At 58.7% G+C, this 57,671-nt stretch carries 42 protein-coding genes and 1 pseudogene (1 of these 43 cut by a window edge); 27 read left to right on the top strand and 16 right to left on the bottom strand.

Annotated elements, in window-relative coordinates; all coding sequences use genetic code 11:
* From BBOH_RS06945 to gndA, 7 genes are all read left to right on the top strand, one after another.
* On the top strand, positions 1 to 386 hold the 3' end of the coding sequence (locus BBOH_RS06945) for a LacI family DNA-binding transcriptional regulator (RefSeq protein ID WP_237743173.1). 676 nt of this gene lie to the left of the window's left edge; only the last 386 of its 1,062 coding nucleotides appear in the window; its start codon lies off the left edge, out of view; its stop codon occupies positions 384 to 386.
* Positions 387 to 556: 170 nt separating this feature from the next.
* Positions 557 to 1,864, top strand: coding sequence for an ABC transporter substrate-binding protein (locus BBOH_RS06940; protein WP_033521542.1), 1,308 nt, complete (start codon positions 557 to 559; stop codon positions 1,862 to 1,864).
* Between the two features lie 152 nt (positions 1,865 to 2,016).
* The gene (locus tag BBOH_RS06935) at positions 2,017 to 2,955 is read left to right on the top strand and encodes a carbohydrate ABC transporter permease (RefSeq protein ID WP_033521544.1); all 939 of its coding nucleotides are present in this window, start codon (positions 2,017 to 2,019) and stop codon (positions 2,953 to 2,955) included.
* Between the two features lie 38 nt (positions 2,956 to 2,993).
* On the top strand, positions 2,994 to 3,863 hold the full coding sequence (locus BBOH_RS06930; protein ID WP_033521635.1) for a carbohydrate ABC transporter permease: 870 nt from the start codon (positions 2,994 to 2,996) through the stop codon (positions 3,861 to 3,863).
* 121 nt (positions 3,864 to 3,984) lie between these two features.
* The gene (locus BBOH_RS06925; RefSeq protein ID WP_033521546.1) at positions 3,985 to 5,103 is read left to right on the top strand and encodes a glycoside hydrolase family 172 protein; all 1,119 of its coding nucleotides are present in this window, start codon (positions 3,985 to 3,987) and stop codon (positions 5,101 to 5,103) included.
* Positions 5,104 to 5,502: 399 nt separating this feature from the next.
* Positions 5,503 to 6,456 carry a tyrosine-protein phosphatase gene (locus tag BBOH_RS06920; RefSeq protein WP_033521548.1) on the top strand — a complete coding sequence of 318 codons (954 nt, stop codon included), beginning with the start codon at positions 5,503 to 5,505 and terminating at the stop codon, positions 6,454 to 6,456.
* A 347-nt stretch (positions 6,457 to 6,803) separates the two neighbouring features.
* Positions 6,804 to 8,261 carry an NADP-dependent phosphogluconate dehydrogenase gene (gene gndA, locus BBOH_RS06915; RefSeq protein ID WP_033521550.1) on the top strand — a complete coding sequence of 486 codons (1,458 nt, stop codon included), beginning with the start codon at positions 6,804 to 6,806 and terminating at the stop codon, positions 8,259 to 8,261.
* Positions 8,262 to 8,443: 182 nt separating this feature from the next.
* On the opposite strand, the gene BBOH_RS06910 is transcribed toward gndA, so the two are convergent.
* The 3 genes from BBOH_RS06910 to BBOH_RS06900 all read right to left on the bottom strand — a co-directional run bounded on the left by BBOH_RS06910 (position 8,444) and on the right by BBOH_RS06900 (position 12,099).
* Complete coding sequence (locus BBOH_RS06910; RefSeq protein WP_044098260.1) at positions 8,444 to 9,862, bottom strand: DHA2 family efflux MFS transporter permease subunit; 1,419 nt, start codon at positions 9,860 to 9,862, stop codon at positions 8,444 to 8,446.
* Between the two features lie 195 nt (positions 9,863 to 10,057).
* On the bottom strand, positions 10,058 to 10,531 hold the full coding sequence (locus BBOH_RS06905) for a MarR family winged helix-turn-helix transcriptional regulator (protein ID WP_044098259.1): 474 nt from the start codon (positions 10,529 to 10,531) through the stop codon (positions 10,058 to 10,060).
* A 92-nt stretch (positions 10,532 to 10,623) separates the two neighbouring features.
* Positions 10,624 to 12,099, bottom strand: coding sequence for an MATE family efflux transporter (locus tag BBOH_RS06900; RefSeq protein ID WP_081930402.1), 1,476 nt, complete (start codon positions 12,097 to 12,099; stop codon positions 10,624 to 10,626).
* A gap of 1,053 nt (positions 12,100 to 13,152) precedes the next feature.
* Between BBOH_RS06900 and dnaB the strand changes: the two genes are divergently transcribed.
* The 3 genes from dnaB (at position 13,153) to BBOH_RS06885 (ending at position 17,056) form a co-directional block, all read left to right on the top strand.
* Positions 13,153 to 14,571 carry a replicative DNA helicase gene (dnaB, locus tag BBOH_RS06895; protein ID WP_081930401.1) on the top strand — a complete coding sequence of 473 codons (1,419 nt, stop codon included), beginning with the start codon at positions 13,153 to 13,155 and terminating at the stop codon, positions 14,569 to 14,571.
* A gap of 254 nt (positions 14,572 to 14,825) precedes the next feature.
* Positions 14,826 to 16,220 (top strand): Mur ligase family protein, encoded by a 1,395-nt coding sequence (locus BBOH_RS06890; protein WP_033521644.1) that lies wholly within the window; start codon positions 14,826 to 14,828, stop codon positions 16,218 to 16,220.
* Between the two features lie 35 nt (positions 16,221 to 16,255).
* Positions 16,256 to 17,056 carry a type 1 glutamine amidotransferase gene (locus BBOH_RS06885; RefSeq protein WP_044098258.1) on the top strand — a complete coding sequence of 267 codons (801 nt, stop codon included), beginning with the start codon at positions 16,256 to 16,258 and terminating at the stop codon, positions 17,054 to 17,056.
* A gap of 202 nt (positions 17,057 to 17,258) precedes the next feature.
* Here BBOH_RS06885 and BBOH_RS06880 read toward each other — a convergent pair whose 3' ends face one another.
* Positions 17,259 to 18,536, bottom strand: a complete 1,278-nt coding sequence (locus BBOH_RS06880) for an MFS transporter (protein WP_033521552.1) — start codon at positions 18,534 to 18,536, stop codon at positions 17,259 to 17,261.
* Between the two features lie 317 nt (positions 18,537 to 18,853).
* Positions 18,854 to 20,680, bottom strand: coding sequence for a glycoside hydrolase family 13 protein (locus tag BBOH_RS06875; protein ID WP_033521554.1), 1,827 nt, complete (start codon positions 20,678 to 20,680; stop codon positions 18,854 to 18,856).
* A 477-nt stretch (positions 20,681 to 21,157) separates the two neighbouring features.
* Between BBOH_RS06875 and BBOH_RS06870 the strand changes: the two genes are divergently transcribed.
* The 3 genes from BBOH_RS06870 (at position 21,158) to BBOH_RS06860 (ending at position 24,857) form a co-directional block, all read left to right on the top strand.
* Positions 21,158 to 22,189, top strand: coding sequence for a LacI family DNA-binding transcriptional regulator (locus BBOH_RS06870; protein ID WP_033521556.1), 1,032 nt, complete (start codon positions 21,158 to 21,160; stop codon positions 22,187 to 22,189).
* A gap of 193 nt (positions 22,190 to 22,382) precedes the next feature.
* The gene (locus BBOH_RS06865; RefSeq protein WP_033521558.1) at positions 22,383 to 22,634 is read left to right on the top strand and encodes a phasin family protein; all 252 of its coding nucleotides are present in this window, start codon (positions 22,383 to 22,385) and stop codon (positions 22,632 to 22,634) included.
* 282 nt (positions 22,635 to 22,916) lie between these two features.
* The gene (locus BBOH_RS06860) at positions 22,917 to 24,857 is read left to right on the top strand and encodes an ABC1 kinase family protein (protein WP_237743172.1); all 1,941 of its coding nucleotides are present in this window, start codon (positions 22,917 to 22,919) and stop codon (positions 24,855 to 24,857) included.
* 378 nt (positions 24,858 to 25,235) lie between these two features.
* On the opposite strand, the gene upp is transcribed toward BBOH_RS06860, so the two are convergent.
* From upp to BBOH_RS06840, 4 genes and pseudogenes are all read right to left on the bottom strand, one after another.
* Positions 25,236 to 25,874, bottom strand: a complete 639-nt coding sequence (upp, locus tag BBOH_RS06855; RefSeq protein ID WP_033521559.1) for a uracil phosphoribosyltransferase — start codon at positions 25,872 to 25,874, stop codon at positions 25,236 to 25,238.
* Between the two features lie 573 nt (positions 25,875 to 26,447).
* Positions 26,448 to 27,353 carry a hypothetical protein gene (locus tag BBOH_RS09295; RefSeq protein WP_337588432.1) on the bottom strand — a complete coding sequence of 302 codons (906 nt, stop codon included), beginning with the start codon at positions 27,351 to 27,353 and terminating at the stop codon, positions 26,448 to 26,450.
* Positions 27,343 to 28,510 (bottom strand): annotated as a pseudogene (locus BBOH_RS09610) (NUDIX hydrolase). The gene BBOH_RS09295 and the pseudogene BBOH_RS09610 overlap by 11 nt, the downstream one beginning before the upstream one ends.
* Positions 28,511 to 29,033: 523 nt before the next feature.
* Positions 29,034 to 31,283, bottom strand: coding sequence for an RNA degradosome polyphosphate kinase (locus BBOH_RS06840; RefSeq protein ID WP_033521563.1), 2,250 nt, complete (start codon positions 31,281 to 31,283; stop codon positions 29,034 to 29,036).
* Between the two features lie 442 nt (positions 31,284 to 31,725).
* Here BBOH_RS06840 and BBOH_RS06835 point away from each other — a divergent pair, with 442 nt between their 5' ends.
* From BBOH_RS06835 to BBOH_RS06820, 4 genes are all read left to right on the top strand, one after another.
* A complete protein-coding gene (locus tag BBOH_RS06835) occupies positions 31,726 to 32,817 on the top strand; it encodes a phosphatase PAP2 family protein (RefSeq protein WP_143242369.1) in 1,092 nt (363 codons plus the stop codon).
* A 113-nt stretch (positions 32,818 to 32,930) separates the two neighbouring features.
* Positions 32,931 to 35,888: a type I DNA topoisomerase gene (topA, locus tag BBOH_RS06830; RefSeq protein ID WP_033521565.1), complete on the top strand. Its 2,958-nt coding sequence runs from the start codon at positions 32,931 to 32,933 to the stop codon at positions 35,886 to 35,888.
* Between the two features lie 332 nt (positions 35,889 to 36,220).
* Positions 36,221 to 36,835: a dTMP kinase gene (gene tmk / locus BBOH_RS06825; protein ID WP_033521567.1), complete on the top strand. Its 615-nt coding sequence runs from the start codon at positions 36,221 to 36,223 to the stop codon at positions 36,833 to 36,835.
* A 151-nt stretch (positions 36,836 to 36,986) separates the two neighbouring features.
* Positions 36,987 to 38,147, top strand: a complete 1,161-nt coding sequence (locus tag BBOH_RS06820) for a DNA polymerase III subunit delta' (RefSeq protein WP_033521569.1) — start codon at positions 36,987 to 36,989, stop codon at positions 38,145 to 38,147.
* 62 nt (positions 38,148 to 38,209) lie between these two features.
* Here the strand turns inward: BBOH_RS06820 and BBOH_RS06815 are convergent, their stop codons facing one another.
* Together BBOH_RS06815 and BBOH_RS06810 are read right to left on the bottom strand one after the other, a co-directional pair.
* Positions 38,210 to 39,286 carry a LacI family DNA-binding transcriptional regulator gene (locus BBOH_RS06815; protein WP_044098257.1) on the bottom strand — a complete coding sequence of 359 codons (1,077 nt, stop codon included), beginning with the start codon at positions 39,284 to 39,286 and terminating at the stop codon, positions 38,210 to 38,212.
* A gap of 246 nt (positions 39,287 to 39,532) precedes the next feature.
* On the bottom strand, positions 39,533 to 39,802 hold the full coding sequence (locus tag BBOH_RS06810; protein WP_033521571.1) for an HPr family phosphocarrier protein: 270 nt from the start codon (positions 39,800 to 39,802) through the stop codon (positions 39,533 to 39,535).
* Between the two features lie 250 nt (positions 39,803 to 40,052).
* Between BBOH_RS06810 and ptsP the strand changes: the two genes are divergently transcribed.
* From ptsP to BBOH_RS06775, 7 genes are all read left to right on the top strand, one after another.
* A complete protein-coding gene (gene ptsP / locus BBOH_RS06805) occupies positions 40,053 to 41,714 on the top strand; it encodes a phosphoenolpyruvate--protein phosphotransferase (RefSeq protein ID WP_033521573.1) in 1,662 nt (553 codons plus the stop codon).
* A 137-nt stretch (positions 41,715 to 41,851) separates the two neighbouring features.
* Positions 41,852 to 42,301, top strand: a complete 450-nt coding sequence (locus BBOH_RS06800) for a PTS sugar transporter subunit IIA (protein WP_033521574.1) — start codon at positions 41,852 to 41,854, stop codon at positions 42,299 to 42,301.
* Positions 42,302 to 42,400: 99 nt separating this feature from the next.
* Entirely contained in the window at positions 42,401 to 42,673 is a 273-nt protein-coding gene (locus tag BBOH_RS06795) for a PTS sugar transporter subunit IIB (protein WP_033521575.1), read from the top strand.
* A gap of 111 nt (positions 42,674 to 42,784) precedes the next feature.
* Positions 42,785 to 44,302, top strand: coding sequence for a PTS ascorbate transporter subunit IIC (locus tag BBOH_RS06790; protein ID WP_033521576.1), 1,518 nt, complete (start codon positions 42,785 to 42,787; stop codon positions 44,300 to 44,302).
* A 176-nt stretch (positions 44,303 to 44,478) separates the two neighbouring features.
* Complete coding sequence (locus tag BBOH_RS06785) at positions 44,479 to 45,036, top strand: YbhB/YbcL family Raf kinase inhibitor-like protein (RefSeq protein WP_044098256.1); 558 nt, start codon at positions 44,479 to 44,481, stop codon at positions 45,034 to 45,036.
* Between the two features lie 164 nt (positions 45,037 to 45,200).
* Entirely contained in the window at positions 45,201 to 46,820 is a 1,620-nt protein-coding gene (locus BBOH_RS06780; protein ID WP_033521577.1) for a C69 family dipeptidase, read from the top strand.
* A 532-nt stretch (positions 46,821 to 47,352) separates the two neighbouring features.
* Positions 47,353 to 48,903: a formate--tetrahydrofolate ligase gene (locus BBOH_RS06775; protein ID WP_033521578.1), complete on the top strand. Its 1,551-nt coding sequence runs from the start codon at positions 47,353 to 47,355 to the stop codon at positions 48,901 to 48,903.
* Positions 48,904 to 49,109: 206 nt separating this feature from the next.
* Here the strand turns inward: BBOH_RS06775 and BBOH_RS06770 are convergent, their stop codons facing one another.
* Positions 49,110 to 49,457 (bottom strand): phenylpyruvate tautomerase MIF-related protein, encoded by a 348-nt coding sequence (locus tag BBOH_RS06770; RefSeq protein WP_033521579.1) that lies wholly within the window; start codon positions 49,455 to 49,457, stop codon positions 49,110 to 49,112.
* Positions 49,458 to 49,845: 388 nt separating this feature from the next.
* On the opposite strand from BBOH_RS06770, the gene BBOH_RS06765 reads away from it, so the two are divergent.
* The 3 genes from BBOH_RS06765 to BBOH_RS06755 all read left to right on the top strand — a co-directional run bounded on the left by BBOH_RS06765 (position 49,846) and on the right by BBOH_RS06755 (position 53,012).
* A complete protein-coding gene (locus BBOH_RS06765; protein WP_033521581.1) occupies positions 49,846 to 50,391 on the top strand; it encodes a GtrA family protein in 546 nt (181 codons plus the stop codon).
* A 407-nt stretch (positions 50,392 to 50,798) separates the two neighbouring features.
* Complete coding sequence (locus BBOH_RS06760; protein WP_081930398.1) at positions 50,799 to 51,557, top strand: histidine phosphatase family protein; 759 nt, start codon at positions 50,799 to 50,801, stop codon at positions 51,555 to 51,557.
* 489 nt (positions 51,558 to 52,046) lie between these two features.
* The gene (locus BBOH_RS06755; RefSeq protein ID WP_033521582.1) at positions 52,047 to 53,012 is read left to right on the top strand and encodes a hypothetical protein; all 966 of its coding nucleotides are present in this window, start codon (positions 52,047 to 52,049) and stop codon (positions 53,010 to 53,012) included.
* A gap of 327 nt (positions 53,013 to 53,339) precedes the next feature.
* On the opposite strand, the gene BBOH_RS06750 is transcribed toward BBOH_RS06755, so the two are convergent.
* The 4 genes from BBOH_RS06750 to BBOH_RS06735 all read right to left on the bottom strand — a co-directional run bounded on the left by BBOH_RS06750 (position 53,340) and on the right by BBOH_RS06735 (position 57,350).
* Positions 53,340 to 53,522 carry a hypothetical protein gene (locus BBOH_RS06750; RefSeq protein ID WP_033521583.1) on the bottom strand — a complete coding sequence of 61 codons (183 nt, stop codon included), beginning with the start codon at positions 53,520 to 53,522 and terminating at the stop codon, positions 53,340 to 53,342.
* 223 nt (positions 53,523 to 53,745) lie between these two features.
* Entirely contained in the window at positions 53,746 to 54,981 is a 1,236-nt protein-coding gene (locus BBOH_RS08340; RefSeq protein ID WP_081930397.1) for a DUF805 domain-containing protein, read from the bottom strand.
* A gap of 204 nt (positions 54,982 to 55,185) precedes the next feature.
* A complete protein-coding gene (locus BBOH_RS06740) occupies positions 55,186 to 56,103 on the bottom strand; it encodes an ABC transporter permease (RefSeq protein WP_237743171.1) in 918 nt (305 codons plus the stop codon).
* A gap of 164 nt (positions 56,104 to 56,267) precedes the next feature.
* Entirely contained in the window at positions 56,268 to 57,350 is a 1,083-nt protein-coding gene (locus tag BBOH_RS06735) for an ABC transporter substrate-binding protein (RefSeq protein WP_033521584.1), read from the bottom strand.
* Between the last annotated feature and the right edge of the window lie 321 nt (positions 57,351 to 57,671).

The following is a 57,671-nucleotide window of genomic DNA, read 5'->3' as shown; positions in this document are numbered from 1 at the left end:
TGACTGAATACCGTAACTTCGACGCCAATGCTTTCGTGTCAAAATATCTTATCCCCAAGAATGGTGCGACCGCCATCGTGAATCAAGCGGATCCGTCTGTGCTCAATACCGTGTTAGGCGTCCTGTCGGTATCTGGGATGGATGTTCCCCAGTACGTTTCCGTGTTGTCGTGCGGTACTTTGTTGGATTCCTATCCAATGAGTAAGGGTATCTCTGAGATGCCTATCACCCCTGCGGTCCAGTGCTCACGCGCCATGTCCTTGCTGCTTGGTGCGATCGAGGAACATCACGATATCCGTGGAGAGGTCGATCTTTCCGTGCCCACTTTTATCGATCGCGGCTCGTTAAGTCGTGCCCGTGAAGCACAGAAGGGAGGTTGTGGCTGATTGCCCGAGAAGGGCGTAGAGGCGTTTTGAAACGGCGATGACGCGTTAGTCTTGTGCGCACGTCAATGAAGGATGTGCACAATTTTTCAAAGAACGGCGCGGACTGATGTCCGTGTTGTCGAAACGTTTCGATGCAGATGAGCAAGGGTTTCTTGAATTAGGAGAGAAAAATGAATGTCAAAAAAGGGATTGCCGTATTTGCGGCCGTTGCAATGTCGGTGACGGCATTGGCCGGTTGTGGTTCGACCGGCGGGCAAAGTGAAGCCAAGCCAGATAGCATTTCGTTCTGGTACTATGAAAACGATGCTTCCGCGGAGACCGTGGCCTGGAAGCAGGCGGCGAAGGAGTTCACCAAAGACACCGGCATCAAGGTGAAGTTTGAAGTCAAGTCTTTCACTCAGATAGCCCAGAATGCCAGTCAGTTCCTCAACTCCGACCAAGCTCCCGATATTATGGAGTCGAATCGGGGCAACGGATCGGCCGGTATGCTCTCTTCGATGGGGCTGCTGAGCGACATGGGGCCGTATGTCAAGAAATACGGTTGGGATAAGGAGATCACCCCCGGCGACGCCTCTGTCGCCAAATACAACGACAAGGGCATCATGAATGGCGACAAGTGGGTCGGCCTGCCTACCTATGCCGAGTATCAGAGGGTGTTCTATAACAAGGACCTTTTCGCGAAGTACGGCATCAAGATTCCGGCCACGATGGACGAGTTCGAAGATGCGTGCGCTAAGTTCAAGGCGGCCGGCGTCACTCCTATCGCCGCCGACGCTCAGGAATATGGCGTGCTGTGGTTGTGGTGGTCCTTGGTGGGCACCAAGGCCGATGAACGGTTTATCGAGGACTGGCATATGTACAAGCATGACGTCAACTGGAACGCCGAACCCTTGACGTACGCGACCAATAAGATTAACGAATGGCTCCAGAAAGGTTATATCTCTCGTAATGCCACGGGGCTTAAAGGTGAGGACACCACGGTTTCCTTCATTAAGGGAGAGAACCCGATCTACCAGACCGGTACATGGAATGAATCGCGCTTCAACGATCAGATTAAGGCCTTCGATTGGGATGCCGCCGTGTTGCCGGGCACCAAGATGCTCCAAGGGTGCACCGGTAACCTACTGGTGATTCCTGAAAAGTCGAAGCACAAGGACTGGTCCGCCAAGCTTCTGGACAAGGCCATCTCCAAGGGCCTGCAGACGGGTATCGGCAATGCCGGCAGCGTGCCGCTAAATGCCGATATGTCCAAGGTGATCAACGAAAAGAACAAGAAGATGATTGAGGAGTACTCCGGTTTCTCGAAGAAGGGTCAATTGTCGTACTATCCGGATTATCCGGCATCTAACCTCACGGATGCGATGTCTTCTGAGTTCCAGGAGCTGACCAACGGCACCAAGACGCCGACGCAGACTCTTGAAGCCATGAAGAAGGCCTATAACACCGGGGTGCAGGACATGGGTGTCAAGGACAACTGATTCCACAAAAGGTGATTAAGGGGTCGGATTCATATATGTGTCTGGCCCCATGCCGCTCGGTTCTGATTCTGCGGTAGGCGCGTCGAGGCAATCCAATGCTGTGGATGCGCTGACCTGTGAACGTATTCGATTTGTTGATAAGGAAGACCAGAATGTCTTTACATAGCAAGACCAGGGGAGCCGCGCTCTCTAGGCTGCCTGGCAATAAGCCCTCGCGATTCGTGCCCTATCTAATTCCCGGTGTGCTCAGCCTTGCGGTCGTTATTATCGTGCCGGCCATCTGGAACGTGTACTTAAGCTTTACCCGTTGGCGGGGTGTGGGCCCCGTGCGATTCATAGGTGCCGCGAACTGGCGCCGCCTTTTCAGGGACGAGATGTTTTGGAAGTCCTTTGAGAATTCATTCTGGATCATCGTGGCTATCGTGATTATTCCAACGGTTTTGGGTCTGTTTATCTCATCATTGCTCACTGATGTCATTCAAAAGAAGTTCGGCTCCAAGGTTGCGTCGTTCCTCCGTGCGCTCTATTACTTGCCGCAACTGTTGCCGGTGGCTGTTGCTTCGATTATCATGGGTTGGATATTCCGGCCTGATGATGGTGCTTTCAATGCCCTTCTGCATGCAATGGGCCTCGGTGTGCTTCAGGGCAATTGGCTGGGGAACCCCAAAACCGCGTTGCCTGTTCTGATGTTCATTCTCATTTGGATTCAACTTGGTTATCCGGTTGTGATTTTCATGTCCGGTCTTCAACGGGTTGACCCCGAACTGTATGAAGCTGTGGGGCTTGATGGCGCGAATTGGTGGCAAAAGTTCTATGTGGTGACTCTGCCTTCGATCATGCCTGAGCTCTTGGTCGTGATCCTGACTGCGACGATCGGCGCATTGAAGACTTTCGGACCCGTGTATCTGTTGACCAAGGGTGGTCCGGGCACCACGACCATCGTGCCGTCATACTATTCCTACAACCAATTCTTCCAGGTGCAGCAGGTCGGGTATGGCGCCGCTATATCGACCGCGCTGACCGTGGTCATCATCATCTTCTCGGTGGTGTTCACGATTATTCAGGGTCATGTTGAAAAGAACATGGACTAAGGAGGCAAGCAATGTCGGAAGTTTCCATACGGGCTAAGATGAGTTCGAAGAAAAAGGCGGAGGAGGTGCCACTTAAGGCCAAGCACATCCGTTCTTGGGGCGACTGGCTGGTTCTGGTGCTTTTGTCTGTTGGCGCCATCGTCATGCTCAGCCCGCTCGTCATCCTGACGATGAATGCGTTCAAGACCATAGGCGATTATAATGCCTCTGGGCCGCTGACCATGCCGGCGCATCCGACTATGAGCGGCATCGTCTCTTTCTGGAATACCAGTCATTTTCCGGTCAAATTCGTCAATAGCCTCCTGATTTCGCTGGTCGTCGCCGTACTGGGCGTTATGCTTTCTGTGCTGAACTCATTTGCATTGGGCATCGGCAAGGTTAAGGGCAATCGCTGGATCGTGCTGATGATAATGTTGGCGAACATGATGCCGCAAGAGGCGCTGCTCTATCCGTTGTATACCATGTTCAAACGTATTGGTCTGTATAACTCGCAATTGGCCATCATGATCATCTTCACTGTCATACAGAGCGCTTATGGTACTTATCTGCTTTCGGCGGTCTATGGAACATTCCCGCAAGCGATTCTGGAAGCGTCCACTTTAGATGGGGCAAATCGTTGGCAGACTTTGTTGCGCGTGGTGCTTCCGATTTCGTGGCCGACCATCAGTGTGTTGTTCGTTTTCTTCTTCGTTTGGACTTGGAACGAGTACATGATTCCGATGGCTTTTCTGATGGACGACAGTGTGCAGACAGTGCCGTTGGCCTTGGCTACATTACAAGGGCAGCATACGATGGATGCGACCACCTTGGCCGCCGCATCGTTGCTAAGCATTATTCCGACCATCATTTTCTTCGTCATTTTCCAGCGCAAACTCAATCAAGGTATCGTTGCCGGGGCCGTGAAGTAAAAATGGTCCTAAGCATGACGGTGGCGCGCCATTATTGAATGAGTTTGTACAAGAACAAAACAAGAAAGGCTTCGAGATGAATGAAACAGTGACGAATCCAGTCCTCAGGGGAGGTGCGGGAATGGGTTCGGGATTTGGCTTGCTCGATGCCTTGGCGACGGCGCCTGGCGCGCGGCGATCGAGGTGCGTCAATGCGGAGAACCCGACCGGGGGCAAGGGGGTGGCGGCGATGGCGGCCGGCACGTTGGGCCCCTCGCGTAAAGGATCGCCCTGCGTTGACGTGGTGCCCGCCGGTGGCGCCGTGACGTTGATGGATGTGGATGGGCCGGGCGTCATTCGGCATATCTGGATGACGGTGACTGACAGGACCGGTCCGACCGGCCAGAACGTATTGCGTAATCTGATTCTCGAGTTCTATTGGGACGGCGAGGATGATCCCAGTGTCGTGTGCCCGATCGGGGATTTCTTCTGTTGTGGGCATGCGCAGGCCTGTGCGGTTGACTCGTTGCCTGTGGTGGTGGCTCCCAACCGTGGGTTCAACTGCTATTTCTCGATGCCGTTCGAGCATGCCAAAGTGGTATTGCGTAGCGGACACAACGAAGACGTGCACGGCTTCTTCTATCAGATCGACTATACGGAGGAGCCTTTGCCGCAGAACGCGCTGCGTTTCCATGCGCAATGGCGTCGCGAGCGGGTCACCAGCCAGTCGCGGGATTACGTCATCCTTGATGATGTGCGGGGTCAAGGGGTGTACGTCGGTACTTACCTGGCTCACACGGCGCTCGAAAGCCGCTGGTGGGGCGAGGGCGAGGTCAAAATGTATCTTGACGGCGATGTCGAATACCCGACTGTCACCAGCACCGGCACCGAGGACTATTTCGGCGGGGCCTGGAGTTTCGGTTCGTTCGAGGGTCGAGGCAGCGGGGATATGCGAGAACAGACGTATTGCGCACCGTTCGTTGGTTTTCCTTTCCGCTCCCAGACCCTCGTCGGGCGCGAAAACGACTATTGGGATCAATCGACGCCGGTGATGCGCGGCCTATACCGATGGCACATTCCCGATCCCATCTATTTCCATGAAGGCATCAAAGTTACCATTCAGCAGATCGGCACCGATGAGTCCGGTCTGTTCGAGCGTTCGGACGACCTGGCTTCCGTGGCCTACTGGTACCAAAGCGAGCCGCATGTTCCGTTCGACCCTGGACTGATTGGTGATTGCCGTTTCCGGCGGCCTCGGTGAGATTCGGCTGGTAATAGAGTGAAATCGTTCTTCGCCGCGCCTTGGTGGGGTAAGTGGCCGTCCTTCGTTGTCCTGAGCGTGTTCGATCCGTCAACAGGACACGATGCCTGTCTGTCGGCGTGCGGGGAAGGACCCATACGCTCATCTTGTATCGCATGCACCGGGACTTGGGTATGACGAATAAGCATGTCCGACACCGATGGCTGCGTTCGGCACTCGATATCCCTCCCCGATGAGGTCGCTTATCCGCGGTTGAGTTATGCGGGGCCACACCTGATGTAAGGGATATGACCACGTTCCAGGTGCATGCGACGAGATTCGTCATGGTCGGGTAATATGGCGGTATTGTTTGTTTGACGGATTGAACTGGTTCGCACCCGTTCTGAAAGGGGTCCACATATGACGGATAGCGGTGTCGATGACAAGACGAGACGAGGGGCCGCTGTGACCGGAGGTGATGAATCCTACCTAGCCTACCGTCCCGAGGGGGATGGCGCGGGGATTCGCATTGACGGCGTGCCCAACGCGCGCGGCATCGGAGGGTATCCCACTGTCGATGGGCATCACCTGCGCGACGGGCTGTTCTTCCGTACGGCCGGACTGAACTTCCTCGGCGAGCACGGAGTCGACGATCTGGAGGGTCTTGGCGTCAAAGAGGTCGTGGACTTGCGTGATCCGGCTGAAATCGAGCAGTGGCCCTACAGTCTGCCGGATGATATTCATGTGGACCGAGTCCCACTGATCAAGGACGACACCGTTTCGCGGGCGCCGCAACTCCATGGCGATGCCCATGTGGGTTCTGAGGGGGATTCCAAAAATGCTTCCGGCCTCGTTTCGAATTCGACTTCCGAGTCTGAGAGCCCTAGCGTCGCAAATTCCTCGGATCAGAGCGATTCCGGCGACAATGCCGTCGATATGGCGAGGATGTACCACGACATCGCGTTCGGGTCGGCGGACCGTATCATCTCGATTCTCAAAAAGCTGGCGACGCCGAGCGGGCACCCCATGCTCATCCATTGCACCGCCGGCAAGGACCGGACGGGCATCACCTCGGCGATTCTCATGAGCCTTTTGGGGGTGAGTGAGGATATGGTCGTCTCCTGCTATGCGCAGTCCGGCGCGAACCTTGGTGAAGCGTTCAAAAAGGCCGTGATGGCCGGGCTTGATGATGATTCGGATGGGGTCGGTGAGGTTTCTGCGGCGCAGACCGCTCTGTTGGCTTCGCCGCCTGAGCTCATTCGCGGTGTGTTGCGCGACATCAAACACGAGTATGGTTCGGTTGGGCAATACTGCCTTCAGAACGGATTGACGCAAGAGGAGGACGATACGCTCCGGGTGTTGTTCATTCAGTAGACGTTCAGCGTTTTGGCGCCGGGTGGGCATGTGGACGGCGGTTCACCTAGTGGCTGTTGCCGGGATTTGCTGCGGGCACGCCCATATGTGATACGGTTCACGTGAGTCTCGGTTATGCTTGAAAACCCCTGCGATTTATACGATGGCTCGTTGGCTCCACGGAGGTTTTCGACTGGCGCGACCTTTGGCGGCCATTGGCGCTGTTTTCTGTGGGACGTTGGCGATAGACTGTGAATGTGATGATTTGCGCTCTGACCGCGACTGTGGGTGAAAGTGCAAATCCATAGCGTCACCATGCGGGTGGCGTCACTGTGGGATTGTCGATTTGAAAGGCGATAAGGCGAATTATGGCGGAAGCTACAGCGAATATAGGAGTGGTGGGACTTGCGGCCATGGGGTCGAACCTCGCACGGAACCTGGCGCATCACGGCAACACCGTGGCGTTGTTCAACCGGCACTACGAACGTACCGAAAAGCTCATGGACGAGCATGGCGACGAGGGAAACTTCGTGCCCACCGAGTCGATTGAGCAGTTCGTCGCCGCCCTGAAAAAGCCGCGGACGGCCATCATCATGGTGAAGGCCGGCGAGCCCACCGACGCCACCATCAACGCTTTGGTGGATGCGATGGAGCCGGGCGACATCATCGTGGACGGCGGCAACTCCTATTTCAAAGACACGATTCGCCGCGAGAAGGCCATTCGTGCGCGTGGCCTGCACTATGTCGGCTGCGGCGTCTCCGGCGGTGAGGAGGGCGCCCTCAACGGGCCGTCACTGATGCCGGGCGGCACCGAGGAATCATGGAAGACGCTGGGGCCGATCCTCAAATCCATCGCGGCCGTGGCCGAAGGCGAGCCTTGCGTAACCCACATCGGAGAGAACGGTGCCGGCCATTTCGTCAAGATGGTGCATAATGGCATCGAGTACTCCGACATGCAACTGATCGCCGAGAGCTATGACCTTATGCGCAGGGGTCTGGGCATGTCGACGGATCAGATTGGGGATGTGTTCGATGAGTGGAACAAGGGTGAGCTTAACTCGTACCTCATCGAGATCACTTCCACCGTCCTGCATCAGAAGGACGCAAAGACCGGTAAGCCGTTGCTTGACGTGATCGTGGATCGCGCCGGCATGAAAGGCACCGGCACATGGACCGTCGAGACCGCTTTGGAACTGGGGACATCGGTTACCGGCATCGGCGAGGCCGTGTTCGCCCGCGCTCTTTCCAGTCAGCCGCAGTTGCGTGCCGGCGCGCAGAAGGCGGGACTCACCGGCCCCGACGGCAGCCTCAGCATCAGTGATGCCGATCGCGCCGCGTTCATCGAGGATATTCGTCACGCGCTCTATGCGTCGAAGATCGTCGCATATGCGCAGGGCTTCAATGAGATCAGCGACGGTGCCAAGGAGTACGGCTGGGATATTGACATGGCCGCGGTCGCGCGCATCTGGCGCGGCGGCTGCATCATCCGCGCCCAGTTCCTGAACGTGGTTTCCGACGCTTTCCAGTCCGGTGAGGCCGATGTCTCCTTGCTTTTCGCCCCGTACTTCAAGAAGGCCGTCGAACAGGCTCAGGATTCCTGGCGTCGTGTCGTGGCTCGTGCCGCTGAGTGCGGCATCCCGGTGCCGGTCTTCTCCAGTTCGCTGGCATATTACGACGGCCTGCGTTCGGGGCGTCTTCCCGCAGCGCTGATCCAGGGTCAACGCGATCTGTTCGGCGCACATACCTATGGCCGTGTGGACGCTCCGGAAGGCGCCGCGTTCCATACGCTGTGGGCCGAGCCTGGCCGCCCCGAAATCGAGGAGTAGTTTCGGTTTTGTACGGTAGCGTTTGGTGCCCTATGAAAAAGGTGGGTGAAACGTTGCCGCTACGCCGAGAATAATGCGGATACGATTTATTGAGCCGCCCCCTTTTTAAGTGAAGGGGGCGGCTCAATAATATAAACTGATCCTGTTGGGGAGGGGGTGCGATCAGACGCTAGGGTATCCGCTTAGAACAGCGAACGCACCACGTCGATCAGTTCGATGATAAGACCAGCCAGGAGCACCCCAAAGGCGATGGTGGCGCCGTTGGCCGTGCCGAGTGCGAGGTCGTGCGGTACGGCGGCCTGCCCGGCAGCCAGGATCGCAGCCGCCACCGATGTGCCGACCGCTCCGGCGAATTGCTGTGCTGTGTTGAAGATGGCGTTGCCCATGCTCTGCTGCCCATGTTCGAGATGGCTCAGTCCTGTGGTCATGATGTTGCCGGAGCTCATGCCGATGCCAAGCATATAGAGAATGTAGAGCCCGCATACGGCGGCATTCGAAAGGCCGTGGCCGAAGACGAACAGGCACGCCATCGATACGATCGCGCACGCTCCTCCCGCGATCAGCGGAGGCTTGGGTCCTATGGCATCGAGGATGCGTCCGCCGAGCGGGGCGAAGCAGGCGCCGACGGCCGCTCCTGGCAGCAGCAGAAGTCCGGCGACCAGGGGTTTCGCGCCGCCTGCCAGTTGCAGGTAATTAGGTAGTATGAACGACAGTCCCAGCGAGACGGCCTGCAGCAGGAAGAAAGCCAAAGCGAAGCCGGCGAACCGGAGGTTTTTCAGGGTTCGGATGTCGATGATGGGCGAGGTGACATGCAGTTCGCGCATGCACAGCAGCACCAGAGAGATCAGGCCGATGACGATGGCGCCCGCCACGTTCGGGGACATGAGGGGCTTGGTAGTCATGGAGCTGAATCCGTAGATAAGCGCGCCGAAAGTCAGTGCGATAAGCGCGATGCCGATTGCATCGAAGTGCACCTGACGGATGCGGCTCTTCTGCTCGATGCACATCACGCCGAGCACCAGCGAAACCAGCACGATCGGTATGAGACATACGAAAATCACGCGCCAGCTGGTGAAGGACACGACCAAGCCGCCGAAGGTCGGTCCGATGGCGGGCGCGACGGCGGTCAGCAGGGTTCCCAAGCCCATCATCATGCCTATTTTGCGCGGTGGCGCGGTTTCGATGATAATGTTGAACATGAGGGGCAGCGCGATGCCGGCGCCCACTCCCTGAATGACGCGGGCCAGCAGAAGCGTCTGGAAATTCGGGGCCAGCGCGCCAAGCAGCGTGCCTGCGAGGAATGCGAGGTTCGCGGTGATGAAAAGCGGTTTGGTGCGGAACCGTGCCTTAAGCATGGCGCTGAGGGGCACGATCACCGCGATGACCAGAAGGTTGGCGGTCGTCAGCCACTGCACGGTGTCGGTGCTGACCTTGAAAAGATGCATAAGTGTGGGGAAGGTGACGTTCATCGCCGTCTCCACTACCACGCCGCTCAATGAGAGCAGGCCCGCCGCCACGAAAGATCCGTAGACCCTCCCTGGGATTTTGTCGGGGTTCGCGGCGATGCCTGCCGCGCTGGTTGTATTGCCTGATATTGACATATTCGTTGGTGTTTCCTTAATTTCCTTATATTGCCGAAGGTTTCCGTTCCTTGGACGCATGTTTGCGTCAGGCCGATTCCGGCACGATGGACCACTGGAATTCCAATGATTCGGCATCGTGAACCGGTCGCGTTGAACGACGCCCATGAAACGTAAAATGCCAAATGTTGAGGGTCTGAGTTCGTTGGAAGCGTTTTACTGTGGGGGATTGCTGTCGATTGGGCCGACGGTCTGCCGTCGGCGCGCGAAAAAGGCGAGCATGGCTTTGAAATCGTCGATCTGGTCGGCCGAGAACCGCCGCTCGAATTCGCGTTGCTCGCCGTCGATGTAGCGGTGGATCGCTTCGACGTCCCGCCGTGCACGTGCGGTGAGTTTTACGGTTTTGCGCCGTGCGTCATCGGGACAGACCGACCGTGTCAACAGTCCTGCCGCTTCCATTCGTTGCAATGTGGCGGTGACGGTTGAGCGCTGGATGTGGAATTCAATCTCGATGTCGTGCTGCGCAGCCTGTTCGCCGGGCTGATCACTCAGGAAGTTGATGACGGCCATCTGCACCTCGGTTAGTCCGTAGCGCGCGGCGAAACGGCCCAGCTCCTGACTCATGCCGTTTGAGCTCTGTTGCAAGAGGCGTCCGTAGTTTTCGGGGCGTCCGTCCGGTGTATCTGTCATGGCGGCGCCGCCCTTTCCCGTTGTTAATGATTCGTTAGCTAACTAACAAATAATAGGCGAGGCATGGACTTACGTCGTCCGCTACTTGCCCTTTATTGCTTTAGCCACCGGTCGGTGCGGACGCGCAGGCCGTTGAATATGCTGCGCCCGCCGATGAAGATGATGCTGAACACGGCCCACAGAAGCACCGTGCACGTCGTGGCGTTCGGCCGGGCGGTAGTCGTGAGGACGCCGAGCGCTATGGCCGATGGCAGATATACCGCCGTGACGATGCCGCATGTGGCGGCCAGGTACGTGGAATCTCCGGCGCCGATGAGGATGCCGTCTAGCGCCCACATCCAGCCGGCCAGCGGCAGGAACAAGGCGATGACGACCGTCCCTGTGGCGATCAGGTGCTGGATTGCCATGTTCGGGCTGAACAGTGGCGCCGCCGTAAACCCGAACACCGCCAGCGCGACGGCGATGACGATGCCGCCGTACAGCCCGGCCCGTGCCGAGATGCGGGTCATTTCGCGGGCGTTGTCGTAGCGTTTCGCGCCGATTTCCGTGGCGACCAGGGCCTGGCCGGAGATGCCTATGGCGTCAAGCATGTTCAGCACGAAGTTCCAGCTGGAATTGACAGCCTGATAGGCCGCGAGCACATGCGTGCCCATATGCGTGGCCAGAATTACCGTTGTCACGAGGCAGATCCGCAGCGCCAGCGTGCGCAAAAAGAGCGGTACTCCGTCGCTTGCGCTGGCCATGATTCCGCTCAGGCGCGGTGCTAGCGAGCCGCCGGCCTCATGCGCCCATTTCATTGAAGGCGCGGTCAGGTAGATGCCCATGAACCATTGTGCCGTAAGGGTTGCCAGTCCGGAACCGAGAATGCCCATATGCAGCCCGAACACAAGGAGGAAATCGAGGGCGGTGTTGAGCGCGGCCCCGAGCACCGCTGCGACGAGTGTGATGCGCACCTTTTTAAGCCCTCGGAAAATGCCGTTCGCCGCGTAGACCAGTAGCATGCCGGGCAGTCCGAAAATCACCGCTTGCAGGTAGGTGACCGCTTGGTCGAGCACCTCGCCTTGAGCTCCCATTAGGGTGCACAGCGGCCGCGCCCACGCGAAAATCGCCCCTGAAATCACCATGCCGATGATCAGCGCCAGCCACAGGCCGTCCACACCGGTTTCGAGTCCCTCGCGACGCTTGCCTGCGCCCATGAGTTGTCCGACGCGGGAGGTGGTCCCATAAGCCAGGAAGTTGCACAGCCCCGCGGCGGTAAGCAACACGGTCGAGCCGATGGAAAGCCCGGCCAGTGCCGCATCGCCGATGTGCCCGACGATGGCGGTGTCGATCAGCACGAACAGCGGATCGGCGATTAGTTGACCGAAAGTGGGGATGGCCAGAGCCATGATCTGCCGATTGATGCGCCGCCGCCCAAGCTTCGGCCCGACCTCTCCGGGCCTTGGCGCGGTTGGCGTCGGGGCGTTGTCGGCTGGCCCATCGATGGGTTGGCCGGTGGGGTCGGCGGGGTCGATGGTCGTGCCACGATTGTCGTTTTGTCGCGTTGCGATGTTGGTTTGGACGGTCATTATCTGGGGTCGGTCTTCTTTCCGGGGTTGTTGCGGATGCGGTCGTGCAACGGCCATTGGCGTTGTCGCGATGCGGGTCTGAAATGCCGTGTGGTGAGCGGTTTGGCCCGTCCGCCGCCTCATCATATCCCAACCGGTTTTGATTTGAAAGTTTCCTGTGCGTGAAGCCGGTGGCCGTGATGTTTCGTGACGTCTAAAAGCAATCGCGGGCCTGCCGGAATGCCGCATATTGGTGGGGGGGGGGAGACGGTTTTGGCTTAGGGAGGGGGCGCGTTGTGATGTGTTGCGCGGGAGGCGGGGCGGAAGACGAATTGAGCACGCTGTCGTGAGTCGTCTCGGAGGTGTCGATCGCGATGTTGATGGAACCGTCGATAAGCCGGAGATGGGACTCCGTATTGAGATGGGTGTTGGGGTTGGTGAATTTGGTCAGGTGTGGCTACCACGGATATGTTGATTAAGCAAATCGACGGGTTGACTGGAACCGCTTATCCCCAAGTTGTGCACAGAGTTATCCCCACGGTGTGGATAACTCTGTGCGCTGTCCACTGGAACATGCCTAAAATGTGGATAACTCACCTTTTTTATCCACACGATAAGTCCGTGCGTGTCATGAACTACGTTGAATGATGCGGAAAGGATGGAACCCTGCCAAGGGTGGAGGCGCCATTCCGTGCGACAGTGACGGTTGACGATGATTTTCATATCGCGGGTGACGGCGAATGCCGTGCTTTGGGATTTTGGGCGGCGTCACGATGCGAGTTCGTGACGTGGAGTCGTGAAGTGATGCGTCGATGCAGTGGGGCGGTGTGATTGTATGCCAGGGTAAGATGATCGGGGCGGGTGCGCTGCGGTGCGGCATGGAACGCGTGCGGCGGTCCTGTGTCGCGAGGGTGGCTCAGGGTCGCGGAGGGGTCGGCGAAGCGGCGTGGCGGAAAATGTGTTGCATGGCGATGTAATGTATTTGTGCGGCCGGCCGGCTCGTTATGCCATGATGTCGTAAAGCTTTGCGCCGCAGGGCGTAGAAGCTCGCCGCCACAGCCTAGACTGGACGCCATGGCAGACGGTGATTTTCGGAACGACTCGCGCAACGGCTTCGACGCGGGCTTGACTTCGACGGCGGGTAGCGCGGCCTTCGCGGATCGCGTGCCCCCTCACGACGACGACGCTGAGATGGCGGTGCTCGGTGGCATGCTGATGAGCAATGATGCCATCGGCGAGGTCTCGCAGATGATCGAGGTGCGTGATTTTTACCAGCCCAAGCATCAGACGATCTACGAGGCGATCATCAACCTGTTCTCCTCTTCGCAGCCGGTGGACGCCGTGCTGGTGGCCAACGAACTGCTCAAGAACGGCGACCTTGAAAAAGTGGGGGGCGTCGATTATCTGCACAGTCTGGTCGTTTCGGTCCCCACCGCCGCCAACGCCACGTATTATGCGCAGATCGTGCACCAACGGGCCGTGTTGCGAAACGTCATCGTCACCGGTACGAAAATCGCTCAGCTCGGCTATTCCGCCGAGGGCTCGCAGGCCGAAGAGGTCGTCAACCTCGCGCAGTCCGAGGTCTACGAGATGAGCGTGGGCAAGGTGCGTCAGGATTACACGGCCATCGGACCGGTGGTGCAGGAGACGCTCGACCAGCTCGACAGCCTGCAAAAAGGCGAGCTTGAAAAAGGAGTGCCCACCGGGTTCCGTGACATAGACGAGGTGACACAGGGTCTGCAGCCCGGCCAGATGATCGTGGTGGCAGGCCGTCCCGCGATGGGCAAATCCACGCTCGGCGTCGATTTCGCCCGGTCGGCGGCTCTGCATCACAATATGACCTCCATCATCTTCTCCCTTGAGATGAGCAAGGTGGAGCTGGCGCAGCGCATCATCTCCGCCGAAACGAACATACCGCTCACGGCCATGCGCCGCGCCGACGACATCACACCGGAACGCTGGAACACGCTCAACAACTTCTGGAACTCGATGCAGGGCGCACCGCTTTACATTGACGACAGCCCGAACATGAGCCTGATGGAGATACGCGCGAAGTGCCGGCGTCTGAAACAAACCAACGATTTGAAGCTCGTGGTCATCGACTACCTGCAGCTGATGAGCAGCGGCAAGCAGGAGGAAAGCCGTCAGCAGGAGGTCTCCGGGTTCTCCCGTGCGCTCAAGCTACTGGCCAAGGAGCTGGAGGTGCCGGTCGTGGCCCTTTCGCAGCTCAACCGCGGCCCTGAGATGCGCAACGACAAAAAACCGCAGCTCTCCGATCTGCGCGAGTCCGGTTCGATCGAGCAGGACGCGGACGTGGTCTTCCTGGTGCACCGGCCGGACGCCTACGACAAGGAGGACAGACCCGGGGAGGCGGACATCATCATGGCCAAGCATCGTAACGGCCCAACGGAGACCTTCAACCTTGCGTTCCTCGGCTCCACGTCGAAGTTCAAGGACATGCCGCAGCAAGACTACAACAACCAGGGGGTGTGAACGTGGGCGAATCATTGCCTGTCGACTATGAGCGTGATGCAGCGCGGCCGACGCAGGATGCGCTGGGTTCGGAGCAGGCCAGGGGCGGCATTGCCGGGTCTGAGTCAAGGGCTGATTCGGCGGCCGGTTCCATCACCGATTCCGTAACTGACCCGTTGGCCGGCTCCACGGTCGGTCTCGCGACCAAAGCCTCGTCCGACACCGACGGCACGGCGACCCCAAAACGACCTTGGCGCGCCTTCGCGACACCGGCGATCGGCAAGGCGGTGCGTGGCGCACTGCGGGTTACTCGGCACGGTGGCAGTGCGCTGCCCGGCCGCGTTGCGGAATGGTTCGACCCCGGTTTTCTGGCCCGTACACTCGACTCATTGCCATATGGTGTTATTTTGGTTTCCGGCACGAACGGCAAGACGACCACCACCCGCATGATTGCCTCGATGCTTCAGAACCTCGGTCTCAAGGTGTTCACGAACCCGACCGGCTCGAACTTCACGCGTGGAGTAGTCTCGGCGCTGCTCTCCGAGGTATCCATGAGTGGTCGTCTCGACGCGGACATCGCCGTGCTGGAGCTGGACGAGGCCTATGCGGTGCATTTCGTTCGACAGGTCAAGCCACGGTATTCCGTGCTCCTTAACGTAATGCGCGACCAGCTTGATCGTTTTGGCGAAATCGACAACACCGCCCGCCTCCTGTCACGGGTAGCAGCGGCCACCACCGGCACCGTCGTGCTCAACCGTGAGGACCGGCGTATTGCTGCGCTCGCCGGCGTGGTGTCGAAAGGTACGCGGGTGCGGTATTTCGGTCTTTCCGATGACCTGCGCAAACTGTTCCCAACGGACGACGCGATGCATTCCACGGGACAAGATGCCGGGGACGACCATAGGACTGCCGACGAACCCCGGCCGGTCGGTCAACAAGACAAGGCTTCCCGGTCGGCCGGCGAAAACCTGAGCGCCAACGGTTCGGCCGTGCCGGAAAGCCCTGTCCATGCCGACGTGATACTGACGCATGTGGACGATCACGTCGCAAAATTCGCGATGGACAACGCGGAATTCACCGCCACCGTACAACTTGAAGGCATGTACAACCTGTTCAATGCCGCTGCGGCGCTCGCCGTCGTACGCGCCGTCACCGAGGTGATTCCCACGGCCGATACAAGCCTGCCCCACGCCCGTGATGCGCGTCTCATGCGGGCGCTTTCCTATGTCACCCCGGCATTCGGACGTGGTGAGGTCATTGAAGTCAATGGCGCGCCGGTCGAACTGCTGCTGGTCAAGAACCCTATGGGATTCCGCATGTCGTTGGCGAGCTTCCCGCCCGACGGCCACCGCACCATGATTGCCATCAACGATGAGTACGCCGACGGCCGTGACATGAGCTGGCTGTGGGATGTGGATTTCACCTCATTGCGTGAAGGCGGGGTCGATATGATCTCCGGCGTGCGCGCGTGGGACATGGCTCTGCGCCTGGAATACGATCAGGTGCGCGTGACCCGGACGGACACGGATCTGCCTGAGGCGGTTCGTTGTTTCGTCGGTTCCGCGCCAGGTGTGCCCAAACACATCTACTGCACTTACACTGCCATGCTCGCAGTCCGGGCCGAACTGGCGAAGGTCGCCGAAGTTTCCGATGCAGGGGTGGGACGGTGAGCGTGATGGCAAGCAATGGGATACGAGGCAGTGAAATGCAGACGACGGCAACGCTAACGCAGGAACACCCGGTTGACGCTTCGAGGGTCGGGCGCCCGATTGATGTCGTGTCGTTATACCCCAAGGATATGAACATTTACGGCGACTGGGGCAACGTGCTCACCGTCGAACGCCGCCTCGTGCTCTACGGCTACGAACCTGTCATGCATTATTATAATCAAGGTGATCCGTGGCCCGAGCAGGTGGACATGGTGCTGGGCGGCGGTGGTCAGGACAGCGGACAGAAGAAAATCACCGATGACCTGTTCAAGCGGGCGGACACGTTGCGCGCACTGGCGGAAGCCGACGTGCCGATGCTGATGATCTGCGGCCTGTATCAGCTGTTTGGAGAGTATTTCGAGACCATCGACGGCTCGCGGCTCGATGGCATCAACATCTTCGGCGTCTACACCGAGGGGCGCGAAAAACGAATGATCGGCAATCTCGTGGAGCGTTCCGACCGGTTCGGCGACGTCGTCGGCTACGAGAACCACTCGGGCCAGACCTTCCTCAGATCCGGGGTGGAACCGTTCGGGCTTGTCGCTCACGATGGCACGGGCAACAACGGTGAGGACCACACCGAAGGCGCCCGCGTCCACAACGTCATCGGCACCTACATGCACGGTTCACTGCTGCCCAAGAACCCCAAGGTGTCGGATTTCCTCATCAGCGCCGCCGCCGAGCACCGCTACGGCCGGTTCGAGCCGGAGCAATCACAGGACCAGCGTGCGGCGCTTGAAGCGCTCGACCAATTCGCCGCCAACGCGCGCCGCGTGGCGGCCGCTCGTCCACGGTAGTGCATCTGCCCAGATTCCTTTGGAGATGGAGTGCCCGGACAGATATGGCGTTTGTCGCCACGTGGAGGTGCTTTACGCGACGATGATTGTGGGACGGTGCCGCGTAAAGCGGTAAAAGCTGTTTCTGTCCGCCGTGTTGCCGATATGTGGTCCGCGCTTGTGGTTGGAACAAGGTGCGGACCATCTGGAACAGTGGTGGCCGTTACTTAACTCGTTTGATAAGAACGGCGGCGAGCGCCGAAACGATAGTCATCGCAATCGCGACTGGGAAGACCATCGTGTATCCGCCCGTGATGGAGACAATGGCGGAGGTGAACACGGAACCTATGGCTTGGCCGGCGCATGTGGCGATGTTGATGAAGCCGAGGTCTTTGCCGGCGTTCTCTTTATTGGGCAGAACGTCAACGTTCAATGCCTGGTCGATCGCCGAGTACATGCCATAACCGAATCCGGCGACACCTGCGAACAGCAGCATGCCGGTCGTGGTGGGGATGAACCATGCCAGTGCGATGCCGACGGCGTAAAGCGTGCAGGCGAAGATGATGGGTGGCTTGCGACGCTTGATGATGTCGGAGATCGGGCCGGAAAGGAGTGTGGCCACCAACGAAACGACCATGGTGATAATCGACATCGTCGCAATGACCCCTGCGGCCTGTGTTTTGGTCTGTCCGATGCGATCCTCGAGGATGTAGAGCTGATAGGCGGTGATCATCTGATAGGCAACCAGGAGTCCCGTGCGGCAGGTGAACGCTTTCCAGAAGTCCGAGGCGCCTTTGATTGGAGGGGTGAAGGCGTGGACGAGCACCTTCCATATTGGTTCGGTGGTTTTGTGGGTTTCGAGATTGGACTGTTCGCGTGGCAGAATTGCGATGGACAGCCAGCCGGCCAGCAGCAGGGTGATGCCTGAGACGGCAAAGCCCATATTGGTGTTGGCTACGAATTGTGCAGCGAGCAGGTTGCCCAGCCCCTGACCGATCACCGCGCCGCCGCCGAAGGCCGCCGACGCTGTGCCGCGATCCTTTTCGGGCACGCGGTCGGAAAGGATCGCGGTGATGGGTGCGATCATCATGTTCAAACCAATCAACGAGACGCAGTAGGCTATGCCGACCCCGACTCCCAATGTCGGAAGTCCGGTCAGGTAGAAGCACAGTCCGCAGATGACCGCGCCTGAGACGATCCATGGCGTGCGTCGGCCGAAGCGGGATCTCGTCCGGTCTGACATACTGCCGATGAATACGTTGATGAACATGGACAGCACGGCTCCCACGCCGTTGATGGTGCCCAGCAAAGCGCTTGGGTTGGCCACTCCGATGTCCTTGAGTCGCTGCGGCATGAGAGTGCTGCCGACCATGGTGAATCCGACATAGAGCAGGGTGTTGTATATAAACATGCCGATGATGTAGCGGACTGATTCGAATCGTGGTTTTCCTGTTTGTGGGTTGCCGTTGTTCGCCGCTAGTGCTGGTGTAGAGGTGGTCATGATGACGAATGGGTCCTTTATTTTTCTGGTAACTGGATTGGGGATGGCTCGGAAATGACGTTGTATGCGTTGTCATGTCGTGCCATCTGTTGGATGAACTGCAGTATGCGTTCGGATGCCGCTTTGCTTTCCTGCATGTCTACGCGTGCCGATTCAACTCTGGATTGAAGGGCCTGCGTTTGAATGGTGCATGACGATATTGCCGTCACCCGCACAGGAAACATCCGGTATGGATGGGGGGGGGTCGTCGATTGAAGATCGGCCGTTGGTGCCGGGGCGGGCGATCGTGTTTTCGCGATTGTGCGCCCCGGCATTCCTCACTGCAATCGCATCCATACAGAAGTGTCTTGCGGCAGCTCGCCGTCACTGGTCAGAGAGCCCGAGCTGAGGAGCACCTCGCCGGCGGGCAAGGCCATCGGTTCGGCGCTGAAGTTGGTGACGTTGACCCAGCCGTTGGCGCGACGGTAGGCGATTGAACCGCCGAGGTTGCCATCGGCACCGTTGTGCTCGTTCGACGGCTTGTCGTAATCGTCCAGCCATGTCAGGCTGGTGTCGGGTGTTTGTAGTTCGTGACGTAGCTTCAGTACGCGGCGATAGTGGGCCAGCATGGAGTCGTCGTCGGCTTCCTCGGCGTCAACGGCGTATTCGCCGAACCAGGTGGGCTGAGGCAGATGAGGCGTTTCGCTGGCCGTGCCGTCGGCCTTGTTGCTTGGTGAGAAGCCGAATGATGCCCCGGTTCCGAAATTCGTGTCCGTACCTGTGCCATCCTGGCGGGGGGTCGGTTTGTCCGAGGCCTTCCATGGCAGCGGTACGCGGCATCCGTCGCGGCCTTTCTTCGTCAGGTCGCGGCGTGTGCCGAAGGCCCATGGGTCTTCCAGCTCGTCCCAAGGAATGTCGGGAACTTCGAACAGACCGAGCTCTTCTCCCTGATAGATGTAGGCCGATCCGGGCAATGCCATTTCCAGCATGACGGCGGCACGTGCGCGCTTGGTGCCCAGTTCTCGGTTTTCGTGGTAGGTGGAGCCGTTGCGCAGGAGCCAATCGTTGGCTACGGCGTGGTAGAGGCCGTTGTCGGTCTTGACCTGCGGCAAGGCGTAGCGGGAGGCGCTGCGCGGCACATCGTGATTGCCCATCACCCAAGTCGAGGTGGAGCCGTTTGTCCGGGCTGCCGAGGCGATGCCGTCCTCAATGGCTTCGTGCATCTCGTCACGCAGCCAATTGCATTCGGCGAATTTGAAGTTGAAGACCTGACCGAGCTCGTCGGGGCGGGCGTAAAGATACTGGCGGGAGGCCGGAACCCATGCCTCTCCGACGGCGAAGCGTGCCGGGGTATATTTGTCGAAGACCTCGCTGCGCCACTCGCGGAAGATCTCGTGCACCTCGTCACGATCGTAAACTGGGTGGCTGCCGTCCTCGACGGTGATGTGCATGGCATCGACATTGTAGTTGTCAAGGTCGTCGCGGTTCAGGTCTTTGGCAAGCCCCTCGGCCACGTCCACGCGGAAACCGTCTGTGCCGTGGTCGCACCAGAATTTGAGCGTCTTGAGGAAGTCGTCGCGCACCTCGCGGTTGTTCCAATTGAAGTCGGGCTGCTGTTCGGCGAACAGGTGCAGGTACCATTGTCCGTCCGGCACTCGTGTCCATGCGGAGCCTCCGAAGTTGGCGATCCAGTTGGTTGGGGGTTCGTCACCGTTCGGCCCTTTGCCGTCGCGGAAGACATAGCGGTCGCGTTCCGGAGAGCCAGGGGCGGCTTTGAGGGCTTCCTGGAACCATGGATGCAACCGTGAGGAATGGTTAGGAACAATATCCACGACGACCTTGATGCCTGCCGCATGCGCCGCTGCGGCCATGGCGTCGAAGTCGTCCATCGTCCCCAGCCGGGGGTCCACGTCGCGGTAATCCTGCACGTCGTATCCTCCATCGGCGAGTTCGGAGGGGTAGAAGGGCGAAAGCCAAATGGCATCAACGCCGAGTCGCCGCAGGTAATCCATTTTGCCAGTGATGCCTTTCAGATCTCCCAGCCCGGACCCGGTGGAATCCTTGAAACTCCGTGGATAGATCTGATAGACTACGGCCTGCTTCCACCATAGGTCCGCGTCGGTAAAAGCGCTGTCATTCTTGGATGGAACGTTAGTGTCGGTCATTGCCACTCCTTTATAGTTCTCAGAACGAAATGCTGGTTATCAGCGATGTTATGCCGTTGTCCGCAATAACAACGTTAACTGTTTTAATGATAGCGCTTGCATTATGATTGTCAAATTCTATTACAGCAACAACGTCGTTCATTCGTGGCCGAAATCTTCTTTTGTTTAATGGCGTCTATAAATCATTGATATATAGAGAGAGAATTGGTGTCAGTAATTCGTGAATACGATATTGAAGGATATATGACATGACGCATGGCACGATAAAAGCGCTTTTATTATTATGAGAAAGTTCCATGTGTCCAGAATAATGGCCATCGGCACCTAACCGGATAAAAACCGAATGATGCAGGGGCGCCCCTTCGGCAAAGCGATTGTCGAATTCCACAAGCCAACACCGAATACAGCGCTCCGAGCAATGGTCGGCGGCTCTGACGGTAGAATTGCAAGGGTGCCCACAACCTGGAGGAAATGAATATGCCTAGAGTCACGCTTCATGATGTCGCACTCGAGGCCGGCGTGTCCGACTCGACCGTTTCCAGAGCGCTGCGGGGGCTCGACAAGGTTGACGAAGGCACCCGCGCCAAAGTCAAAGATGCGGCGAGGGAATTGCGGTTCTCCTTCTCCCGTAACGCCTCTTCGCTTGCAAGCGGCAAGACGATGAGATTGGCGTTGCTGTTTTCCGACGCATTGAACACCTGGTTCGATTCCTCCGTGCTGCAAGGAGCCTATGAAGTGCTCTCGCCTGCGGGCTACGACATCATCCCCAGCACCGTGAGCACCGACTTTGAACTCAACTCCTTCCTCAACCGTCTTCCTTACGACGGCAACGTAGACGGCGTCATCGTCTGTTCGATCAATTTGGATACCGCGCAATCCAAGGCACTCAAGAAACTCACGATTCCGGTCGTCGGCCTTGACTCCCGCACCATAGACGGATTCGACGCCTCGGTGCTCATGGACGATGATACGGCGATGGACGATGCGGTCGGATTGCTTCAAGGCTTGGGGCACCAACGCATCGCATTTGTCGGCTGGCCGGCACCCGGCGATTTCCGATTCAGTTCTCAATTGCGTGCAGGTGCCTTCATGAAGGCGGCGAAAAGGCTAGGATTCGACGACGGTTCCGTCGCACGTATCGATTTGGGTAAGATGAATGATTACCGAAGCCCGGATGACGCGCTTTCCGCAGCTGCGGCAAGGCTTTTGGCCTTGGACCCACGGCCGACCGGCATATGCGTCGAGGTCGACGGGTTTGCAGTGCCATTGATCGCCGAACTCAAACGGTTCGGTGTGCGTGTGCCGGAAGACATGTCCGTTATAGGTTTCGATGACACTGACGTGGCCGCCGCTGTCGAAATGACGACCGTCCATCAGAACCCTGTGGAGATGTCTCGTCTTGCCGCGCGCAAAGTGCTCGCGCTCATGCGCGGGCAGACCCTGGACGAGGCGCATTCAGTTCTTCGTCCGATGCTGATTCCTCGTAAAACCACAGGCCCCATACTCTGAAACCTACCTCTGCAGCGGCAGATTTGGACATTCATGTTTCTCCGCGGGGTTTGATTCGTGCCTTCGGTTCTCACGACCCTGAGATGTGAGACGTATCAAGGCTTATGATGTATCTCGAGACTGGAGGATATGACGCGGATGGACTACTGTAGCAGGTAATAAGCGGTTCAGAACGGTTACATAGGGAGATATCATGGCTGACTACAATTTTGGTGACGGGCTGCGTACGGTGTTCCTGGCAGGCGTCGGGGCGCTCGCCACAACCGCGGAGAAGGGTCAGGAACTGGTCAATGAGCTGGTGAAGAAGGGTGAGCTGACGGTCGAGCAAGGCAAGGCCCTCAACACCGAGCTCAAGCACAAGGCCGAAGAGGTCAAAGACGATGTGAAGGCGCAGAGCGAAAAAGCCAAGGCCGAGGCCGCGCGGACCGAAGACGCCGCAAAGTAGTTTTTGGCACGATAGCTTCGGCGTTCACTGCGAATGTGAGTAGCTCCGGTTGACTGTCTGTTGGTTGCCCGTTGGTCGACTGGCTGACGTGGCAACCTGTCCCGACGGGTTTGTTGACCGGTCGGTCTAGTCGCCTAGGCGGGGCGCCGTGACTGTCGGTTGCGTAACGGTTGCGATGAATGACGCCCGACTGCGGCCGGAAAGATGAAGTGTTCATCGCATTAATGGGTTGCGTTGAGCCGGTGGAAGGTTGTTCGGCGCATCGTAACGAATGGGGTGAGCATGATCGAGGATACGCAGGACGAGAGGGGGCGTGCCGCCGTGCCGCCCGAAGCTGGGCGCATGGATGGTGACCCTGTTGGCGGCGACTCGGCTCGTGGCACCGCCGCGCCGGGCGATGATGCTCATACGGCTGCGGCCGGGCAAACTGGAGGCCAACCGGTAGAAGGGCCGACCGATGCGCATGTTCAAGGGGTTTTTCCTGCTTCCGCCACGGCCGGTTGGGCCTCGGGAGCTCACCAGACAGCCGAGTCAGACCCCGGCTCCGGCCCTGACGTCGACCTGTTTGGTCGTCCGCGCGAGTCGTTCTCTCAACGTTACCATCTGACCCGTCGCGGCAAGGCGAAGCGGCTGGGGCAGATCGCCCGCATCATGAACGAGTTCGATGTTCGTCATGGTCTGAATCCGCGCAAGCTGCGCGCCATGTTCGAGGCTCTGGGCCCCACGTTCGTCAAGGTCGGCCAGATGCTCTCGATGCGTTCGGAGATACTGCCGCAATCCTATTGCGAAGAACTGGCCAAGCTTCGAGCAGATGCGGACCCGATGCCTTACGAAACCGTGCTTGAGGTTCTTGCGCGCGAATACGGCCGGCCTGTGGACGAGCTTTTTGAAAGCATCGATCCCAAGCCGCTCGGTTCCGCTTCGCTGGCCCAGGTGCACCGCGCCACGCTGGTCACCGGCGAGGACGTTGCAGTCAAGGTCCAGCGACCCGGCGTGCGCCAGACGATGGCGCAGGACGTGGCCATAATGCGTTCGATCGCCAGAACCGCCACGCGGGTGATGGGGTCCAACCTCCAGGTGGTCGATTTGGGCGGGGTGGTCGAAGAGCTGTGGGATACGTTCGAAGACGAGACGGACTTTCTGGTCGAGGCGCGCCATCTTGCGGAATTCAAGCGTTTCTGCCAGCCCTACCGTTATATGGATTGCCCGAAGCCGTATATGGACCTGTGCACGCCCCATGTTGTGGTGATGGACTATGTGGACGGCATATCCCTCAACCACACCGACGCGCTGATCGAGGCCGGCTACGACCTTAAGGAGATCGGCACCAAGCTGGTTGACAATTATGCTACGCAGATTCTCGACGACGGCTTCTTCCACGCGGATCCGCACCCGGGCAACATCATCGTTTCCGACGGCGAAATCGTGTTGATTGACTTGGGGATGACCGGCCGACTCAGCCGTAAGCTGCGTGACATGCTCAAACAGATGGTGCTTGCCGTCGGTAAGCAGGATTCCCCCGCCTTGGCCGATGGATTGTTGCGCTTCTCCGGAGCCGGCAGCAGCCCGGAGGATTACCCTGGTCTGCTTTCGGACCTTGACGACATCGTTGAGGAGTATGGCACCATCGACCTCGCCGACCTCAATATCGCCGATTTCATGACCTCGCTCGCCTCGCTCGCGCAACGGCACGGCATCGCGATCCCAAGCTCGATCACCACCACGGGCCGCGCGCTGGTGACCCTCGAAGGCACACTCGACGAGTTCATCCCCGACGTCAACATGATTCAGATCATCACCAACCATGTGGCTGCCGGCACCAAATTCAGCAACGCTGCCAAGGAACGGGCGCAGGAGCTCGGTATTCAGGGTGACAAGGCGCTGCATGGCGCGCTTTCGGCCATTGCCGACAGCCGGGTCGCCATGCGCATGCTCACGCGCGGCCAGTTGCGGGTCAACATGGAGGTGGTCAGTTCGAAGGAGCCCATGCGGCAGCTTTCGGACATGGTCAATCGTCTGACGATGGCGCTGATCGTGGTCGGACTGTTCATCGGCTCGTCCATCGTCTATTACGCCGGCATGAAACCCATCGTCTTCGGCATTCCCGTCGTCGGTTTCATGGGATACGTGGTGGCATTCATCCTTGGCGCATGGATCGTCTTCGACATCTACTTCAAGGGGCGAAAAGCCAAAAAAGGCGCCCAGACAGCCCGCGGCAAGTAAGGCGTCTGGCGAGTCGTTGGCGTTTGTCACTGTATATACAAAAGGCCGGGCGTCGCTTGGTTGAGGCAGAGAGGCCCTGTGACGGCGATTTTGTCCGCCGGGCTCGGCGGGTGAGCGTGGTCGGGTTGGCGCTTTCCCGGGGAAGGAGATAATTTGGCGCTTTGGTCTTTAAAATCTGAAAGTGCAGGTGTGTATGACGGCGTGGAACTGCTCTCTTGATTTGCATGCGATTCCATGTCGGGTTGTCACGCGCGACGACCGGGGGGGGGGCAACTACAAGCCAATACACTGACGCGTCACTACTTACACGAATAATAAATTTCGCGAAAGCAGAGACGCGTCAAATCTGGACTGCAAACCGTCGCGTGAATCGGTTGTTCAGTCGATCAACCCGTAAAGGCGATCGCCGGCGTCACCGAGGCCTGGCACGATATAGCCGTGCTCGTCCAGGTGGTCATCGACCGCGCACACCACGACCTTGAAATCGATGGAGGGGTCGAGCGTCTCCTCGACGCGTTTCAAGCCTTCGGGGGCGGCGAGGATGTTGATCGAAGTGATGTCCTTTGCGCCGCGTTCGGCGAGGTAGTGCGTCGCGGCCACGGTGGTGCCGCCGGTGGCGAGCATCGGGTCGAGCAGGAAGACCTGGCGGCCGGTGAGGTCCTCGGGCAGACGGTTCGCGTAGGTGATGATGTCGAGCGTCTTCTCGTCGCGTTTCATGCCCAGGAAGCCGACTTCGGCGGTGGGCAGGAGCTTGGTCATGCCGTCGAGCATGCCCAGTCCGGCGCGCAGGATCGGCACCACCATGGGACGCGGGGAGGCGATGTGCTTGCCGGTCATGGTGGCGATCGGCGTTTCGATCTGCTTGTCCACCACGTCGAGGTTGCGCGTGGCCTCGTATGCTTCGAGGGTGACCAGTTCGGAAACCAGTTCGCGGAAGATGTTGGAAGGGGTGTTCTTGTCCCGCAGAACGGTGAGCTTGTGCTCTACGAGCGGGTGATCTAAAATGTGAATCTGCATGCTTCTAGAGTAGGACGAGCCATACCTTTTCGGCAACGTTGGTCTGCCGGATGCAGGGCGCGAAAAGAAGTAGAGCGCTGAACCATGAAAGCGCCTGTCGGCGCGAACGCCGCTCGCAGCGGCAAAAAATGAAGCCCGGGGCTTAAGCATGATCCAGCGCGTCCTTCAAGTATAAACCCCATATGGGGGCCCGCAACGCCGTCCACGCCGAGCGCATAAAGCTTGAATGGCTGTCTATGCATGTTCGTTCAGATTGGTGCGCCTATTCCAGTGTGCTTAACGTGGGCATCAACGCAATGTGGGAGCCCTTATATGGTACGGGAATATCATGCATTTTGTGTCGTTCGTGATTATCGACGGGCGGTGGGTGAAGATGAATCGTAAATGCGTGACATGATGCGTTGCTTGCGACGTATTGTAGGCAACGCACCGCGGCGGCAACCGCTGAATTTATTAAGTCCGTACTGAACGAGCACGCATCTTCGATCGCGTGTAGTAGTCGTCCTTGTTGGCCCGAGTGGCTACGGCAAGGGTTGACTACTTTTGACCGTGGAACGCGACGGCCTGAAGGGGTTACTCGAGCTGTCCGCGACGCCAGAGATCGGCTCCATGGCGGAAATCTCGAGATGTGGCCGTCAGATTGCCGGCGGTATGCAGCAGACGGGCGGCTGCGGTGCGTGGGTCGCTTGAAGCCGGGCCTACAGGGCTCACTGGACCGGAGCCCTTGCGGAAACGGTCGTCGGCATCGCTGAGCGTCGAGTCGTAACGATTGAGGCGGTGCAAATCATTGCCGTGGCCGTGGTCGTTTGAATCCGAAGGGCTTTCAGGGTTTTGGAACCGTTCCGTACGTTCGGTGGCCTGCTTGGCCTCGAGTCTCTCGGCGCGTCTGGTGCACACCTTAGCCTCGAAGCTCAGTCCTTTTGCCACCACGTCGACAAATGCGCTGGCGCGGTCGAGCGCGACGGCGAAATCGCCTGTGAACGCACCGGAAAGTATCGAATCGGCAGTTCTTGCGATGTCGTTTTCGTCCGGCGGGGTGTCAACGCCTGCGATGGCCGAGGCCGATGTCTCCTCCGACTCGACCAGTCGCCACAGCCGGGCGATCGAGCGCTGGTTGTTGCGCATCCATGTGCGAAGCAGGTAAAGTCGCCAGAGAATGCCCGGCAGTGAATCGGGTTCCGAGTCGCTCCACAGCTCGGCGATAATGTCGATGCCCTCGGCGTCGACAAGCGTGAGTACACGTTGAACCACTTGTGGATCCTGCGTGTGGTGCACCCGATCCAAAAGCGCCGCCGCCGAGGCGTGACTCATTTCGCTGATTTCCTCGGGATCCATGCCGCCGGCCATTTTTTCGGTCAGGGCGGGGTCGAGTTGGGCCGGGCGCGCGGGTCTTGAGGAGCCAAGACGCGTCGGTGAGAATCCGGGATGACTCGAATTGACGGAACCTGAACTATAATGCACTGGGCTGCTAGTAGACAAATGGTGTCACTTTCTGTATGTCGATGATGCGCCGACCCTCCGGCGTATCGATGATGAACAACGCCACGGCACTGCCGGTGACCATGTACGGCGTTTTTGTAATTAGCTGTTTTGCAAGCGATTTGGACAGGCATATGGCACGTAGATGCTCAAAGACGCCGCCGATTACCGGCCGGTGCATGGAAACCAGCGTGGTATGGGTGCTTGTAGGGCTCGAATTCTCATTATAAGGCGGCACGGTTTCGACGCTGCCGGTTTCGCTGGCCGCGTCCTGGCCCCTTGAAATGGACGTGTGGCCGGTTTCGTGAGGGATGCTAGTGGTGAGACTGGAATCCGAACTGGAAAAGTACGTCACGGGCGACGAATCCGGCCTTTGCGGGTTTTCGTCTGCCTGCTCCAGATAGGTGCCATCGGTGAAAAGGTTGTCGATTTCATGCATGATCTGTGTCCAGGCGGCTTCAGGATCCGCTGCGAACGCATCCTCCGTTAGGCGCGGGTGCCTTGTGGATCGGCAATTGCGCGTGCCAGGCGTACTGCAAGATGCTCTCCATGCATCGCAACCAAGGTGACGAGACGATGCGAGTGGGGCTGTAACAACCCAGTTCCCGCATCAGAGCGAAACTCGCGGCCGCACCGCGAGGCGTGATCGGTCGATTGGCATCGGTTCCCTGCCAACGCTTACGTGCCTCCGCTTTGCTGTGACGCACGATGATCAGAGCGCGGGCTCCAATCGCCCCCTGTTTCGCGAGGTCCACAAATTGGTCGAGGACGTCGCGGTCGAGCGAGTGGGTAAGCTTCTTGCGCGCGGCCGGTATTGACAGCCAAACGACCTCGTCCACCTCTTTGGGTGATGCTGGATTGATTGGACCCACGGCCGTCTGCCGACGTCCGCTTTCCTCACTGCTGATTGGCGTGGCCATCCAGTAGTCCACATGTTTCAGATAGACGCTGCCGCTACCGGCACGCTTGGAAGTGGAGCCCTCGGCTTCGAGAGGGTATTCAACCTCTCCGATATGCACCCCCAAGGCCACGGGAACACCGCATTCCTCCTCGATCTCGCGAACGGCCGTGTGCCGTGAGGATTCATTCTCCTCGTTTTTGCCCTTCGGCCAACTCCAGTCGTCATATTTCGGCCGATGTACCAGGCAGACCTCCAAACCGGGAAAATCGTTGCGCTCGCGTTTGGCGTGATGTGCCTTATGCTTATTGGCCTTGCCGGACCTCCTACCGCCATCGTTTCCCAGCTGAGTAGTGTTGGGGGAGCCGTTTTCGCCAGAGGCTTCCTGCTCGTCCCCTCCCTTTTTGCCCTTTTTGCCGTTTTGCGCCGGTTCGTCTGCGCGTTCGGCGGATAGACGTGCCGCGCCTGCCGCGTTCGCTGGGACTTCCGCACGCTTGGCGTGCCTGCCTCTGCCAGAGCCGCGTGAATCGTCCGTGTCGTTGGCGGTGTCTCTGCGCTCGTTGATATTGACGGTTTCGTCCCCGCCATCCGAAGGGTTGTCGGCGATCGTGCCGAAGTCGTCTGCTGCCAAAACAATACCATCGCGCTCGCTACCGGCATCGGACTGGATGCCGTCAGCGAATGCGGTGTTTCCCGACTGGTGCCGGATGGGCGGACCGTTTGCCGTCCAGCGGTAGACGATGCCGCCGGCTGCTTCGATTACGTGGGACGACCTGCTCATATCACACCTGCCTGGTGATCGTACGGGCGCTGTTGCCGTGCTGGTGCTGCTTGATCAGGAACTCCTGGCAGTCAATCAACGGCTTGCCCTCGTCGTCGTGCGAGTAACGCTTGTAGGTGCCATCCGGTTGCATGTGCCATGACGCGGTGGTGTCGGCCATCTGCAGGTCGACATAGTCGATCAGAGCGGTGGCTTCATCGAGGTCGCTGATGCGAATCAGCGCCTCGACTCGACGGTCAAGGTTGCGGTGCATGAGATCAGCCGATCCGATCCACACCTCGGGTCCGGATGCCGGCCCTTCGCCTATCTGAGGCCCCTGGGAGTTCGCGAATGCGTAAATACGGCTGTGTTCAAGGAAACGTCCGAGAATCGAATGGACTCGGATGTTCTCGCTCAGGCCGGGTACGCCGGGCTTCAGTGCGCAGATGCCACGAACCACCAGATCGATTTTCACGCCGGCCTGGCCGGCGTGATACAGTGCGTCTATGGTCTGCTCGTCCACGATGGCGTTGACTTTGATCTTGATCCAGGCCTCATGCCCGGCTTGTGCGGCGTCCTCTTCACGGCGAATGCGCTTAAGGATGCCTGTGCGTGCCGTGCGCGGTGCCACCAGCAGACGGTGGAAGCTCGAACGTGGCGCGTAGCCGGAAAGCTGGTTGAACAGACGTGTCAGATCCTGCCCGACCACCGGGTCGCAGGTGAGCAGACCGAGGTCGGTGTACAAACGGGCGGTCTTCGGGTTGTAGTTGCCGGTTCCGACATGGCAGTAGCGACGTAGTCCCTCTTCTTCTTGGCGGATTACCAACGACAGTTTGCAGTGTGTCTTCAGCCCGACGATGCCATAGACCACGTGTACGCCGGCGCGCTCGAGCTTTCGGGCCCAAGCGATATTGGCATCCTCGTCGAAGCGAGCCTTGATTTCGACCAATGCCAGCACCTGCTTGCCGGCGTGCGCCGCATCCACGAGCGCGTCAATGATCGGCGAGTTGCTTGAGGTGCGGTAAAGCGTCTGTTTGATGGCCAGCACCTTCGGGTCGGCCGCCGCCTGCGCCAGGAACGCCTGCACGGAGGTGGAGAAGGAATCGTAAGGATGGTGCAACAAAATGTCGTGTTCGCGAATGGCGGCGAAAATGTCCTGCGCGCGGCTTGATTCCACCGTCGCGATCTGACGGTTCGTGATCGGGATGAATGGCTTGTTCTTAAGATCCGGCCTATCGACCTTCTGCAACTCGAACATCAGCGTCATGTCGAGCGGCGCGGGCAGACGATAGATTTCGTCCTCGCTTACCCGTAGGCGTGTGGCGAGAAGTTGCGAGAGGAAGGGGCTGGTGGCATCGCTGATCTCGAGACGGATGGGCGGTCCGAAACGTCGGCGCAACAGTTCCTTCTCCATGGCGTTCAACAGGTTTTCGGTGTCGTCCTCTTCAACGTCGATGTCCTCGTTTCGAGTGACCCGGAAGGAGCGCGCTTCACGAATAATCATGCCCGGGAACAGCGATTCAAGGTGCGCGATGATGAGATTCTCCATCGTGATGAAGCCGAAACGCTCCTCGCGCGCCTCCTCGTCCGTCAGATCATCTACGGGCACCAAGCGGTTGAGGTTGTCCGGCACCTTGACACGAGCGAAATGTGTCTTGCCGCTCACCGGGTTCTCCACCAGAACCGCGAGGTTGAGTGAGCCGCCTGAAATGTACGGGAACGGGTGGGCCGGGTCGAAGGCCAAAGGCGTGAGCACGGGCATCACAAGGCGGTGGAAGTAGCGTGAAAGCCGCTCCTGTTCGGCTGTGGTGAGCTTATCCCAGCTGAGCAACACGATATGTTCCTCGGCCAGCTGCTCCAGAATGCGTGTGGACTGTTTGGCATGTTCGTCCTGCAATTCGTGCGCCGTCTCGCCGATTGCTCGCATTTCCTGCTTGGGGCTGAGCCCCGCGGCGGTGGTCACGGCGATGCCGCTGTCGATGCGGCGCTTCAAACCGGCCACGCGCACCATGAAGAACTCGTCGAGGTTGGAGGCGAAAATCGCGGCGAAATTCGCACGCTCCAAAAGCGGCTGTTCCGGGTCCTCGGCCAGTTCCAACACGCGCTGGTTGAATTTGAGCCAGTTGAGCTCGCGGTCAAAATACCTTTCCGCAGGCAACGGCTCTTCTTCGGGTCGCGTATCGCGCTTGTCTGTCTTCTCGTTTTCGGCGATGTGCTCCGCGATCTGACTGCGAAGCAACGCCTTTGAGGGTGCGTCAAAAATCTGTGCCATGTTCCTACTCTAGGCGCGGGCGCGGAGTTATGAAAGCCGAATCTTAAAAAATGTGGATAAGTGGATAACCAGTGCACGGTAAACCATGACAAGCCTCAAATGTGGATAAGTCCAGGAGTGTGTGAATTCTCCGGTTTTCGGCTCGCCGTGCGTTCAGGGGCCGTATGGTGGGCGGTACGGGATCGGTGCGGGGCAAGGACGAATTCGGGGGGGGGTGAACATGTGGTTCGTGAGTGTGATGCACCGTTCGGCCCCATCGGTATCGATGCGTTTGATCCGGTTTGTCGAGAGGATTCTGCATCTTTGGCGGGTTCTAACGGTGTTGCAACGACCGTTAGAACCCGTCCGACTTGTGGACGTTCTGCCCTGAGGTGCTAGTTTCCCCTCAGCGTGGCGGCGGGAGGTTCTAGAGTCTTGAACTATGGCGAATGACAATAGGGCAATGGCACACGGGTTCAGTGATGCGCATGAGGTGAACGGTTTTGGGACTCTTTCGGACGGCGATAGAGACGGTGCCGCGGATCAGACCACGCAGGGGGTCACGGCTGCGCCGGTTGCGTTCGAGGCAATCGATGCGGCCTCCGACGCGCGTGGCATCGATCGTGGGCTGGCCGAACTCGACCCGCTGACGGTCCGCCCGCGCGTGTCGAGTCGGGTGTTCGCCGTCGTTCTGGCCCTGCTGTGCCTCGCCTCGGCGGCGGGGGTCTATTGGTTCGGCGTGCAAACCTTGCGTGGTCAGGGGTACGACCAGCTGGTGTGGAGCACCTTCGGCGCAACGGCTCCAAACTGGTTGCGTGGTCTGTCGCAGGTGCTCAGTCGCAATGTGGTCATTCCCGCGATCAGCCTGACGGTTGCGCTGGTGGCGCTTGTGATCATTGGCGTGCGACGCCGCTGGCGGCTGATGGCGCAGGGCGTGCTGTTCGGAGCGGCATGTTACGGCGCCTCGTGGCTCAAGCCCTTGCTGCCGCGTCCCGGGTTGATGCGGGTGGATTCTCAGAACGTCAATTCCGCGCCCTCGGGGCATACGATGCTTGCGGCCGGCGCGGTGCTGTTGTTGCTGATCGCGGTGCCCCGTGCCTGGCGTGCCTTCACGGCGGTGATTGGCGGTGCGTACGTGATATGTGTTGCGGCCTCGCTCATGGTTGAACAATGGCACCGGCCTACGGACGTGGTCATGTCCACCCTCGTGGCCGGAGGCCTTGCGCTGCTCGCCCTCGCCTTCACCGGGCGTTCCGGTATGGACGAACCCGGCAAGCGTCTGTCGTCGGCGAGTATACAGATCGTGGGCACGGTGTTGATCACCTTCGGCTTGCTGGCATGCCTATACGCCGGCTACCTGTTGTGGCAGATCTATCCCGGTCTCGATGTCGGCGCGCAATGGGCTCAGGGCGGTGCCGACACGGTTGCGGTCGCGGCCATCGTCGGCGCTTCCTGCCTGGTGTTCGGCTTCGTGCTGGCCGTGCGCCAGTTGACTGCGGCCCCATTGACCCGTTTGGGCCTGGTGGGCGCCCCTCCGGCTCCTCCGCGTCGATAATCGGCTTGCGAATGTCTTGCTGGTGACGTAAGCAGAAGGTATCCGCGCCAAGGTATGGGTCGAGACGGTATAATCCTCCAAGGCGATTGATGCACAGTGAATAAGGAGCAATCATGGCAACTGGTACCAAGCTTGTCATCGTGGAGTCCCCGACCAAGGCCAAAAAGATCGGCGGCTATCTCGGCAAGGGGTATACGGTCAAGGCCTCGGTCGGCCATATTCGCGACCTTGCACAGCCTAGTCAGGTGCCGGCCTCGAAAAAGGCGGAGTTCGGCCGTTTTGGCGTTGATGTGAACAACGGATTCAAGCCGTATTACATCGTTGGTGCGGACAAGAAGAAAACCGTCGCCGAGCTCAAAAGCGCGTTAAAGGACGCCAGCGAACTCTACCTCGCCACTGATGAGGACCGCGAGGGCGAGGCCATCGCATGGCACTTGGTCGAAACGCTCAAACCCAAGGTTCCGGTACACCGCATGGTATTCCACGAGATCACGCCTGAGGCCATCAAAGCGGCCATCGGCAAGACGCGCGAGGTGGACGCGCACATGGTCGACGCCCAGGAGACGCGTCGTGTGCTTGACCGCCTCTATGGATATGAACTCTCGCCCGTGTTATGGCGTAAGGTCGGCCCGGGGCTTTCGGCCGGACGCGTGCAGTCCGTGGCCACTCGGCTGATCGTCGAGCGCGAGCGTGAACGTATGGCTTTCGTGCGTGCCCCGTACTGGGACCTTGTTGCCAGCCTGAGTGAAGACTCGGCGCAGTCCTCGGCCTTTGACGCCCGCATGGTCGGTCTGGGCGGACAACGGCTGGCAACCTCCCGCGATTTCCGGGACGACGGAAAGCTCAACGAAGCCGGCCTCAAAGACAACGTGCTCCAGCTTGACGAATCCACCGCCGATGCGCTCGCCAAAACGCTTGAGCATGCGTCCTTTACCGTCGTGTCGATGGAGTCCAAGCCCTATCGCCGCCGCCCGGTGCCGCCGTTCACCACCTCGACCATGCAGCAGGCCGCCGGCAACCGGCTTTCGATGAGTTCGCGTCAGACGATGCGCGCCGCTCAAGGGCTCTATGAAAACGGTTATATTACGTATATGCGTACCGATTCGGTGACGCTTTCGCAGGAGGCCATATCGGCCGCACGTGATTCGGTCACCAAGCATTTCGGCAAGGAATACCTGTCGGAAAGCCCCAAGCAATACGCCACCAAAACGGCCGGAGCACAGGAGGCTCACGAATGCATCCGCCCCGCCGGCTCGCGCTTCCATGACCCCGACGAACTGGCCACGAAGCTGCCGCCGGACCAGCTGAAACTGTATACGTTGATCTGGCAGCGCACGCTCGCCTCGCAGATGGCCGACGCCATCGGTTCGACCGCTACGGTAAGGCTTTCGGCCGCCGCAGGTGACAAGGGGGAGGCGGTTTTCCAAGCTTCCGGCACCGTGATCGAGTTCCCGGGCTTTCTCAAGGCTTCCGGCTGGCCGCGCAAGTCGGTTTCCGGGGATGGAGGCGACGTCGCCCTGCCGTCGATGAAAACCGGTGATACGCTTTCGGCGCGATCCGTCTCGGCGGAGGGTCATGAGACCCAGCCCGCGGCGCGGTACACCGAAGCCTCGCTGGTCAAGACTTTGGAGGCCAAGGAGATTGGCCGTCCTTCGACCTACGCCAGCATCATCGCCACCATCATGGATCGTGGGTACGTCTATGAGCGGGGTCGGGCGCTGATTCCCTCCTGGCTTGCGTTCGCCGTTACGAAACTGCTGGAGACGAACTTCCCCAAGTACGTGGACTACCAGTTCACCGCGGATATGGAAAACGGGCTCGACAAAATCGCCCGGGGCGACGAGACCAGCCAGGAATGGCTCACACGCTTCTATTTCGGTGATGGCGAGGGTGCCGCCACAAACGCCGATGAGGCGCATGAAGGCTTGCAGCAGCAGGTTGCGCAGCTTGGTGACATAGATGCCAAGGCGATCAACACCATCGCGATCGGTGACGGATTGCAGGTGCGCGTCGGCCGTTACGGCCCGTATCTTGAGGATACGAAGAACCTTGATGCCGAGGGTAATCCCAGGCGCGCCTCGATTCCGGACACGATGGCGCCGGACGAGCTGACGGTCGAGGCCGGTCATGAGCTCATCGAGACGAACTCAGGCGGCCCGCGGGTGCTTGGCAAGGATCCGGCGACCGGTGGTACCGTGGAGGTGCGCAATGGGCGTTTTGGTCCTTATGTGGCGTTGGTTGCTCCGGAAAAGGCGTCCGCCGGGGAGACGGGCGACGCGGATGGTGCGGCGGCGAAAACCGCTACCGTCAGGAAGACGACCGGCAAAGCGTTATCCAAGACCGCGAAATCCGCCAAGGCGGAGGACGAGAAGCCCAAGATGGCCTCGCTGTTCAAGACGATGAGCCCCGAAACCCTGACGCTTGACGACGCGCTGAAACTGTTGAGCCTGCCGCGAGAAGTCGGCCGGTTCGATGAGACGAATGCCGAGACCGGTGAAGTCAGCGAGTCTGTCGTCACCGTCAACAACGGCCGTTATGGACCGTACCTGACCAAGACCGGCGCCGACGGCAAGACGGACACGCGTTCGTTGGCCAGTGAGGACGAGATCTTTACCGTGGATCTCGGCAAAGCCAAGGAACTGTTCGCGCAGCCCAAGTATGGCCGCGGGCGCGGCAGGGGAGCGGCCAAGCCGCCGTTGCGCGAGTTGGGGCCGGATCCGGAGAACGGCAAGAACGTGACCATCAAGGACGGTTTCTACGGTGCCTACATCACCGACGGCGAAACCAACCGCACGCTGCCCAAGCAATACACTCCGGAGACCATCGAGCCGGCCACCGCCTTCCAACTGCTCGCCGAAAAGCGCGCAGCCGGCCCCGCCAAACGTGGCGGGCGCAAGTCGACCAAGACAACTAGGGCAACCAAATCGTCCAAATCAACAGGGCGGAAGACCGGCATCAGCGAATCCGCGACCGGCACGACCCGCAAGGCGGGCACGACCAGAAAATCGGCTGCCGCGTCCACAGCGAAGTCGAGTGCGAAGCGGGGTTCATCGCGCACGACGAAAGCTTGATGCGTCAACGAATTTATCACTGGTGGGTCGATTGTTGATTACGGTTTGCGATATTGCGCTGCTTCGTGTAGCCGTAGAGTGACTTATTCCGAGCTATCGGCTTGTCTGGAACGTGTAGTGCGGATAATTTGTGGTCGGGGAGCGGGACACGCCTCAAATGCGGATAACCCGTTCGCCCGTCCACAAAGACCGTATTCGTTTGACTGTTCCTTCACTATTGTTTTCAATGGGATAGTGAGTGTCCGGCATAATGCGTCGAATCCGGTTCGGGCGTGGCGACGCCTCGACCGGTGAGCGTGGCGTGGTATGGTGGGCGCAAATCGGAGGTTGGTATGAGTGGTTTGTTCATTACGTTTGAGGGCGTCGATGGCGTGGGAAAAACCACGCAGGTCGAGCGGTTGTGCGGCTATGTAGAGGGGCTGGGGCGCGAGGTCGTGGTCACGCGCGAGCCTGGCGGAACGCCGCTCGGGGCGCAGTTGCGTCGCCTCCTGCTGGAGGGCGATGACGTTTCGCCGTACGCCGAAGCACTGTTGTTCGCAGCCGACCGCGCCGAGCATGTGGCCAAGGTGATCAGGCCGGCTTTGATGCGCGGTGCCGTGGTCATTTCGGATCGCTACATCGACTCCTCGCTGGCCTACCAGTCCGGTGGACGTGAGCTGACTGCCGAGGAGGTGGAGAATCTGAGCATGTGGGCCACGAACGACCTTCTGCCTGCGCGCACCTACCTGCTCGACATGGATCCGCTGGCCGCGCGTCAACGGCTCAAGCACGATGCCGACCGCATGGAGTCCACCGGTGTCACATTCGCGTTGCGTACCCGTCAGGCGTTTCTGGACTTGGCCAAGCGCGACCCGGGCCGATTCCGTGTTGTGGACGCGGCACAGTCCGTCGAAGACATCTGGGCGCAGATTAAGCAGGACTCGGCGCAGCTGCTCGGCCCTGCATAAGGTAAATTGAAATACTGCCGGACCGACGTGGTTGGTCTGGATAGATGTTCGGGCATATACGTAGTGAATCGGCTGATAAAGCCGGCTTCAGCCAAAGACGCAAAACCTGTAAACCGACGGTGAACGACTTGGAGATGAGGGTGGTGGATCGATGAACGTGTGGAGCAGCTTGGTGGGGCAGGACCGTGTGGTCGGCCAGCTCAAAGCCGTGGCATCCGGCGACCCGAAGGCGATTGCGCAGTCATGGCTGATTTGCGGACCCGCCGGGTCGGGCCGGTCGAACGTGGCGCGCGCCTTCGCCGCGGCGTTGGAAAGCCCCGATCACGGTCTTGGCGACGGAGGAGAGGAAAGCGAACGCGTCAGTGCGCAGGTGTTGGCGGGCACTCACCCCGATGTCACCTCACTGGCGACCGACAAGATCACGATCGGCATCGACGAAGTGCGCGACCTGATCGAGAAGTCCGAACAGACCCCGAGCATATCGCCATGGCGAATCATCATCATCGAGGACGTAGACCGCATGCAGGAGCGTACCACCAACGTGCTTCTTAAGGAGATTGAGGAACCCAGCCCTCACACCATCTGGCTGCTGTGCGCTCCAAGTGCACAGGACGTGCTGCCGACCATTCGCTCCCGCACCAGGGTCGTGGAGTTGGCCGTGCCCGATCAGCAGGCGGTGGCTCGGTTCCTGGAAACGACTACCGGGGTCGAGCCCAAGGTTGCCGCCCGCGCGTCACGCCTTTCCGAAGGACATATCGGCGTGGCCAGGCTCTACGCCAAGGACGAGCGTGCGATGAGTGACCGTGACGAGCTGGTGGTCGGGGTGTTGGGACTTGCGCGCGCCTCGGATGCGGTGCTTCTGGCCGGCAATCTGATCGATGGCGCCAAAGCACAGGCCGAGCTGGATGTGGAGCGCAAAGTACGGTCCGAGCAGGAGCGGTTCCGTCGTATCAACGGATTGGGATCCGACGAACGTATTCCGACGGCTCTGCGTTCCGCCTATAATCAGATCGGCAAGAAAGCGGACATCAAGCGCCGTGCCACCCGTCGCAGCCGCGATGTGCTCGACCGCGCGCTCAACACGATTTCCAGCGTTTATCGTGATGTGGCCGTACTGCAAAACAACGCCGAGGATTCGGTCGGGTTGGTTAACCTCGAAAACCGTGCCGCCATCACCGATCTGTCGGTTCGACTCACCCGCCAGGGTGCGGTGGACCGGCTTGAGGCCGTCAACACGGCGCGTCGTCGCCTGACGGGCAACGGCAATCAGCTCCTGCTGTTCGAAGCGTTGTTCTGTGCGCTGTTGGTATGAGACGGCGCAATATCGGCCGTGCGGCTACGGTATCGTTGCGAAAGACTATCTTCGGTGTATAACTAGCGTGAATCATTGTCGATTTCTGCCATATCGCTGGCGCCGAAGCGCGGGGTGTTGGTCGACTCGCGCTGTGTAATCCTGCAGGGCAAGGCGATATGCCGCGGCCCCGACTTACCGTCGGCCAGCCGTATGGCTTCCTGTGCGATACGGTCATAGGGAGGGCTTACGGAAGTGAGTGAAGACAAGCCAATGCGGCTACTTACCTCGGCATCCACGCACATGATGTTGACGTCTTCCGGCACCCGAAAACCGAGTTGGCTGAGCGCCACAACCGCGCCGTCCGCGACCGAGGCGCCTACGCAGATCAGGGCATTCGGTGTTCGCGCGGAACGGCTATGCTGGGCATTGAAAAGCATCATGGTGTCGTGATATCCTCGTCGCATGCTACGTTCGCCGAACGTCGTCCATCTCGGCTCGGTGTAGGTGTTCATTGCTTGGCATAAGACTTGGAAACTGGTGTATAAAGCGGATGCGACTTGGCCTTCGAGCGGCTGTCCAAGAAAAGCCACGGAAGTCGAGTTGTGTGCGGCGAGGTGTTTCAATATCAGTCGCATGGACGCGGAGGAGTCCACGCCTATCCAGTTGATTTTTGTCGAGGCGGGTTGTGCTGAGATCTGCACAACCGGAATCTGTTGGGTGGCGGCAACCGTCGTCTCGTCGAGATTCGATTGCTCGCCCGTCAGGAGGATCAAACCATCGATTTTCCGTCCCATTAGTGCTTTGACCCGAATGCTACGCATCTCTTGTGTGGGACCGATGGCGACCAGTAGCTCCAACCCATGCGCGTTTGCGACCGGCTCGAGATCCGAGATGAATTCATGGGCGAAAGGGGTGGTGAGGGACTGCACGACCACACCGAGGGTGTTGGTAACGGCGCTGCGCAGTGCGCTTGCGGCGAAATTTGCTGAATAGTGAAGTTTGCGTGCAGCTTTGCGCACCCTGCGGTCAATATCGTCCTCTTTGGAACGTTGGCCCGACAGCACCCGTGAAACGGTAGCCGTGGAGACGTTGGCCAAAGCGGCAACCTCTACGATTGAGACATTGCCGGAATGCGTTCTTGCTGGCCGGAACGCCATACTCGTTTCCTCTCGTCGCCGAGTCGTGTTCACCGTTTGACTGCATCGGCATGCCATTGTGACGAGAGCTAATGCCGATCTTGATTCTCAATGGCCAAGGGCGTTGAGATGCTCCGCAGGACTTCGTCTCGGCGGTGATGCTGGCTTGGTTGGTCACGGCACCTTGTGCCGCGACGATACGTGTAAGCGTTCATCGAGATTGAGTCGCGCAATCCCGATGAACGCCTAATTGCGTTGCTGGTGTGATTACTCTTCGGCGGTGAGGGTTTCCGAAAGGGACTGTGCCACGGCCTCGGCGTTGTCGCCATCGACCACGACTTCCACGGAATCGCCTTTCTTGATGCCTAAGCCCATCACCGAAAGGATGCTGGCCCCATTCACACCTTGGGTGCCGGGCTCCTTGGAAATGGTGACCTTGCAACCCGAGGCTGCTGCGGCTTGGGCGAACTGCGAAGCCGGACGAGCATGAATGCCGACGGGATCAGTAATGACGACAGTACGTGATGCAGATGCCATGGTGTGCTCCTTTTAAACGCTCTCGCGCAATCAATGATGAATTTTTGTACGAGCCAAGTGTAGCATAACGCGCCGCTTATTGCAGAAAACGTTTACCCCATTTGCCAAGCTGTTTTCAGGGTGTATATTGTACATAGTAACGCAGGGATGGTCGCTGATTGTGGCGGGCATTCAATCCAACGGGGGCGCAATCGCGCCGCAGTCGCGGACATGGGGATTGGCGTTCGGTGGAGGTTATTAAGGAGTCACTATGAGTATTGCAGGAGTTGGAATCGGTCGTGGCATCGCGGTCGGGCCGGTCATTCGTATGGCCGAGCCGCTGGACGAACCGTCCACGACACCGCGTCCGCAGAATGTCTCTGCCGAGGCGGACCAGGCTCGCGCCGAACAGTCGTTGGCGAAGGTCAACAAGGATCTTGCCGCACGTGCCGAGGCTGCCGCCGCGTCAAAGGATGAGGGCTCCCGCAAGGCAGCTCCGATCCTCCAGGCGCTTTCGCAAATGGCCTCGGACGCGGCGCTGGCTTCCACGATCCGTGAAGGCATCGAAAGTGGCTTGACCGCCGAGCGCGCCACGTTTGAAGGTTTCGCCAAGTTTGAGCAGACCCTCACCGATCTGGGAGGCTACATGGCCGAGCGCGCCGCGGATCTGCATGATGTCGGTCAGCGTGTGCTGGCCGATCTCGAGGGCGTGCAGGCTCCGGGTGTACCGGTGAGCGACAAGCCGTTCGTGCTCGTGGCGCGCGATTTGTCGCCAGCGGACACCGAGGATCTCGACATGAACAAGACGCTGGCCATCGTCACCAGCCAGGGCGGTCCCACCAGCCACACCGCCATTCTGGCGCGTGCGCGCGGAATCGTCGCCGTGGTTTCGGCGGCGGAGGCCGTCAACCTCAAGGACGGACAGACGGTAATCGTCAACGCCGCGAAGGGCGAGATAACTCCCGACCCGACCGAAGATGAGATCAACGCCGCCAATGAAGCAAAGGTGCAGGCCGATAAGGCCAAGGAGCTACGCGGCAAGCCGGGCGCACTGAAAGACGGCACCTTGCTTCCGCTGTTGGCGAACGTGGGCAAGCCCGAGGATGCCGATCCCGCTCTGGAATACGGTGCCGAGGGCGTGGGTCTGTTCCGTTCCGAATTCCTGTTCCTGGGCAACGAAGAGGCGCCGAGCGTCGAGGACCAGACCAAGGCCTACGCCAAGCTTCTCAGTCGTTTCCCCGGCAAGAAGGTCGTCATCCGCATGCTTGATGCGGGTGCCGACAAGCCACTGCCGTTCCTGACCCCCGAAAACGAGCCGAACCCGGCGCTGGGTCTGCGCGGTCTGCGTTCGCTGCGTCAGCATATGGATGTGTTGGAAGGCCAGCTTGATGCGCTCGTCGCGGCCGATGCTCAGACCGAAGCTGATTTGTGGGTGATGATGCCGATGGTGGCCGACGATCAGGAGGCCGACTACTTCGTGCGTTTGGCCAAGTCCAAGGGCCTGAAGAAGGTCGGCGTCATGGCCGAGGTCCCCTCCATCGCCTTCATGGCTGACAAGGTCGCCAAGGTCGCTGACTTCGTTTCGATCGGCACCAATGACTTGACTCAATACACTCTCGCGGCCGATCGTGTCTTGGGCTCCGTGGCTGATTATCAGACGGCCTGGCACCCCGCGGTGCTGCGCGCCATCAAGATGATCGCGGACGCGGGCAACGCCAACGGCATGCCTGTGGGCGTGTGCGGCGAAGCCGCGGCCGACCCTGATCTGGCTGTGGTGCTCGCCGGCATCGGTGTCAACTCCCTGTCGATGACCCCGGTGGCTCTCGACGACGTGCGTGCCGAGCTGGCCAAGTACACGATGGATGAGGCAAAGGAGAAGGCCGCTAAGGCGTTGAATGGTGACTTCTACCATCCAGCCAAGTGGAACGAGTAGTGGAAAAACAGGTTGGTGCGTTGCGTTGATGAACGTGGCGCACCAATCTGGCGTTATTGCCGTAGCCGATTGCGGATGACGCCACAACAGAATAGATGCAATATAAACCGAATAATCTAAGGCAAAGGAGCTTGCTTATGGCTACCGATATCGATGGGTTCCTTCCGGATTCCTCATTCATGCTGGATGTGCCTGCGCAGGATTGGCGCGAGGCGATTACGTTGGCGGGCAAAGGGCTGACCGCCTCGGGTTTTACTACCGAGGCATATACCGGTGAAATGATCGCCGCCGTTGAGAATCTTGGTCCGTATATGGTGATTGCACCGGGCTTGGCTTTGGCTCATTCCCGCCCGTCAGCAGCTGTCTTGAACACGGGGCTGAGCTGGGTGCGATTGAGCACGCCAGTGAAGTTCGGCAACAAGGCCAACGACCCGGTTTCGCTGGTCATCGGCTTGGCAGGTAAAAACGAAGATGAGCATATCGTGGTCATGTCCGCGATTGCCAGCGCTTTGTCTGATCCGGTCAAGACCGCTCAGCTCAAAGCGGCAGCGACTCCTGAAGACATTCGCAGGATCCTTAAGGCGTAGTATGGTCGGCTCGTTCATGGCCCCAAAGCCGTGACGGTCAATCGTGTGCAACCCCGTACAAATTGTTGTGACAAATAATCAAAGAGAAATGAGGAAACAATGGACATTCTTTGCGTGTGTGGCATGGGCATCGGTACTTCGGTGATCCTAAGGTCCAATGTTGAGCAAGTCGCCGCCGATATGGGGCTCGATGTTAATGTGCAAACAGCGGATGCCGGTAGCGCCATGGGCACTGCCAACATGTGCGACCTGGTGCTCACTTCGGCAGAGCTGGCAGGTCAGCTTTCGGGCACGTCGACTCCGGTCGAGGTCGTGAGCAACTTTATGGACAAGGACGAGATCCGCTCCGTCCTCGAAAAGTACGCGGCCTGAAAAACAAGCAATCGCGCACGGTGGAAGGCCTATCGGAGACCATCGGATTCAATGAAAATTTCGTCAAATGGCGACGTTTGATGATTTGGAGAGAACAACACAGGAGAAACAATGAATGTATTACTAGCTGTTCTGGATTTCATTAGTAAGGAAATCCTCAACGTGCCGGCATACCTGATCGGTATTGTCGCCGCGATCGGCCTGATTGCGCTTAAGCGTAGCGTGGGGCAAGTCATTTCCGGCGCCTTGAAGGCGGCTATGGGCTACCTGATTTTGGGTGCGGGTGCCACTGTGGTTACCGCTGCGCTGGACCCCTTCGGCAAGCTGATTCTGAAGTCCACCGGCGCGCATGGCGTGGTGCCGACCAACGAAGTCATCACCGCTCAGGCATCCAGTCAGTTCGGTGCGGCTTCGGCCTATATCATTGTGTTGAGCTTCATCATCATGTTGCTGTTTGCGCGATTTACGCCTCTGAAGTACGTGTTCCTTACTGGACACCACATGGTGTTCATGTCCACTATGCTTGCGCTCGTGCTCTCCATCGGCTTCGGTTCCAAGAATCAGCTGCTGGTCATCCTGATTGGCGCTTTGCTGATGGCCGTTGTGATGGTGGCAATGCCTGCGTTCGGCCAGCCTTTCATGAATCAGGTCACCGGCGATGACAAACTTTCCATCGGTCATTTCAACACCCTAGGCTACGTCGTTTCCGGTTCCATCGGTGCTGCTGTCGGCAAGAAGTCCAAGTCCACTGAAGACATTGACTTCCCCAAGGGCCTGAGCTTCCTGCGCGATTCGATGGTGTCGACTACGCTTCTGATGACGATTCTTTACCTCGTGTTCGCGGTGTGGGCCGCTATTGTTCTTCCGGCAAAGACCGCGTTCAAGATCTTCCCGTCGAACCCCGACAACTATGGTGCTTTCTTCATGGCCGCCTTCGCGCAGGCCTTGCAGTTCGGCATTGGCGTGTCGATCATTCTCTACGGTGTTCGTATCATCCTCGGTGAACTCGTGCCTGCTTTCCAAGGCATCGCGAACCGCGTCGTGCCTGGTGCCAAACCTGCGCTCGACATCCCGATCGTCTTCCCGTATGGCGCCAACGCTTCGTTGATCGGCTTCCTCTCCTCCTTCGCCGGTGGTCTGGTGGCTCTGGTGATCATCGCGGTGTGGCTCGGACCGGTGTGGGGCGTTGCCCTCATTCTTCCTGGAATGGTGCCTCACTTCTTCGATGGTGGCGGTGCCGGCGTGTTCGGCAACGCAACCGGTGGCCGTGTGGGTGCAATCGTCGGTGCGTTCGTCAACGGCTTGCTCATTACGTTCCTGCCTGCTGGTCTGATGACGGTTATGGGTAGCTTCGGCCTGGCGAACTCCACCTTCGGCGACGCCGACTTCGACTGGTACGGTATTATCTCCGGCAATCTGGCGCATCTTGGTCCTGTCGCCGGTGGCATCAGCCTCGTGGTCTTCGCTCTGCTTTTCCTTGCAGCAGCCTGGGTGTGGCAGGTCAAGGTCGTTGACGCTGGCTGGATTCCTTCCAAGAAGCACGCCGCCTTCATTGAGAGCGTCAAGGCTGAAGAACAGGCCGCCAAGAAGGCCAGTCGTGCCGCCAAGAAGGCAGCTGCTGAGGCGTAACCTTCGGAAATAATGTTCCGAGTCATGTAAATAAGACGGGGTGTCGTTTTCGGATGGCATCCCGCTTTTGCGTATTCCCGCGAGTGCTTGCGTGAGAACGGGTTAATGATTCCGTTATTTGCGTATCAGCTTCACGAGGGGTGCGTGAAGTCAGAAGCGTGCGCGATAATTGATGTATGAAGATTACTGCGGATTTTACTGAGATTCCGGGCGACTTCACCGTCGCCGCATCGCAGGAGGGCAAGATCGACGGCACTCCTGTCGTCTCGTTCCCCTTCTATATCGAGCATTTGGACGCCGACATGCATTATCTGCACTGGTGGCTGGTTGACCCCGATTCCATTCCGGTGTGCGGTTTCGAGTGGATTCACTGGTCCGTTGCGAACATGCCGGTCGAGGCGTTGATGTTCGATTTCAACGATTCACGGGCCCTTGAGATTCCACCGGATTTCTCGCGTTCGCTGTCCGCGATGGTGCCTGAGGCGGCCCAAGGCCGCACCAGTGAGGCCAGTAAGTTCGTCGGTTCGACCAACCCGATGGTTACCATGCGGTACAACGGCCCCACTCCGCCGGACAAACCGCATGGCTATGAACTGCATGTGTGCGCCACCGCCAAGCCGTTGCCGGGCCTCAATCAGGGTTTCTGGCTCAATGAGCTGATGCATCGGCTGGCTGAGTATCAGGGCGATGTGGCGCAGGACGCCATCACACTCATGGCCTCACCGGCCAAATAGCGCTGTGAATTCGCCTTCTGCTATATTTATATATTTACTTGTGCGTCGTTGCGACGTTATTTTGTTTGTGCAGCCGCGCGTTCCATAGGAATTCATGCCTCCGAAAAGCGTATGGTTAGCGTAGGATGATAGTCATCTTGACTCCATTTGCGAAAGGAAGATTTATGGCCTGCACCACCATTCTGGTCGGCAAAGACGCGAGCTACGACGGTTCGACGATCATCGCGCGTGACGAGGATAGCGCCAACGGTGAGTTCAACCCGAAGCGTTTCGTTGTCGTGAAGCCGGAGAATCAGCCGCGCCATTATCGCGGCGTCATCAGCCATGTCGAGGTGGATCTGTCCGATCTGACGCCGATGCAGTATTCCTCCGTGCCGAATGCGGACCTCTCTCAAGGCTTGTGGGCCGAGGCCGGCGTCAACGAGGCCAACGTGGGCATGAGCGCCACCGAGACCATCACGAGCAACGAGCGTGTGCTGGGGGCAGACCCTCTTGTGGAGTTTGTTCCGGCCGCCGGGCGTGAGGGTGAACCGGGCTACGTGCCAGAAGTCGCAGGCGGCATCGGCGAGGAGGATTTCGTCACCCTCGTGCTGCCTTATATCAAGACCGCGCGCGAGGGCGTCGAGCGTCTGGGTGCGCTGCTCGAGCAATATGGCACCTACGAGATGAACGCCGTGGCCTTCTCCGACGCGAACGAGATCTGGTGGCTGGAATCGGTCGGCGGCCATCACTGGATCGCCAAGCGCGTGCCTGACGAGGCTTACGTAACCATGCCGAATCAGCTGGGCATCGACGAATTCGACCTTGACGACGCCATGAACGAGCAGAGTGAACACATGTGTTCGGCCGACCTCAACGATTTCATCGAACAGAACCACCTCGACCTCGCGGTTGAGCCTTCAAGCCCCTTCAACCCGCGCCTTGCCTTCGGCTCGCATTCCGACTCCGACCATGTGTACAACACCCCGCGCGCCTGGTACATCCAGCGCACCCTCAATCCCTATGACGAGGTCTGGGACGGCCCGGAGGCCGACCATACGCCCGAATCGGACGACATTCCGTGGGCGCGTCAACCTGAGCGCAAAATCACCATCGAGGACGTCAAGTACGTGCTGAGCGCGCACTATCAGGGCACGCCCTACGACCCATACGGGCCGCGTGGCGACGAGAAGACCCGCCACATGTACCGTCCCATCGGCATCAATCGCCACAGCCAGCTTTCGGTCATCCAGATTCGCCCCTATCGCCCGCAGGCCAGCCGCGCGATACAGTGGATTTCATACGGCTCGAATCCGTTCAATGCGCTTGTGCCGTTCTATCCGAACGTGGACACGACCCCGGCGTACGTCGAAAACACCACCACGCGTGTGACCTCCGAGAACTTCTACTGGGCCAATCGCATCATCGCGGCCTTGTGCGACACGGACTTCGGGGGCACCTCCAATGCCGTGGAGCGTTATCAGGAGATCATCGGCACCGAGGCTCACCGGCTGATCATCGCGACCGATGAGCAGGTTGCGCGGCTTGGGGGCGACGATGAGGCCGATGCCGCATCTCTGGCGCGCGCCGAGTTCGAGGCCGGCAACGCCGAGGGGGATGTCGATCCGATGTACCCGGACGAAATCGTCGCGGCCACGCGCAACGCCGAGGTGCGGCAGGTGTTGTCCGCCGCGAATCAGGCGATGGCCGACCGGCTCAAGGTCGAGACCGACAAACTGCTCGATACGGTGCTATACACCGTCTCGATGGGTATGCACAACGGATTCGGCCGCTCCGACCACTGAGATCGCCGGAGTCAGTAGGTGCCTGCCGGCCATTTTCGCGGTTCGTGTAATGGCCGGCCTGTTGTCGTGTTTGGCCGCATACGGCGACCCTATGTGACTTCTGTTCGCTTGGATTGCCGTGTTTGTTGTGGTAGAAGGGCGAAATGCGACTCCTACCTTCCTGAGCCGTCGTGTTCTGCTTGGTATGTGGGTGAATATGTGCGCAAAGTGATAGTAGTGACGGTTGCTTCGAGGTTGCGTATGTAGCGGCGGTTGCAGTCGAAACCGGTCCCCGGCTTCCGGCGGCCGCTTATGGAGGCCGCATGGTTTTATGGCGACAGAGCGTATGGCCCATATGAAGTAGGTCACATGACGGACCCAATCGCGTACAGTGGCGGACATGGGCAAGGCCTATGCCATCGATGCTGGTAGGGTTGGAGGTTATGGCGGCCGTCGTGTCGGTTGATGCGAGGCAAGCCAGAAGGATTTGACGTTATTTCAAGCGACTTGACATAAAGTAATTCTAATACCGCTCTTGAGAAAGCTGTGGAAGATGGCTCTGATCAATCAGTTCACCACGCAATATGGGCTTGTCGGGAAAATCGACGCGTTCGGATACCTCGATTACCTGAAGGCGAACCCGGATGTTTCGCGCAAGCACGGCAAGGTGGTTCTGGTCACCGCCGATACGCCGCTCAAGGCCAGTCGTGGCGAGGGCAAAACGACCACGACGATCGCCCTCATTGATGCGTTGCGTGCTCGGGGCATTGACGCGGCGGCCGTCCTGCGTCAGCCCAGCATGGGGATTACCGCCGCCGGTTCCAAAGGTGGTGCGTCGGGCGGCGGCAAGGCATCGCTGACGCATCCCGAGCTGGTGGACTGGGGCCTGACCGGTGAGATGGCGGCCATTGAAAACGCCCAGAACCTGCTGGTGTCCTTTGCGGAAAAGGCCGTGGACGAGGGGCGCATCGACACCGTCCTCGTGCCGCGGGTCTCCGAGGTCCCTTCGCGCTCGCTGCGTCAGATCGTCGTGGACCGAGGCAAGGGCAATGTGCCGGAGCGCGTCGTGCTCACCCCGACCTGCGAGATGATGCAGATCGTCGTAGTGTCGCATTCGATGGACGAAATCGGGCAGCGTGTCGCGAATATGGTCGCGGGAACGAAGAACGGTGTGCCCGTTACCTTCGGTTCGTTCATTGATCTGTGGCGGATTACCGGTATTCTCAAAGATGCCGTCAAACCTGCGAAAACCGAGACGGTAAACGGTTCACCGGTCTATGTGCACGGCGGCCCGTTCGCCAATGTATCGCTCGGAATCCCTACTCTCGTCTCGGTTGAGATGGCATGTGCCCTGCACGATGTGGTGGTTGTGGAGGCCGGATACGGCGCGGATGCGGGGGCGCAGAAGTGGCTCGACATCGCCTCCCGTGAGTTCGGCGCAGCATGGCCCGCGGCAGCAGTGGTCGTGACGCGCGCCTCGACTTGGCGCGACGATCCGGCGCTTTCGTGGCGCTATCCGTTCCATGTCAATCGTCTTGAAAATCTCGGTATTCCGACATTCCCGCTGATCAACCTCTGGGATGGCGAAGACGATCAGATTGACGATTTGCGCAAGACGGCCGCTTCGCTTGGCTTCCGAAGCCCGATTATCGGCAACCTGTTCCGCGATGGCGGCAAGGCGCTGGAGCCGCAGCTTGACGACTTCGTGGCGGCATTCGATGCTTCCGGCATGTCGGCTGCTGGAGACGCGGATGCCGTCTCCGAGAATGGGTCGCGTGACAGCCACAAGGGTTTGGGTCTCGTCGATGATGTCAGGTGGATCGCGCGAAATGCGTATGGTGTGCCTTCTGAGCGCATGGTAATAGCCGATGGTTTCGAGTCGTCGCTTGCCGCCGCCACTCAATTGTGTGCGGGTGCCGACGTGAGCATCGATGATCTGGCTGTGGTGGCGGTCAAATCCCCAGCCACCATGACCGACGACGACACCCGCCCCGCCGACGAGCGTACCGTCACGCTCAAGAAGGTCGAGCCGCACTTCGGCGCCGGTGTCGTTCAGGTCAACCTCACCACATCCCTGACGACCCCGATGCCCAAAATCGTCTAAGCCATAGGCTTGCGTTGGGTCGGTCGGGGCCACGTGCCTCCGCTAGGAGAGTGCGGATATTTGGAATATTTGGAAAATGTGTAACCCCGCCGGGGCCAAGCGCTCCAACGGGGTTTCGTCACGTTGCCTCGGTTCAAGCCCGGAACGGTTGCGAACTCATGCTGTAAAACTCTCAGCGGCGACATGAGCGGTCGTGTCTGGCCTAATCAGAAGTTGCCGCCGTTCCAGCCCCAGTCACCCGTAGCGGTGTAGCGAATGTAGGTGCGGTCCGCAGGGATGCCGAGTTCGCTACCCAGGGCGTCCATGATCTGCGTGCTCATAGCCTCCCATACCGAGCGGTCGATGTTGCTGCCCATCACGTTCACCTCCACGTAGGCGGCGGGTTTCGAGTCATTGCCACCGAAGTAGATCGGCATGTTGTCTTCGAACGGGCACATCAGCCAGCTTTCGGTTTTGCCTGGCACTGCGGTGATGGCCTTGCCGTACGCGGCTTTGAGCGCCTCGCGCTGCTCGGGGGTGGTTGAAACGGAAACGTGCGTGTGAATGACCGGCATAACGGACTCCTTACGTTTGCTGAATTGCTCTCGCTATACGATTCTAGCCGCACCCCGGGCTGTACCGCGTCGATTGTCCTTGAAGCTGTTGCGTGCTATGGGAAAACCGACATCGAGGGTGCTATGTTTTGCATGACATTCATGCGGTTGGCTGACTGGATATGTTGTCATACATGCCGAAAATGATCTGATTTGGTATGGCTGATTGCGTTGGTCAGTCGGCTGGTTTGCCGGATTGATCGTATTCGTCGGATTGATTGTGTTCGTCGGATTGATGGGACTGGTTTGGTTGGCCAATTGGTCGTTATGGTCGTGCATAAGCGACGAATCGGTGAGGATTGTCGCTTGTCCGAGCTTCTTGCCGAAGGGCGCGAGTTAAATGGAACGCATGAAGAAACTTATCGAGCAACTGGTTAAATTCGGTCTGGTTGGTGTGGTTGCATTCCTTATCGACTGGGGCATCCTCAATCTGCTTGTCGCGGCGTTCCATGTCAATAACGTCTTGGCGGGCACGATATCATTCCTTATTTCGCTGGCCTTCAACTATTGGGCGAGCATGAAGTATGTCTTTAAGCACCGCGACGACATGGCCCGCTGGATGGAAGGCTTGATATTCCTCCTCTCTGCGGTAATAGGTTTGGGCATCAACGACTGGATCATCTGGCTGAGCACTCTGGGAATGGTGCCCGGTGCAGCTCACGGTATGTATGTATTGCGAACGAATATCGGCAAGCTTGTCGCCACCGTGGTCGTTGCGATATGGAACTTCATCATCCGTAAGTGGCTGCTCGACAGCAAGGAGCCGCAGTCGTCGCAAGGAGTCGATTCGGCCGCAGGCCGGCCTGCCCAGCCCGCTGCCGAACCCGCTCGCAAAACGTTCGCCAAGAAGCTTGGCGAATGGTCCGTCACCCACACGCCTAACGGTTGGCAATGAGGCCCGATCTCAAGCGACCATCATGCCGCAGACCGTGGCGATGAACGTGGCGATCGTGGCGTGCGCGGCTTTGGCCTGGCTGTTGAGCCGTCGTAAGGCGGATTTCATATCGAATCGCTGAAACGACGGTCGTATGTGATTGACGGTCTGCCGCATCTTGGGCTTGGGTTGCGGCGGGCCTTTTTAATATATATGATTATTGGCGTGATTGTTCGGTCGGCGTGGTGAGTGCAAGCCGCGTTGTCGTCTGGCTGGCAGATTCCACAGGACCACGAACCGAAGGCGCGGTTTCGCCCTTCCCGCCTTTACGGCAGGAGGCACCCGTCGGTTATCGTATATTCCGTGCGGCACCGTGCGACGTAGAATGGTGACGTTGACCGCGTCCCGTTTCCCGCGAAAGGGTGATTATGTCCACAACGGACCCTTCCAAATCCGCCGAAGTCGCCAGCATCGTGACTTGGCAGGCTCCTGCCATCAAAAAGTCATCCCAAACGGACCGGCTTTCTTCGCAACGCACGGTGCTGCACTTTGTGCGTCACGGCAAGGTCGAGAATCCTGGCCACTTACTCTACGAGCGTCTGCCCGACTTTCACTTGTCCGAGCGCGGCTTGCGTATGGCTCAGGCGACGGCGCGCTACATCGCGGCCGACCCCGGCATGAACCAGGCGGCGGCTGTCTACTCTTCGCCGCTCGATCGCACGCGTGAAACGGCCGGAGCGATTCTCGAAGCGCTCAACCCTGTGCGGCAGGCGCGTGGACAAAGCGTGCTCGCGCTCAAAACCGACGACCGACTCATCGAGGCGGGCAACGAGTTCCGTGGCACGCGTATCGGCTTCGGTCAAGGGGCGTTGTGGCGGCCAAAGAACCTATGGCGTCTGCGGGCGTTGTGGCGGCCCAGCTGGGGGGAGACTTACCGCCATATCGCCGGGCGCCTGGGTGACTTCGCGGCGCAGACGGTGCGGGAGCATCCCGGCGAACACATAATCATCGTCAGCCACGAATCGCCTATTTTCAGTTACCGTCATCTGATTGAAAAAGGACATCCCGAGCATAACATGTTGTTACGGCACACGGCGCTCGCGTCGATTACGTCAATTACGTACGACAGTGCTACGGGCAAGCCGCTTTCCGTTGCCTACGTCGACCCCGCAGCTGATGTCGAATAGTCCTCGGGCCGATGGGATTGCTGCGAGCCGCAATCATTGGTGTTCTCTTGCGGGTTGACGCAAGGTTCGTCACAATCGGCGGTTGAGGTTTGGCTCAATGGCAAGGGCGACGGTGTTCCTGGTTGATGCTGTCGGCAATATTGCAGTACTTCTCAAATCGGCAGTCGGCAGTCGACGGTTATCGGTTATCAGTCGGCAGTATTTGTCCCTTCGATATTGGGCGATTTCGACCGTTTCAACCATTGTACTGGTTTTTTACGGATTGAAGGCCTTATCTGAATGCCGTTTTTGGTGGCATAAATATGTGAGTTATATCACATTAAAACGGCAGTTGTCCCTGCCTCCATCGTTCATCTGCCTTGTTTCTCCGGTTATCGGCGATCGATTCCCTGCATCAGACGCAGGCGCTACGCCTCGGTGTGTGCCATTCCGGCTTTACCGGCATTAGACTAGATGACAGTGTGAACGTCCAGGCGAAGGAGCGCAATCATGGCGGTAGTATTCGACAATGACCAGCTGAAGCATGTCGCTACCATGCAGCAGGTGCAACAGGCGGCTCAGGCAGGGTCGGCGCTGATTGCGCTGTGGCCTCTATCCACGGCCCAGCGACTCGGTAATGATGCGAAATATACGGAAAACCTGCAAGTGCGTGTCACTTGGGCCGCGGCTCGGGTGCTGACCGGGCAGGACGTGACGCTGGCTGATGCCGAGTTCGTGTACGAGGGCGCGACCGACATTCCAGGCCGTCCTCAGGAAGTGGTTGACGCGCTGCTGGCTGTCAATGATGCGTATGAACGGTTGGAAGACTATTCGCGGACTGGTGACGTTTCGTTGGTCATGACTGCGGCTGAGGAGCTTAACTCGGGGTGGAGCGAGAGCGCTGCGAAGGCAGTTGCCGCCACTTTGGAACGGATTGAGGCCTGCGTTCCGGACTGTCGCGGTGATGGTTCGTCGGAAGTTGGCGCTGTGTCGCGACGCTTGGCTTTTGTGATCGCCGCTTCGACCGCGTTGCTCGTCGAAGTTTCGGATTATGGCAAGTCGGTTGATGACCCTTTGCTGCCGGACTGCGTTGAAGGGGAACCGAAGAGCTCTGGTGTCGCGGACATATCCTGTCAACAGGCGGGTCGTCGGGCGGCGGTGCTGATGCTCTACCTCAATGAGTTGTGTGAGCGTGTCATTCTTCCGCGTTTGGCTTTGACCGATGTGCAGTTCTGCCAAATCGTCGAGGAATGCGCCGAGTTCGAAGGTGCTTCGCCGTCTGTCGAAGCCGTGGCGGAGGTTCTTGCACCCTTGGCACAAGCCGAATGGGTTCGCCATCACGATGAAATCGTCTTTGACCCGGTCGCGGCGAAAAAGGCGGCTTCCGAGAAAGAGGAGCAACGTAAAAAGGCCGCGCTGGCGGAGAAGTTCAAGGACGTTCCTGAGGACAAGAATAAGCCGCCGGTCGAGTTGTGAGGCATCGTACGGAATTGATGATGGCAAACGACTGTCGTTTCTAAGTTGGCAGCGAAACGTCGACCAATGCCGTATTCCGGTTCGCGTTGACGCCGGGTGTGGATCTACTTCATGTAATGTAGATGTTCGATGATTGTCGGATGCCGCTTTCGTTGGTCTGGGTTGGTGGCCGTTGCGCACCTATTGACTATCCTCAAACCGGTTAACCGGTGTCAGCCATCAAGTGTGTCATCGGTTTCAAAAACAAAAGAGCGATGGTAGTCGATTGAACTTCGAGAAAGCAATCGACTACCATCGCCCATCAGCATGGTCGCAAAAGGAAGACCTTTACTGGCGGCGTCGTTTCTGGGAATCGGTGGGACCCATATAGCCCTGGGCCGGCTCGCCGCCGGAACCCGGTAGCACCGTCTTGCCATTATGGCCGCCGCCCGGCAATGTGTTTGCATCGTAAGGCGGTTCTGCTGTGATTGTTGAATTTCCCTGCGCTTTAGCGAGCTCATCTTCGCGCATCGTAACTCTTCTTTCCATAGCTATTATTGCATCGTCGTCACGGGAATGCGTAACGACGATGTGTGATTTCCCACATTTTCGTATGTTAGTTCCGAAAAACGATATTCGCAAGGAAGCAGGTTTACGGTGTCGTACAAATAGGATTTGGCCAACGGATGAAGAATGAGGGTCATCGAATAATCCGATGACCCTCAAGCGACGATATGATATCGGGACAAGGCGATTATTGCGCCGTTGGATACTGGTCGTTGCCACCAAAACCATTGTTGCCGTAAGGCTGCTGACCCTGTTCAGGAGTGGTCTGGCCGGGGTATGGCGGTTGCGGAACGGTGTATGCGGAAGGCTGTCCTGCCTGCTCTGGTGTCGACGTGGGAGCTGGAGCTCCCGTGAAGCCCTGCTCGTCCTGATTCCGGGAAGGGTGGGTGGTCATCGGCTGCGGAGGGTATGCGGGCATCGGTTGAGCCATGTTCTGTTCCGCTCCAAAAGATGCATTTTGCTGCGGATTGGCATACTCTGTTGGGGTCATTTGCGGAACTGATGTCGGATTGGGTTTGTCGAAACGTGCGCCCGCCGGGTTCGGACCGGCCAAAGTGAAGATGAAGTATGAGACGATGCTGCCGAGCAAGCATAGCAACATCACGATTGCTCCAATGACGGCGCCGCCGGTAATGCCCCTGCCGTCAAGGTCTCCGTCCAGAATGGCGCCGCCTGCGAGAAAGACTATGAAGATGATCAATCCGCCGAAGAGCAGTCCGTAGGGGAGCACGAACCAGGCCCCGCTTTTATTGGAGTCGTGGAGGCGGCGAACCATCAACGCAATCTGGGGGACGAACACCGCCAATCCGAAGATCGCTTCAAATACCTGAGGACCACTTCCGGATGATCTGTTCATGCCGCCAAAAATAACTGAGTCGAGTATCGAGGCCACGATTTCCGCCAGGAAAAGGAACAGTTGCATCCACCAGAATTCACTACGGCTCGCGCGGCCCGAGAACGTAACATATTTGCGGAAGAAACGGGAGATGGCCTCGACGGGCGGGCATCCGTAGTACGGCTGGTCGAAGGGCACGGCGACCGTGTAGGCGCCGGGTTGCATTCCTGCCATTGGCGGCTGCCCTGCATATCCAGCCTCCGGGGACGTGTACTGAGAATCGGCTTGTGGAGCCGTGTACTGCGGTGCTGGTTGCGGGGACGTGTACTGAGAAGCAGGTTGTTGTGGGGTTGCATACTGAGAACCATCTTGTGGAGCCGTGTACTGCTGTGCGGCAGGAGCCGCACCGTTGAACGATGGCGTCTGTTGCCAAGACTCGCCTTGTGTCTGGGGCGTGGTGAATCCGGGATCCGATGTGGGTGCACCGTATGATGTCTGTGAGCCTGAAGCATCTTGGAACTGGGCAGGCTCCGAAGAAGGCTGGGTACCGGGGTTCCCGCCAAAATTATTGAGGTCGTTCTCGTTCATGGGGTTTCCTCCGTCGTTGCATGTATTGATAAACCTAGCAATTGATAAAATGTTCAATCATTGATTCAAGAGCATAAATCGTTTACCTCTACTCAGTATAGAGCTTCCTACGAATTTTTGGTGAAAAACCATGAAGTTCTGCCGCTGGCGTCTTTTGTGAGCCGCTGCGCTCGCCGTCAAGCGTCATGCATATTGATTGCCTGATCAACTCTGGTCGAACGACGTGGACGATTCCTCGCTGGCAGGACCGAGCATTACGCGCTCGACAAGCGCCACAAACCCAAGTAGCAGGCCCGTTTCGGCAACCACTACGATAGCGGCGGAGAAGATCATTGGCGTCTGGAACGAGTTGAATGCGGCCTGTAGCCACACTCCGAGCCCGTTCGTGGCTCCAAGATATTCGGCGGTGACGGCCGTTCCGAAAACATAGGCTGCGCTGATGCGAATGCCCGAGAAGATCTGGCGTGCGGCCACGCGCAGTTTCACGTGAAACAGTGCCCACGGTTTCGTGGCGCCGCAGGTCAGTGCCACATCCTCGTAAAACCGGGGCACTGCGTCAAGGCCGCGCGAGGTGTCGATGACGATTGAGAACACGCCAAAGACGGCTACCAGCACGATTTTTCCTACTGGACTGAAGCCGAACCAGATCATGAACAAGGGCGCGATGGTGATGATGGGGATGGTCTGTGCCGCCACCAACAGCGGGTAGAGAGCGCTGTGGACGGTGCGTGAGACATGCAGCCCCACGCCGAGTGCGATACCCAACACGATCGAAATGACGAATCCGGTCAACGCTTCACCGGTGGTCACCGCTGCGGCCGACATGAGCTCGCCCCATGTCGCGGCCATCGAACCGACGATTTGGGTCGGTGAGGCAAGGGTCGCCGCAGACACCAACCCGCCATTAGCCGCCAGTTGCCAAACCGCCAGCAGCGCCACAACCGTTATTGTTGGCGGTATTATCCGCTGCAATAGTTCGTTGCGCCCGTTATGGCCGATGGTCTTACTGGTGCTGGTGTTCCCATCGGATCCACGAACACCATTGCCATCGGTGGTTTTGCCTCGATGTTCGCCGTCGTTGCCATGCTCGTTTCGTTCACTGTCATGCGCCATAATCGCCATAATCATTTCCTATGTTTCATCAGACCGTGCCGGTATTCGATTCCGTAGGCGCTTTTCTTGATTACGTTCAGTGCAGCCGAAAAGAAACCGCTGAATCTCAGCGTTTTCCAAATTGAAGTCTGACCCGATCCTTCGAAATGTGCCTACGGAACGGAAATCTGCGGTTATTTCACGTAGTCGTTAGTTGAAAGCTCGTCGGCTTGTGGAGCCTTTGGCAGCCTCTTCTTGTGCGAATCGACGTACGTGCCGGCCTCATACTGGAAATCGAGATATCTCTGACCGTCCGTCGTGTTGATTGTGGCGGTGATGCCTTGACCGGATTTACCGTTCATGGAATCGTCGTTCATGCCGGCGCCGCTCCAGTAGCCTTCATTGACGATCTTCTCCATGGAGGCGCGGGTGATCCTGGTGTCCAGATGTGCCGTTTTCGCTTCCGCGACTAGAAGGTCAGCGGCCTTGTCGGGGTTGGACAGAGCGTAATCGTAGCCCTTGCGCGCGGCTTTGACGAACTTCCTGAGGCTTTCGGCGTTCTTCGGATCCCTCACCCATGAGTCCTTGACGATGAATCCGAGTTGATCCGGATTGCCGGGCACTCCCCACTTGTCGGCGGCGAAGCAGTTGAGTGCCGGCCCGTTGAGCTCGGAGACCACTTCCTCCCAATTCGCGTAGAAGCCTGCGAAATCGCCTTTGCCGCTCGTGAGGGTGCGGAAGGTGTTGGTGCCGGCAGTCGCGGTTTTGAAATCACCGGATCCGCCGGCGTATTTGATCATCTGCCGCACCGAGGCGCTCTGTTCGGCCGATCCAAAGGTCACGAAGGTCTTGTCCGCGAAATCCTTCGGTGTTTGGATATCGGTGCGGCTCTTAAGACTGCACCAGCGGGCAATCGGCTTCTGCGTCAGGTCGAAGACCTGTTTCAGGTGCGCCCCTTGCGCGTCGGCGTTGGCCACGTCGGTGAGTTTGGAGAAGCCGATGTTGGACACCCCGTTCTCCACGCTGGTCTCGGCACCGGCCTGGGCTGTGGGCAGAATGGCTACCTTGATGCCTGCGTCCTTGAAATAGCCGAGTTTCTGCGCCACATAGAGCCCGATGTGATTGGTGTTCGGTGTCCAGTCGAGCATGAAGGTCAGCGTCGGCTTGCCGTTGTCGCCGTTGGTGCCCGTTGAGTTCCGGTTCGCTGAGCCTGTGCAGCCGGATAGCGTCATTGCGCCAGCCGCAAGGAGTGCGACCCCCGTCAGTAGCGAACGCATGGCATGCCCTATCGTCCTACGTTTTGTGGCCGGTTGGTGATTGGCCCTATGGCGGGAATCGGTCACAGATGGCAGGAATGCGTCAGTTCTGGCAGAAAACGTACGTTTTGAGAGCGTAGAACGTACGTTTTCTGCCATGAATGACCCGTTTCTGTCATAATCGGCATGTTGCGATAGTCCGACGAGGTTCTTTCGCACCGTCTGTGCCAGTCGTTGGACGGGCTTGTATCCCAGTCGCCGGTATGTCGTCTGATGTTTTCCGCTCACCATAAAATCACCTTGCCTTCATCAAGACCTTCGACGAGGTGGGCGGAAAGGTGA

It is taken from the genome of Bifidobacterium bohemicum DSM 22767, from assembly GCF_000741525.1.
GTDB classification, from domain to species: domain Bacteria; phylum Actinomycetota; class Actinomycetes; order Actinomycetales; family Bifidobacteriaceae; genus Bifidobacterium; species Bifidobacterium bohemicum.
The sequence above is the reverse complement of the archived record's forward strand: the minus strand, read 5'-3'. Positions and strand labels throughout refer to the sequence as shown.

Excerpts from the sequence above, each read along its gene's own strand:
- BBOH_RS06940 (WP_033521542.1), top strand. The coding sequence starts at position 557 with ATGAATGTCAAAAAAGGGATTGCCGTATTTGCGGCCGTTGCAATGTCG.
- BBOH_RS06935 (WP_033521544.1), top strand. The coding sequence starts at position 2,017 with ATGTCTTTACATAGCAAGACCAGGGGAGCCGCGCTCTCTAGGCTGCCT.
- BBOH_RS06930 (WP_033521635.1), top strand. The coding sequence starts at position 2,994 with ATGAGTTCGAAGAAAAAGGCGGAGGAGGTGCCACTTAAGGCCAAGCAC.
- BBOH_RS06925 (WP_033521546.1), top strand. The coding sequence starts at position 3,985 with ATGGGTTCGGGATTTGGCTTGCTCGATGCCTTGGCGACGGCGCCTGGC.
- BBOH_RS06920 (WP_033521548.1), top strand. The coding sequence starts at position 5,503 with ATGACGGATAGCGGTGTCGATGACAAGACGAGACGAGGGGCCGCTGTG.
- gndA (WP_033521550.1), top strand. The coding sequence starts at position 6,804 with ATGGCGGAAGCTACAGCGAATATAGGAGTGGTGGGACTTGCGGCCATG.
- BBOH_RS06910 (WP_044098260.1), bottom strand. The coding sequence starts at position 9,862 with ATGTCAATATCAGGCAATACAACCAGCGCGGCAGGCATCGCCGCGAAC.
- BBOH_RS06905 (WP_044098259.1), bottom strand. The coding sequence starts at position 10,531 with ATGACAGATACACCGGACGGACGCCCCGAAAACTACGGACGCCTCTTG.
- BBOH_RS06900 (WP_081930402.1), bottom strand. The coding sequence starts at position 12,099 with ATGACCGTCCAAACCAACATCGCAACGCGACAAAACGACAATCGTGGC.
- dnaB (WP_081930401.1), top strand. The coding sequence starts at position 13,153 with ATGGCAGACGGTGATTTTCGGAACGACTCGCGCAACGGCTTCGACGCG.
- BBOH_RS06885 (WP_044098258.1), top strand. The coding sequence starts at position 16,256 with ATGCAGACGACGGCAACGCTAACGCAGGAACACCCGGTTGACGCTTCG.
- BBOH_RS06880 (WP_033521552.1), bottom strand. The coding sequence starts at position 18,536 with ATGACCACCTCTACACCAGCACTAGCGGCGAACAACGGCAACCCACAA.
- BBOH_RS06875 (WP_033521554.1), bottom strand. The coding sequence starts at position 20,680 with ATGACCGACACTAACGTTCCATCCAAGAATGACAGCGCTTTTACCGAC.
- BBOH_RS06870 (WP_033521556.1), top strand. The coding sequence starts at position 21,158 with ATGCCTAGAGTCACGCTTCATGATGTCGCACTCGAGGCCGGCGTGTCC.
- BBOH_RS06865 (WP_033521558.1), top strand. The coding sequence starts at position 22,383 with ATGGCTGACTACAATTTTGGTGACGGGCTGCGTACGGTGTTCCTGGCA.
- BBOH_RS06860 (WP_237743172.1), top strand. The coding sequence starts at position 22,917 with ATGATCGAGGATACGCAGGACGAGAGGGGGCGTGCCGCCGTGCCGCCC.
- upp (WP_033521559.1), bottom strand. The coding sequence starts at position 25,874 with ATGCAGATTCACATTTTAGATCACCCGCTCGTAGAGCACAAGCTCACC.
- BBOH_RS06840 (WP_033521563.1), bottom strand. The coding sequence starts at position 31,283 with ATGGCACAGATTTTTGACGCACCCTCAAAGGCGTTGCTTCGCAGTCAG.
- BBOH_RS06835 (WP_143242369.1), top strand. The coding sequence starts at position 31,726 with ATGGCACACGGGTTCAGTGATGCGCATGAGGTGAACGGTTTTGGGACT.
- topA (WP_033521565.1), top strand. The coding sequence starts at position 32,931 with ATGGCAACTGGTACCAAGCTTGTCATCGTGGAGTCCCCGACCAAGGCC.
- tmk (WP_033521567.1), top strand. The coding sequence starts at position 36,221 with ATGAGTGGTTTGTTCATTACGTTTGAGGGCGTCGATGGCGTGGGAAAA.
- BBOH_RS06820 (WP_033521569.1), top strand. The coding sequence starts at position 36,987 with ATGAACGTGTGGAGCAGCTTGGTGGGGCAGGACCGTGTGGTCGGCCAG.
- BBOH_RS06815 (WP_044098257.1), bottom strand. The coding sequence starts at position 39,286 with ATGGCGTTCCGGCCAGCAAGAACGCATTCCGGCAATGTCTCAATCGTA.
- BBOH_RS06810 (WP_033521571.1), bottom strand. The coding sequence starts at position 39,802 with ATGGCATCTGCATCACGTACTGTCGTCATTACTGATCCCGTCGGCATT.
- ptsP (WP_033521573.1), top strand. The coding sequence starts at position 40,053 with ATGAGTATTGCAGGAGTTGGAATCGGTCGTGGCATCGCGGTCGGGCCG.
- BBOH_RS06800 (WP_033521574.1), top strand. The coding sequence starts at position 41,852 with ATGGCTACCGATATCGATGGGTTCCTTCCGGATTCCTCATTCATGCTG.
- BBOH_RS06795 (WP_033521575.1), top strand. The coding sequence starts at position 42,401 with ATGGACATTCTTTGCGTGTGTGGCATGGGCATCGGTACTTCGGTGATC.
- BBOH_RS06790 (WP_033521576.1), top strand. The coding sequence starts at position 42,785 with ATGAATGTATTACTAGCTGTTCTGGATTTCATTAGTAAGGAAATCCTC.
- BBOH_RS06785 (WP_044098256.1), top strand. The coding sequence starts at position 44,479 with ATGAAGATTACTGCGGATTTTACTGAGATTCCGGGCGACTTCACCGTC.
- BBOH_RS06780 (WP_033521577.1), top strand. The coding sequence starts at position 45,201 with ATGGCCTGCACCACCATTCTGGTCGGCAAAGACGCGAGCTACGACGGT.
- BBOH_RS06775 (WP_033521578.1), top strand. The coding sequence starts at position 47,353 with ATGGCTCTGATCAATCAGTTCACCACGCAATATGGGCTTGTCGGGAAA.
- BBOH_RS06770 (WP_033521579.1), bottom strand. The coding sequence starts at position 49,457 with ATGCCGGTCATTCACACGCACGTTTCCGTTTCAACCACCCCCGAGCAG.
- BBOH_RS06765 (WP_033521581.1), top strand. The coding sequence starts at position 49,846 with ATGAAGAAACTTATCGAGCAACTGGTTAAATTCGGTCTGGTTGGTGTG.
- BBOH_RS06760 (WP_081930398.1), top strand. The coding sequence starts at position 50,799 with ATGTCCACAACGGACCCTTCCAAATCCGCCGAAGTCGCCAGCATCGTG.
- BBOH_RS06755 (WP_033521582.1), top strand. The coding sequence starts at position 52,047 with ATGGCGGTAGTATTCGACAATGACCAGCTGAAGCATGTCGCTACCATG.
- BBOH_RS06750 (WP_033521583.1), bottom strand. The coding sequence starts at position 53,522 with ATGCGCGAAGATGAGCTCGCTAAAGCGCAGGGAAATTCAACAATCACA.
- BBOH_RS08340 (WP_081930397.1), bottom strand. The coding sequence starts at position 54,981 with ATGAACGAGAACGACCTCAATAATTTTGGCGGGAACCCCGGTACCCAG.
- BBOH_RS06740 (WP_237743171.1), bottom strand. The coding sequence starts at position 56,103 with ATGGCGATTATGGCGCATGACAGTGAACGAAACGAGCATGGCAACGAC.
- BBOH_RS06735 (WP_033521584.1), bottom strand. The coding sequence starts at position 57,350 with ATGCGTTCGCTACTGACGGGGGTCGCACTCCTTGCGGCTGGCGCAATG.